The organism is Dyella subtropica, from assembly GCF_026283965.1.
Taxonomy (GTDB): domain Bacteria; phylum Pseudomonadota; class Gammaproteobacteria; order Xanthomonadales; family Rhodanobacteraceae; genus Dyella_D; species Dyella_D subtropica.
The window spans coordinates 1-57671 of sequence record NZ_JAPDPD010000022.1; the positions used below are offsets into that span (position 1 = coordinate 1).

42 protein-coding genes (1 of these 42 running past the window's edge) are annotated in these 57671 nt (G+C 60.8%); 10 read left to right on the forward strand and 32 right to left on the reverse strand.

The window, feature by feature from the left end:
• Window positions 1-577: 577 nt before the first annotated feature.
• The 9 genes from OUZ45_RS17225 to OUZ45_RS17265 all read right to left on the reverse strand — a co-directional run bounded on the left by OUZ45_RS17225 (window position 578) and on the right by OUZ45_RS17265 (window position 14700).
• Entirely contained in the window at window positions 578-5206 is a 4629-nt protein-coding gene (locus OUZ45_RS17225) for a matrixin family metalloprotease (RefSeq protein WP_266171398.1), read from the reverse strand.
• A 60-nt stretch (window positions 5207-5266) separates the two neighbouring features.
• The gene (locus OUZ45_RS17230; RefSeq protein ID WP_266171399.1) at window positions 5267-5875 is read right to left on the reverse strand and encodes a hypothetical protein; all 609 of its coding nucleotides are present in this window, start codon (window positions 5873-5875) and stop codon (window positions 5267-5269) included.
• 96 nt (window positions 5876-5971) lie between these two features.
• Window positions 5972-6676 carry a hypothetical protein gene (locus OUZ45_RS17235; RefSeq protein WP_266171400.1) on the reverse strand — a complete coding sequence of 235 codons (705 nt, stop codon included), beginning with the start codon at window positions 6674-6676 and terminating at the stop codon, window positions 5972-5974.
• 114 nt (window positions 6677-6790) lie between these two features.
• Complete coding sequence (locus OUZ45_RS17240; RefSeq protein WP_266171401.1) at window positions 6791-7456, reverse strand: hypothetical protein; 666 nt, start codon at window positions 7454-7456, stop codon at window positions 6791-6793.
• A 111-nt stretch (window positions 7457-7567) separates the two neighbouring features.
• Window positions 7568-8224 carry a hypothetical protein gene (locus OUZ45_RS17245; protein ID WP_266171402.1) on the reverse strand — a complete coding sequence of 219 codons (657 nt, stop codon included), beginning with the start codon at window positions 8222-8224 and terminating at the stop codon, window positions 7568-7570.
• 711 nt (window positions 8225-8935) lie between these two features.
• Complete coding sequence (locus OUZ45_RS17250) at window positions 8936-9664, reverse strand: hypothetical protein (protein WP_266171403.1); 729 nt, start codon at window positions 9662-9664, stop codon at window positions 8936-8938.
• A 70-nt stretch (window positions 9665-9734) separates the two neighbouring features.
• Entirely contained in the window at window positions 9735-11171 is a 1437-nt protein-coding gene (locus tag OUZ45_RS17255; RefSeq protein ID WP_266171404.1) for an HlyD family type I secretion periplasmic adaptor subunit, read from the reverse strand.
• The gene (locus tag OUZ45_RS17260; protein WP_266171405.1) at window positions 11168-13306 is read right to left on the reverse strand and encodes a type I secretion system permease/ATPase; all 2139 of its coding nucleotides are present in this window, start codon (window positions 13304-13306) and stop codon (window positions 11168-11170) included. Before OUZ45_RS17260 ends, OUZ45_RS17255 begins: the two co-directional genes overlap by 4 nt.
• A gap of 359 nt (window positions 13307-13665) precedes the next feature.
• Entirely contained in the window at window positions 13666-14700 is a 1035-nt protein-coding gene (locus tag OUZ45_RS17265) for a serine kinase (RefSeq protein ID WP_425601707.1), read from the reverse strand.
• Between the two features lie 293 nt (window positions 14701-14993).
• On the opposite strand from OUZ45_RS17265, the gene OUZ45_RS17270 reads away from it, so the two are divergent.
• The 6 genes from OUZ45_RS17270 (at window position 14994) to OUZ45_RS17295 (ending at window position 20137) form a co-directional block, all read left to right on the forward strand.
• Entirely contained in the window at window positions 14994-16487 is a 1494-nt protein-coding gene (locus OUZ45_RS17270) for a B12-binding domain-containing radical SAM protein (RefSeq protein ID WP_266171407.1), read from the forward strand.
• A gap of 7 nt (window positions 16488-16494) precedes the next feature.
• Complete coding sequence (locus tag OUZ45_RS17275; protein ID WP_266171408.1) at window positions 16495-17718, forward strand: nucleotidyltransferase family protein; 1224 nt, start codon at window positions 16495-16497, stop codon at window positions 17716-17718.
• A gap of 28 nt (window positions 17719-17746) precedes the next feature.
• Complete coding sequence (locus OUZ45_RS17280; protein ID WP_266171458.1) at window positions 17747-18376, forward strand: class I SAM-dependent methyltransferase; 630 nt, start codon at window positions 17747-17749, stop codon at window positions 18374-18376.
• Between the two features lies 1 nt (window position 18377).
• The gene (locus OUZ45_RS17285) at window positions 18378-19298 is read left to right on the forward strand and encodes a flavin reductase (protein ID WP_266171409.1); all 921 of its coding nucleotides are present in this window, start codon (window positions 18378-18380) and stop codon (window positions 19296-19298) included.
• A gap of 186 nt (window positions 19299-19484) precedes the next feature.
• On the forward strand, window positions 19485-19727 hold the full coding sequence (locus tag OUZ45_RS17290) for an antitoxin (protein ID WP_266171410.1): 243 nt from the start codon (window positions 19485-19487) through the stop codon (window positions 19725-19727).
• Window positions 19724-20137: a type II toxin-antitoxin system VapC family toxin gene (locus OUZ45_RS17295; protein WP_266171411.1), complete on the forward strand. Its 414-nt coding sequence runs from the start codon at window positions 19724-19726 to the stop codon at window positions 20135-20137. The genes OUZ45_RS17290 and OUZ45_RS17295 overlap by 4 nt, the downstream gene beginning before the upstream one ends.
• 24 nt (window positions 20138-20161) lie before the next feature.
• Here OUZ45_RS17295 and OUZ45_RS17300 read toward each other — a convergent pair whose 3' ends face one another.
• The 19 genes from OUZ45_RS17300 to OUZ45_RS17390 all read right to left on the reverse strand — a co-directional run bounded on the left by OUZ45_RS17300 (window position 20162) and on the right by OUZ45_RS17390 (window position 41425).
• Window positions 20162-20977 (reverse strand): class I SAM-dependent methyltransferase, encoded by an 816-nt coding sequence (locus tag OUZ45_RS17300; protein ID WP_266171412.1) that lies wholly within the window; start codon window positions 20975-20977, stop codon window positions 20162-20164.
• Between the two features lie 41 nt (window positions 20978-21018).
• Window positions 21019-22119, reverse strand: a complete 1101-nt coding sequence (locus OUZ45_RS17305; RefSeq protein ID WP_266171413.1) for a glycosyltransferase family 4 protein — start codon at window positions 22117-22119, stop codon at window positions 21019-21021.
• On the reverse strand, window positions 22116-23243 hold the full coding sequence (locus OUZ45_RS17310; RefSeq protein WP_266171459.1) for a glycosyltransferase family 4 protein: 1128 nt from the start codon (window positions 23241-23243) through the stop codon (window positions 22116-22118). Before OUZ45_RS17310 ends, OUZ45_RS17305 begins: the two co-directional genes overlap by 4 nt.
• A 13-nt stretch (window positions 23244-23256) precedes the next feature.
• A complete protein-coding gene (locus OUZ45_RS17315; RefSeq protein ID WP_266171414.1) occupies window positions 23257-24771 on the reverse strand; it encodes a B12-binding domain-containing radical SAM protein in 1515 nt (504 codons plus the stop codon).
• Window positions 24768-25496 (reverse strand): class I SAM-dependent methyltransferase, encoded by a 729-nt coding sequence (locus OUZ45_RS17320; RefSeq protein ID WP_266171415.1) that lies wholly within the window; start codon window positions 25494-25496, stop codon window positions 24768-24770. The genes OUZ45_RS17315 and OUZ45_RS17320 overlap by 4 nt, the downstream gene beginning before the upstream one ends.
• Complete coding sequence (locus tag OUZ45_RS17325; protein ID WP_425601708.1) at window positions 25496-26779, reverse strand: amidohydrolase family protein; 1284 nt, start codon at window positions 26777-26779, stop codon at window positions 25496-25498. The genes OUZ45_RS17320 and OUZ45_RS17325 overlap by 1 nt, the downstream gene beginning before the upstream one ends.
• A 25-nt stretch (window positions 26780-26804) precedes the next feature.
• The gene (locus OUZ45_RS17330; protein ID WP_266171416.1) at window positions 26805-27689 is read right to left on the reverse strand and encodes a class I SAM-dependent methyltransferase; all 885 of its coding nucleotides are present in this window, start codon (window positions 27687-27689) and stop codon (window positions 26805-26807) included.
• A 236-nt stretch (window positions 27690-27925) separates the two neighbouring features.
• Entirely contained in the window at window positions 27926-28840 is a 915-nt protein-coding gene (locus tag OUZ45_RS17335) for a Wzz/FepE/Etk N-terminal domain-containing protein (RefSeq protein WP_266171417.1), read from the reverse strand.
• Window positions 28841-28850: 10 nt separating this feature from the next.
• A complete protein-coding gene (locus tag OUZ45_RS17340) occupies window positions 28851-30041 on the reverse strand; it encodes a hypothetical protein (RefSeq protein ID WP_266171418.1) in 1191 nt (396 codons plus the stop codon).
• A complete protein-coding gene (locus tag OUZ45_RS17345) occupies window positions 30038-30985 on the reverse strand; it encodes a glycosyltransferase (RefSeq protein ID WP_266171419.1) in 948 nt (315 codons plus the stop codon). Before OUZ45_RS17345 ends, OUZ45_RS17340 begins: the two co-directional genes overlap by 4 nt.
• Window positions 30986-30987: 2 nt before the next feature.
• A complete protein-coding gene (locus OUZ45_RS17350) occupies window positions 30988-32238 on the reverse strand; it encodes an O-antigen translocase (RefSeq protein WP_266171420.1) in 1251 nt (416 codons plus the stop codon).
• Window positions 32235-33347, reverse strand: coding sequence for a DegT/DnrJ/EryC1/StrS family aminotransferase (locus tag OUZ45_RS17355; RefSeq protein ID WP_266171460.1), 1113 nt, complete (start codon window positions 33345-33347; stop codon window positions 32235-32237). Before OUZ45_RS17355 ends, OUZ45_RS17350 begins: the two co-directional genes overlap by 4 nt.
• Before the next feature lie 29 nt (window positions 33348-33376).
• Entirely contained in the window at window positions 33377-34309 is a 933-nt protein-coding gene (locus tag OUZ45_RS17360) for a GNAT family N-acetyltransferase (protein ID WP_266171461.1), read from the reverse strand.
• Window positions 34296-35249 (reverse strand): glycoside hydrolase family protein, encoded by a 954-nt coding sequence (locus OUZ45_RS17365; RefSeq protein ID WP_266171421.1) that lies wholly within the window; start codon window positions 35247-35249, stop codon window positions 34296-34298. The genes OUZ45_RS17360 and OUZ45_RS17365 overlap by 14 nt, the downstream gene beginning before the upstream one ends.
• Before the next feature lie 7 nt (window positions 35250-35256).
• The gene (locus OUZ45_RS17370) at window positions 35257-35922 is read right to left on the reverse strand and encodes an acetyltransferase (protein ID WP_266171422.1); all 666 of its coding nucleotides are present in this window, start codon (window positions 35920-35922) and stop codon (window positions 35257-35259) included.
• Complete coding sequence (locus tag OUZ45_RS17375; RefSeq protein WP_266171423.1) at window positions 35907-36344, reverse strand: sugar 3,4-ketoisomerase; 438 nt, start codon at window positions 36342-36344, stop codon at window positions 35907-35909. The genes OUZ45_RS17370 and OUZ45_RS17375 overlap by 16 nt, the downstream gene beginning before the upstream one ends.
• Window positions 36345-36941: 597 nt before the next feature.
• Entirely contained in the window at window positions 36942-37649 is a 708-nt protein-coding gene (locus OUZ45_RS17380) for a c-type cytochrome (RefSeq protein WP_266171424.1), read from the reverse strand.
• An 8-nt stretch (window positions 37650-37657) separates the two neighbouring features.
• Window positions 37658-40249: an MtrB/PioB family outer membrane beta-barrel protein gene (locus tag OUZ45_RS17385; RefSeq protein ID WP_266171425.1), complete on the reverse strand. Its 2592-nt coding sequence runs from the start codon at window positions 40247-40249 to the stop codon at window positions 37658-37660.
• A gap of 36 nt (window positions 40250-40285) precedes the next feature.
• Window positions 40286-41425 carry a DmsE family decaheme c-type cytochrome gene (locus OUZ45_RS17390; protein WP_266171426.1) on the reverse strand — a complete coding sequence of 380 codons (1140 nt, stop codon included), beginning with the start codon at window positions 41423-41425 and terminating at the stop codon, window positions 40286-40288.
• Window positions 41426-42105: 680 nt separating this feature from the next.
• On the opposite strand from OUZ45_RS17390, the gene OUZ45_RS17395 reads away from it, so the two are divergent.
• Both OUZ45_RS17395 and OUZ45_RS20905 read left to right on the forward strand, forming a co-directional pair.
• Window positions 42106-42690 (forward strand): sigma-70 family RNA polymerase sigma factor, encoded by a 585-nt coding sequence (locus tag OUZ45_RS17395; RefSeq protein ID WP_266171462.1) that lies wholly within the window; start codon window positions 42106-42108, stop codon window positions 42688-42690.
• 275 nt (window positions 42691-42965) lie between these two features.
• Window positions 42966-43319 carry a hypothetical protein gene (locus OUZ45_RS20905; protein WP_425601705.1) on the forward strand — a complete coding sequence of 118 codons (354 nt, stop codon included), beginning with the start codon at window positions 42966-42968 and terminating at the stop codon, window positions 43317-43319.
• A 734-nt stretch (window positions 43320-44053) separates the two neighbouring features.
• On the opposite strand, the gene OUZ45_RS17405 is transcribed toward OUZ45_RS20905, so the two are convergent.
• From OUZ45_RS17405 to OUZ45_RS17415, 3 genes are all read right to left on the reverse strand, one after another.
• On the reverse strand, window positions 44054-45205 hold the full coding sequence (locus OUZ45_RS17405) for an acyltransferase family protein (protein WP_266171428.1): 1152 nt from the start codon (window positions 45203-45205) through the stop codon (window positions 44054-44056).
• A 320-nt stretch (window positions 45206-45525) separates the two neighbouring features.
• Window positions 45526-46362: an OmpA family protein gene (locus OUZ45_RS17410; RefSeq protein ID WP_266171429.1), complete on the reverse strand. Its 837-nt coding sequence runs from the start codon at window positions 46360-46362 to the stop codon at window positions 45526-45528.
• A 38-nt stretch (window positions 46363-46400) separates the two neighbouring features.
• On the reverse strand, window positions 46401-53612 hold the full coding sequence (locus tag OUZ45_RS17415) for an ESPR-type extended signal peptide-containing protein (protein ID WP_266171430.1): 7212 nt from the start codon (window positions 53610-53612) through the stop codon (window positions 46401-46403).
• A gap of 1248 nt (window positions 53613-54860) precedes the next feature.
• Here OUZ45_RS17415 and OUZ45_RS20910 point away from each other — a divergent pair.
• Window positions 54861-55085, forward strand: coding sequence for an acyl-CoA thioesterase (locus OUZ45_RS20910; RefSeq protein ID WP_425601706.1), 225 nt, complete (start codon window positions 54861-54863; stop codon window positions 55083-55085).
• Between the two features lie 267 nt (window positions 55086-55352).
• Here the strand turns inward: OUZ45_RS20910 and OUZ45_RS17420 are convergent, their stop codons facing one another.
• Window positions 55353-55874, reverse strand: a complete 522-nt coding sequence (locus OUZ45_RS17420) for a hypothetical protein (RefSeq protein WP_266171431.1) — start codon at window positions 55872-55874, stop codon at window positions 55353-55355.
• Between the two features lie 1055 nt (window positions 55875-56929).
• Between OUZ45_RS17420 and OUZ45_RS17425 the strand changes: the two genes are divergently transcribed.
• A protein-coding gene (locus tag OUZ45_RS17425) for a DUF1800 domain-containing protein (RefSeq protein ID WP_266171432.1) crosses the window boundary here: on the forward strand, window positions 56930-57671 show its 5' end (the start). The gene runs 1043 nt beyond the window's last position; the window shows 742 of its 1785 coding nt (coding positions 1-742); its start codon is at window positions 56930-56932; its stop codon lies off the right edge, out of view.

Consider the following 57671-nt stretch of genomic DNA (forward strand, 5'->3'; position numbering starts at 1 on the left):
GCCCAGGCAACTGTTCGGGTTGTGAGGAAAAGTCCCCGCCGACCCAGGCTCACCTACGATCTCGTGATCCGAGGGGCAACGGTCTGGCGGGGGTAAAGCAAACTTACAAGGGGCGGGTGCTCGCGATTACGTACATCGAAACCCGCTTCGAACCTGCCCCGTCGCAAGATTGCCCCCTCACCCCAACCCTCTCCCCGCAGGGGAGAGGGAGCTAAGTCATCAAGCTTCTTGAAGACCCTGAAAGGAGTGATCCCTAGAGCCTGTTCACTACTCTGCGTATCCCGCGTTGATCCGCCCTGGATGAGTGCGCCCCTCAGGAGAAAAGGTTACGCCTACGCTACCGCCGCAAGCGACTCGGCTCTTAGAGCCATCCCTTTCAAGGTCTTTTAGCTTGAGCTCGGGCACGCGATGCGTGGAAAGGTGGGCGCAGGCGATGGCCCACGCAAGTGGGCCGTCGCCGAAGGCGTCACACAATCATGTAGACGCCAACGCTACCGCAGCATGGCCGACAAGAGCATCGAGCCACACTGCGGTAGAGCCGATATCGAATAAGGGCCCGAAGAAATGGTGGGACGGATTACGCCCCACGCAACCCATGGCTCGACGCTGGCATCGCCAGCGAGGCCAGCGGGTGCAGATCAGGCATCATCGGCGAAGCTTCCCACGCTCCTTGCCCGGCATCGAACGAGGCCATCGCCTGCACCAACTGCTGCGCCTGGCTCTCCATGAGCGCGGACGCCGGCGAATGGCCGTACAACGACTGGATATTCGACACATCCGTGGCATCCAGTGTCCGGTTATCCGCCGTCAAGGCGTAATACATGATCGAGTGCGCGTCGGTGTTGGAGGCCAGGCCCAGCGCGTGGCCGATTTCGTGCAGCGCCGCCTGCTCGAAGGAGGCATCGGTGCTGGTATAAGTGGCCTCGCCCGTCGCATGGCCGACCAGGGCATCCTGGCCGGGGTCCTCCAAATAGATCTCGGCGCCGCGCATCATGCCAGCGACGGAATGGCACTCGGTATAGCCGGCCACACCGGAGGTGACGGTATCGAGCTGGCCAAGACCTACACGGATTTCCGCCTGGCTCGCATCGGCCACCTCCCGGAAATGGATCCCGGAAGCCTTGCCCCAGGTGTCGAAAGCTTGTTCGACCGCCGCCAATTCAACCGAGCTCAGCGAACCGCTGAATGGACCGCCCACGCCCGCGGCGCTCCAGGTGATCTCCGTCCGCGGCTGGCCCTTGCTGGCGGCATACCAATGGGCGTTTTCGTAGGGCGACGCGTTGCTGCCCGGATGCGCCAGGGCATCGGCGATCGAGGCCGCGGCGCGCTGCAAGCCGATACCGGCCGTCGCCAGATCGCTCGCGTTGCCCAGCTTGAGCAAGGATGACGTGAGCCCGCCGCCGACACTGTGCAGCGTGTTTTGGATCATCTGCGCGTCGCCAGCCAGGCCATAAAAGCCGTCGCTTTCCTCAGCCCCGGGGTCGGCGGCCATGCTGTAGCTGTCGTAGCCGGACAGCACATCGCCCCACGGATCAAAGGTCACCGTGCCGTAATTGACGCCCGCGCTGGAAAACCAGGTGTCGCTGTAATCCACCAGCTGGCCCTGGCTGTCGTAGTAGTAATTGATATCTGCCGTGTAGTTGCTCAGGTTCGTTTGGGCCTCCTGGAGCAACTCGCCGCCGGCGTTCTGGCCACTGAAGGTCTCCGCCCAGCCCGAATAGCCCTGCGGCAGATTGAACCCGTTGTACCACTGCACGGTGGATTCGCCATTGCTGGCGTTGTTCAGAAGGCTCGCGACCTCGGTGGCCGCGCCATTGGCATTCGTGAAGAGCTGCTCATTCGAGAGACCGGCACTGGCGCCGAAGGCCATGTCTTCGGTGTATTTACCGTCCGTGCTGTTCCACGCCAGGGCATCATTTACACCGGCGTTGAACGTGTCATCGGCACCTATGACCGTAAGACTATCTCCTGCCGCGCCAACAATATGCTCGCTCGAGCCGTTGATAGTTTCCCCCGTATCACCGGCCGCCAGATCGACCGTGTCACCGGCGGAGGTCAGGGTCACGTTCGAGTTGTTCGAACCGCCCGACCAGAAGTTCACGGTATTCACGCCGTTGACCGTGGCATTGGTATTCCCACCCAGAACCACGTAGTTGCCGGTCGAGTTCACCGTCTCCGCACTGCCGATGACGCCCATCCAAGTGTTGCTGTTGGCCTGCAGGTCGATCGTGTTGCCCGAGCCGAAAACGCTGCCGCCTACGCCGCTCGCGCCGTTGATCGTGTCGCCGGTGCCGGTGATGCTTTCGCCGCTATCGCCATTGGCCAGATTGACCGTGGCGCCGGCGGAGGTCAGCGTCACGTTCGAGTTGTTCGAACCGCCGGACCAGAAGTTCACAGTCGTTACGCCGTTGACCGTGGCATTGGTATTCCCACCCAGAACCACGTAGTTGCCGGTCGAGTTCACCGTCTCGGCACTGCCGGTGACGCCCATTGAGGTGTTGCTGTTGGCCAGCAGGTCGATGGTGTTGCCCGAGCCGTAGACGCAGCCACCAACGCCGCTTGCGCCGTTGATCGTGTCGCCGGTGCCGGTGACGCTCTCCCCGCTATCGCCATTGGCCAGATTGACCGTGGCGCCGGCGGAGGTCAGCGTCACGTTCGAGTTGTTCGAGCCGCCCGACCAGAAGTTCACGGTTGTCACGCCGTTGACCGTGGCATTGGTATTCCCACCCAGAACCACGTAGTTGCCGGTCGAGTTCACCGTCTCGGCACTGCCGGTGACGCCCATCGAGGTGTTGCTGTTGGCCAGCAGGTCGATCGTGTTGCCCGAGCCGTAGACGCAGCCACCGACGCCACTTGCGCCGTTGATCGTGTCGCCAGTGCCGGTGATGCTTTCGCCGCTATCGCCATTGGCCAGATTAACCGTGTCGCCGGCAGAGGTCAGCGTCACGTTCGAGTTGTTCGAACCGCCGGACCAGAAGTTCACAGTCGTTACGCCGTTGACCGTGGCATTGGTATTCCCGCCCAAAACCACGTAGTTGCCAGTCGAGTTCACCGTCTCCGCACTTCCGGTGACGCCCATCGAGCTGTTGCTGTTGGCCAGCAGGTCGATCGTGTTGCCCGAGCCGTAGACGCAGCCGCCGACACCGCTTGCGCCGTTGATCGTGTCGCCGGTGCCGGTGATGCTTTCGCCGCTATCGCCATTGGCCAGATTGACCGTGGCGCCGGCGGAGGTCAGCGTCACGTTCGAGTTGTTCGAGCCGCCGGACCAGAAGTTCACAGTCGTTACGCCGTTGACCGTGGCGTTGGTATTCCCACCCAGAACCACGTAGTTGCCAGTCGAATTCACCGTCTCGGCACTGCCGGTGACGCCCATCGAGGCGTTGCTGTTGGCCAGCAAGTCGATCGTGTTGCCCGAGCCGTAGACGCAGCCACCGACACTGCTTGCGCCGTTGATCGTGTCGCCGGTGCCGGTGATGCTCTCGCCGCTATCGCCATTGGCCAGATTAACCGTGTCGCCGGCAGAGGTCAGCGTCACGTTCGAGTTGTTCGAGCCGCCCGACCAGAAGTTCACGGTTGTCACGCCGTTGACCGTGGCGTTGGTATTTGCGCCCAAGACGACGTTGTTGCCGGTCGAGTTGACCGTCTCCGCACTACCGTTCACGCCCATTGTGGAGTTGCTGTTGGCCTGCAGATCGATCATGTTACCCGAACCGTAGACGCTGCTACTGACGCCGCTCGCGGCGTTGATCGCGGTCTGGTTGCCAGTCACCGAGGTGCCAGTGTCGCCCGCCGAAATATTGACGACACCGCCCGTGCTGGTGTCGGTATCGTTGTTGCCTTGGATCGTGGTGGTCGCGCCATTGCCACTGGTGATGGTGTTGTTGGCGCCCCGGACGGTCACACTGCTGCCGGCCGTATCGGTAATAGTCGCGCCAGAAAGGTTAACGGTCGCGTTCGAACCATCTACCGAGGCACTAACGGCACCACCAGTCGTGGTGGTCAGAGTCTCAGAATTGATGTAAGTACCATTAGCCTGCAGGTCTTCTTGCGTGTTCACAGACTGGATACCGGCAGAGGGTGCCGGAGCGGTATCGATAACCTGTAGCGAGGGGTCTGTGCTGTTTCCGTTACCCGCGGCACCAGGCTGAAGCCAGTTGTATGAAGACGTGTGCCCCGTTCCGGTATCAACAATCGTGCATTTCAGGCCAGAGCTGAAAAACGACGTATTTGTGCTCACATTGTAGGCATTGGCCGCGAACATGGTGTCGGCCTGTAGCGTGGTAAGCGGAGACGCCGGATTGGCTGTGTTATAGAGCAGGCCGTCCTGCGCGTAATTGATCTGGAAAGGCTGGCCGTTGGCGGCCTGGCACAGGGAGCGAAGTGCCGAGTCGCCGTAATATTGATTATTGTCATTGCTCGGCAGGGATAGCGATCCACCTAGTGGAGTATTCCCAGTATTGCCGCCTGATGAAGGAGCTTGCCCGGCAATATCTATAGCACCGGCGAGGCTTTGAGCTGTATCGATGGTGCCGTCACCGCTACTGGAAAGTACGATTCCGCTTTGGGGCGTTCCATCCCTTCGGAAGAGATAACTCACATAAGCATCTTTCTCCGCCATTTTCCCGATGTCACCAGCAGTCAAGCTGGTCAGGCCCTTGTCTTTCATATAGGCCGCTGCCGCGGCATTGAAGCCCTCCATCATGGCACCAGCTTCGTTGCCATCATTGTTCTTCTCGTGTTGCTGCAACAACAGATCCGGCGTGGTGCCGGAGGCGGTTGGATTTGCAAAATAATTCTTGACTGAACTCACCCAGTCGCTGTACTGAGACTGGATTGTCGGGGCATAAAATACATGATAATTCTCATGCCCAATCAAATCGGCCACCACAAAGGAATTCATGATCCCCCTATCTATTAATCCAGACAGATAGTTTGATCCAAGTTCAATAGTCGAAATGGGAAGTCCAGCGGCCGTAACATCTCCGGTTGTTTTGGCGAAGCAGCTATTTGTATAGGTGCCTGTCGAAAAATTGATGGCACCCAGGGAGCCGTTGATAGCATTGGCATTCAATCTATCGAGCAGGGGCTGGCTCTGCTGAATGGACTGCATCAGCGTGTTATAGGTCTGCGTGCCGATCGGATCGTTAGCCGTGGATGCTTGGAAATTATTTAGGATAGCCTGGAGCTGGGGACTGATGTCGCTCATACTTACATTCCTTGATCGGCTTAGGGGCAATATATACCAAGTAAATTGAATTGGGCTAATTTAGCGCAAACGAACGCTATCTATGCACCCATCTACGTGCAAGATATCCATGAAATAAGCGCCTTTTCCTCCAGGCAAACTAAATACATCAAGGCCCGCGCGCATTGTAAATGGATCACTCCAACCAAGCTTCTTGAGCTCCTCAAAAGCAGTACTTGCTGGCAGGCATGGGTTGTTGTAATCAGCGTCTTTCGGCATAAATTCCTTGAAGCCAATGGAGGGACTCGACCTCTTGGGATCAAGAGTAGAGTTTTTGCCTGGCTCAATGAAACTCACAATTAATGTGTGGCCAGATCCAAGCTTTGCCATATAAACGAGATCGTCGCCCCCAGCCACGACAGGGGGGGGGAACCTTATCCCAAACATCTTTTCAAAATCGGACTTACTTATGTCTTTACGCGTCGTCGCCAACTGGATCAATTTGCGCCAAACTTCTTGCGACTGCTCTAGCGTGATCGGCTTACCCTGAGCCAATTCCTGATTGTGGGAAGCTGACGCCTCCGGGATCTTCTCTTTGGCTAATACTCCGCCCACTGGGACTGACGCGCAGCCGGCGATAATCATCACGCCCGTCATGACTGCGAACCAAGGAAGGATAGATTTAAACATGTTGCACAACCTCTCTACTGATGCGGAATGTTTAAGCCTCAACGAACACTTATCTTTCATGCAAATACATCAGATCACCCTTAAGGGCTGGATTCGTCACTGGCCTCCCTCCGGTGTGGCGGCGCGGGTAACTCGATTGAACTCGAATTTATCGGACTGCATGATTATTCTGTCAGCACAATGTGTTGGTTCCGAATAGACAAGCGTCAATACACCCTGATCTCCTTTGATGAGGGTATACCAACCAAGTGGCATGCCGGGCGGAATCTGTTCTCTGATATCCCCATGAATAGGCTCTCCTGGAGAGTGAGTGTGTAGCACCCATCCAGCTCGCTGAAGATCCCTCATCGCTTGTTCGTGTGCAATGCATGGCTTGGTATCTATCCATGGATTATCATTTGGCCGGGGAGGAAGGAACTCATAGAATGTGAAGTTCGACCCTCTCTCTGGGTAATGTAGCGTGAGGCCAAGACGGTTACTGCCGAAGGCGATTTCTACGAAATTTTGTATTTTGTAAGAATCGGGAAAGCCGGGATTTTTCCGATGCACTGACTTTTCCTGAAAGGCGCCCTCAAGGTCTTCGACGGTCACGACGGCATTTGGCTTAGCGGCAAGCTTGAGAAAGCTCTGCCAATGGCGCTGGTCGCTCAATGCCACAGGATCTCTCACGTTTGCGGCAGTTGTGCTCGCCGGCGCAGAGGCGACGGGAGGAGCATTTTGGGCCCGGGCTATCGGCGGCCCCATAGCCGCAATAGCTATCGTAGCGATGATCAAATTTCGGTATTTGCGGTTTTGATTCATTTATTTGCACCCTTTGACCAAGCAATGGAAGTCTGACATCGGTGAACTATCCACATGCTCTCTTTATGAATGACCTACAGATTTTCCGCGAGCTCTGATTAAGGCCAGGATCCCTCACTGGCCGATTCCCGGCTTATTGGCCTGAATAGCTTCATCAAATGCAAGCTTATTCGATTGCATAATAGCCGTTGTCGCACAATTTGTTATCGAATAGATCAGTCTAAGAACACCCTGATCTGCTTTAAGGAAAATATCCGAACCAACCTTCATGTCGTCCGGCATATCTTCTGTTAAATCCCCTTCCGCTGGAGAATGGGCGTGTAATATCCATCCAAAATTCAGAAGATCGCTTATCACTTGATCGCGAGTGATGCACATTTTGTTGTGCCTACCAAGAAAACCAAACGAAACGTAGTTGGACGCTCGTTCCGGATAACGCTCTTTCGCAAATCGATCTTCACTTGGAAGAAGTGTCACGAAGTCTTTAATACTGTAAGAATCATAAAGTCCATTCTTCTTCAGGTATACCGCCTTTTGCCCAAAGGCATCCTCAAGGTCTTTGACGGTAACGACAGCATTTGGCTTAGCGGCGAGCTTGAGAAAGCCCTCCCAATGGCGCTGGTCGCTCAACGGCAGAGAGTCATCCAGCGGTGCGGCAGCTGTGCTTGCTGCTGCGGGGGCGATGACAGGAGCGCCTTGCGCTCGCGCTATCGACTGCCCTGTAGCCGCAATGACTATCGTAGCGATGATCAAATTTCGGTATTTGCGGTTTGATTTCATTGATCCGCACCCTTCGAAAAAGCAACAGAAGTCCGACATCAATGATCTATCCACATGTTTTCTTTAATGCCGGCCGGATTTGCGGCGCACTTTGATAAAGGATTAGATTCGTCACTGACCGATCCCCGACGTCCATTTATTGGTAAGTAAATCAAAGTAAATTTTGTTCGCATCCAAAGATGCACTCTCTGGGCAGCCGCCTGCGTAAGCTATCGAGATAACTCCCTGATCTCCTTTTAAGAAGATTGTTTGAGCTGGATAATTAATTGGAGGGCCGCCATCAACCCCCGGCTGAACGAATTCAGGGTGTGCAAAAAGTTGCCTCCACTGCGCTCTATTGAGATCGCTCACCAGCTCTTCTTTGGTTAGACATGTTCGCAAGTCTTTATCGTGAAAATAGAAATCCAGATGAATTTGCTTTCGACCCGGAAATAGCTCGCGCAGTCGTTCCGGGATGGACACGACGTACGCCAGAGCATTTGGCATCCCATATTGTCCTGGACTAGTTGTCGAAACTGTCTCATCACGGAATGATCGCTTAATGTCTTCGAGAGTGACCACGGCGTTAGGCCTGGCTGCAAGCTTTAGAAAGCTTTGCCAATGGCGCTGGTCGCTCAACGCTAGGGAGTCCCCTGGCAGTGCAGCAGCTGAGCTTGCCGGCGCAGCGGCGACAACAGGGGCGCTTTGCGCTCGCGCTATCGACTGCCCCATAGCCGCAATGACCATCGTAGCGATGATCAAATTTCGGCATTTGCGGCTTGATTTCATTTATCCGCGCCCCTTTGGCAAGGCAATACCGGAAAATCGTCCATATTCTGCTTCCTAGCCGCCCTGAAAGTCTTTATTCCGACGCTGACAAGCTTAGATCGTAGCTCAACGATCAATCGAGACAATCACGCCCTGGCATCCTTTGCCACGCATCGCCCGGTGAAGCTCCAACCACCATCCAATCCACCGCCCTGATGGGTAATCATTCCGCTCTTTGCATCGAAATCAAAGCGCTCATTATATGAACGCGAAGCCCCTCGCCGCCGTGGTGAGCATCTATATGAATAGTGCTATCCGTGCGACTAATTGTGCAATCAGCAATCGTCGAGCACAGCGATTTGGAAACCGGGCTATCGATCCATACTTCAATCTTGCTTGGATCTTGATCCATATGGACCACCATCTCGGAGGTGTGCTTCTTATACGAGCCATTCGACATTGGACCTTGCTCATTAATTCCTGAGCACCTTAGAAGATTGGTGGCAACCCCAAGGGGCGATGCAGGAGATTTAGCTTGCCTCGCGCAAGAGACGCTAAGCGCAGAAAGAACGGCTAACAAAGCTGCACTAACCATTGAAGATCTATTTAACGTCACAATATATCCCAGATGATAACCTCATGAATTAACTATCAATGTTCGTCACTTGATGGCATGAAAGGCTCTGGCGCCGCCTTCTTCTAAACGGTGAGGCAACGCCTAGTCATCGGCGCTTACCCTTCCCGGCGTTCCGTATAGCCTTCAACATGAACTCCCAAAACGCACCCTGCGATTTCAGCCCCGTACTCGAGAAATGTAGTGACGCGCGGAAATTTTCTATTTGGCAATGAAAACACTTGCTCGGGAGGAGATAGCAATAGAGCTCCTCTGTCAACGAAGCCGATATCTAATAGATCACGCCTGGCATTTTCCGGCGTAATGCAATCGGATGCCAAAATATCAAAATCAAAAATAGAATAATAACCGGGTCTGTAGTAACCGCGCGTAAGTCTCCACACTGGCATCTTCGATCTTGGGAGATCAGGAGAACCGCCAAACTCGTCCAGTCGGACGTGGTATTTCCCTGATTGCGTTCCTTCAGCGGTGTAGATATCGACCCCATCGAACGCCGATTGCTCATTCAATTTGACGCCAGTGATTTTCTGGAGGCGGTCCGCCGACACGTACCCTCCCTCTTCGCGCAAAAGTGGCAAAAGACGCTTCCAAAAGACATTCATCGATAGAGGGGGCACTGATGCATCCATCTTCGCCTCTGTTGCCGCACCCGGCATTTCATATCTCGCCTGATGAACGGGCGATCGTCCAGCCACTGGCGCGCAACCCGTGCCTAACGTCATGAATCCGAGCATGAGGAACACCCACTTACACGCATGCTCAGGTGATCTAATTTTCGACGCTACTAGTGACCTTGCCGACTGACGCACTTTGGAGTTGAAGTTCATAGATGTTCTCCGGCGAATTGAGTTGGACGACTTCTGGTTGCGCTGGATACGCCACTACCCGCTACAGATGTCATCGCTCATGCAAACTCTCCCGTGCGTGCTGGATCAACGGACTCAGCAGATAGCTGATAATCCGCCTTCGCCCGGTCTTGATCTCCGCCGTCACCGTCATCCCCGGCGTCAAGTGAATCTCCTTGCCCTCAATCAGCATGCTGTCCGTCGGCAGGGCGATCTGCGCGGCAAACACCCATTTCCTCTTGTCCGCTTCATCTGGCCTGGCGTCGTTGGAGACCTGCACCACCGTGCCGTGCAGCACGCCGTAGCGTGTGTACGGAAACGCCTCGACCTTCACTTCCGCCGGCTGTCCGGCATGGATGAAGCCAATGTCCTGGTTGTCGATCGTCGCCTCGACCAGCAGTTGATGGCTAAGCGGCACCACCGTCATGATCGCCTGGGCTGGACTGACCACGCCGCCAATCGTGTGCACGGCGAGGTGCTGCACGGTGCCGTCCACCGGCGCGATGAGATGCATCAGCCGGCTATGGGCTTTCGCCTTGGCGAGCTCGCTGCCCGACGCTACCGCCTTGGTTTCATCGTCCTGGATTTTCTCCAGCCAGGTGCGCCGGGTTTGCGCGATATAGGCATCGCGCTTGCGCTGAGCCGCGTCGAGCGCCGCCTGGGTTTCGACACGCTTGGCACGCTGTGCGGCCAGGTCCTGTTTCATCTGGATCACGGCCTGCTTTTCGCCGTAGTACTGGTGCAGTCCCACATACCCTTTCTCGGCGAGTTTGGCGTAGTCCTGTTCCTTGGTTTGCTCGATGGGCAGCGTAGCTTCCAGCTTGCTGATTTCCGCCTCGGCGCCGTGCAGGCTGGCGGCAGCCTGGGCGACTTCCGCCTCCAGCTCCCGCACATTGCTGAGGTAGTCTGCGTATTCGCCGGCCAACACATGGCGCTGCGCCGTTAATTCGGCGGCCTCCGCGCCACTGGAGGCTTGCAAGCTGGGGGCGCGCTGATGATCGATGGCTTCCAGCAGGGCGCGGCCACGCGCGGCTTCGTTGCGAGCGGATGCCAGTGTGGAGCTGGCCTGTTCGGCATGGCTTTGCGCATCGGTGGCGTCCAGGTCGATCATAGGGTCGCCTTGCTTGACCTGCTGACCATCGACGACATGGATGGCAGTGACGACCCCAGTGTCCTGCGACTGGATCGTCTTGACGTCTCCGTTGGGGGCGATTTGGCCCTGCGCCGTGGCCATGACATCCACCTTACCCAGGCTGGCCCAAGCCACAGCCACGATAAGCAAGCCCACAATCATCGCCATGGCCCAACGCGGGGCCGGATGGATCGGGGTGTCGCACAGCGCCAGCGCGGCGGGTTGGAATTCGGTTTCGTGCCGCCGTCGTGTCGGCGCATCGAGGCTGGCGCGCAGCCCCCAGGCTGCACGGAATGCTTGCGCGTAACGGCCGCACAGCTCGCGAAACGCCAGCCATCGCATGGTGGGAGTACTCATGCCAGTTGCAGCTCGTGCAGTCGTGCGTAATGGCCGGCCTGGATTTGCAGCAGCTCGGCATGGCTACCTTGTTCGACGATGTGTCCGCGCTCCATCACGATGATGCGGTCGGCATCGCGCACGGCCGACAAGCGGTGCGCGATGATGATCACCGTGCGGTCCTGGCAGATCGCGCGCATATTGGCCTGGATGATGCGTTCGGACTCGTAGTCGAGCGCGCTTGTGGCTTCGTCGAAGATCAGGATGCGGGGGTTGTTCATCAGCGCCCGTGCGATCGCGATGCGCTGGCGCTGGCCGCCGGAGAGCGTGGCGCCGTGCTCGCCGACCACGGTGTCGTAGCCTTCGGGCAGTTCCAGGACAAAGTCGTGTGCGCCTGCCAGCTTGGCCGCGGCGATCACGGCGTCGAGCGGGGCACCGGGATCGGTGAGTGCGATGTTTTCGCGCAAGCTGCGATTGAACAGGAGGTTCTCCTGCAGCACGACGCCGATCTGGCGACGCAGCGAAGACACGTCCACCATCGCCAGATCCATGCCGTCGATCAGCACACGCCCGCGCTCGGGCACGTAGAGGCGCTGGATAAGCTTGGCGAGCGTACTTTTGCCTGAGCCCGAGCGGCCCACGATGCCGATCACTTCACCAGGGCGCACCGCCAGGCTCAGGCCATGCAGCACCTCCGGGGTGTCCGGCCGGTAGCGGAAGCTCACCGCATCGAGTTCGATCCGCCCTTCCAGGCGCGGCATGCTGCTGCGGCTGCCATTACTCGCCTCACTCGGGGCATTGAGGATGTCACCCAGCCGCTGCATGGATAGGCCCGTCTGCTGGAAGTCGGTCCACAGTTGGGCGATGCGCATGATCGGCTGCGCTACCCGGCTGGCGAGCATATTGAAGGCGATCAGCTGGCCTATCGTCATGCTGCCGTTGATCACCAGGCGCGCCCCGACCCAGATCGTTACGACCGTGACCAGCTTGCCGATGTAATTGACGCCTTCGCGCGCCACGGTGCCCAGCGCCGCGGTGCGAAAGCCCGCCTCGACATAGCCGGCCAGCTGATTGTCCCAGCGCCGGTTGGTCTGCGGTTCCACCGCCATCGCCTTGACGGTGTCGATACCGTTGATGGTCTCGACCAGGAACGCCTGGTTTTCGGCGCCCCGATTGAACTTCTCGCGCAGCCTGGCCCGCAACGCCGGCGTCAGCGTGAAGGACAGGAACGCATACAGCGGCAGCGAGGCGACCACCGCCAGGGTCAGCCAGCCGCTGTAGCACAGCATCACGGCGATAAATACGAAGGAAAAGAGCACGTCCATCACCAAGGTGATGGCATTTCCAGTCAGGAAGTTGCGGATGTTCTCGAGTTCGCGGATACGCGCAACGGAGTCGCCTACCCGCCGCGCCTGGAAATACGCCAAGGGCAGCGACAGCAGGTGCCGAAACAGCCGGGCACCGAGCTCGACGTCGATACGACTGGTGGTATGGGCGAATACGTAGGTCCGTAAGCCGCTAAGTATCGACTCGAAGGTAAGGCACAGCAGCAAGCCGACGGCGATCACATCCAGGGTGGTCAGCCCCCGGTGCACCAGCACCTTGTCCATCACCACTTGGAAGAACAGCGGCGTGATCAGTCCCAGCAGCTGCAAGAAAAACGAGACCAGCAAGATCTCGCCCAGCAGCTTGCGGTACTTCACCACCGCCGGAATGAACCAGCTGAAGTCGAAGCGGGAGAGTTCGCCCGTGAGCGACGCCCGCGATGTGAAGAGCAAGACTTCGCCCGACCCACGGGCTTCGACTTCCGCCAGGGAAAGTATTTCCGGCGCAGCGCGTCGAGGGTCTTGAATTAGGACCTTCTGATCATTCGCTCGGGCAATGACGTAGAAGCTGCCGTCGCGATCCATGGCGAGTGCCGGTAGGGCGAGGTAGCTCAACCGATCCGCCGCCGATTGCACCGCCTTGGCTTTGAGTCCGAGCTTCTTGGCTGCTAGGAGAACAAGATCGCGACCGAACGGTCGGCCTGGCTCCTGAAATTCATGGGCGAGCTGTGCTGCGTCGGCAGCGATGCCATGAAATCGCGCAATGAGCACCAGGCCCGCCAATCCGGTGTCGAATGCCGTGTTGGCCTGTTCCTGTGGCTCGCTGGCCACGGCACCCACGTCATTCTCGGCACGCGATCCTTTTGACGCGACACTTCCTTGGTGCACTCCACAAATCCGTTCTGAATTCCCCGGTGGTCATAATCGAACATGGCGTTCTATGACGTCAATCGCAAATTTCCACACTTCTAGGAAGCGCCATGGCGTGCTCCAACCAAACATCCTGGAAGATCAGCAACCCCCTCCTCTAACGCATCGTTGTCACCCTTGGCTTAGCCACTGGAGTTTAAAGCGGGTTTCGATTTTGGTCATAGCGAGCACCCACTCCTCACCTCCGTTCTGCCCCCCGTGGACAAATGGGTAACCGGGGGTGAGGAGGCAGAGGGCGAAGACCTTGAAAGGGATGGCTCTTAGTCGAGAAGCTGCCGCAGTGCGTCGACCGAGGCCCGTGGGTGGCGCCCGCGGCGCAATTGGTGAACGCCCAACTGCATCAGCTGCCGCTCGAAGCCATGCCAGCCGGGCTGCCCGGCTGCATACCGCTGGTCGGCAGAGAGCCGTGCAGCGATTTCATCCCTGGGGATAGGGCTCAGCAAGACGTCCGGATCGTCAGCGGGTTGGCTGGAAACGAATACCGCGCCGGCCAACTCCAGTGGCACCGCCGCGAGCCGGCCATGACCCTGCCGCAGATCGGCTTCGAATTTCTCGACACCACTGCGACGGCGAATCACCGGGGCCTGCGTGATCCACTGCCGGGCCGCATCGTCATCGATGAAACGCAGCGCATCGACCTGCACGTGCAAGTAATTGGCGACGCCGGTGGCGAGCAGATTCTCTGGCTGCACGAAGATCGCGTCTTCGGCGAGAAAGTCCAGGCCCTGCAGCAGGCTGTGCAAGGCCAATGTCGATTTGCCCGAGCCGCTGGCCCCCAGCAACAGGATGCCGCGCCCATGCCGGCCGACGCAGGCGCCATGCAGCGGGACCAAACCAAGTCCGCGCGTCGCCAGAGTGAAGACGGCGAATTCGATGAGCTCATAGCGCAGATGGTAGGGGCGACTGAGCATGTCTTCGGAGGCCACCACCAAAGCCCGGTGCTGCTCAGGCGCGAGGACAGCGTAGTTCGATGCGTCCATGACGCCGGTGAGCAAACCGGCCCCCGATTGTTGTATGACGGGCGGCGGCTCGACACCGCCCAGCGAAGCCTGGCGCGGCAACAAACGCAGCTCGATGCGGAACTCCGGCGTGGTCAGCGGTAGATGGTGCTGCGGCAAGCCGCCATAGGCGACCTCTACCAGATGCAGGAGCGCCTGGCTGGTGCTCTCGAATCGGAACGGTCCGCCCAATATCTGCTTGCACACCGAGAAGCGGCGACCCGGTCGCTCGCAAAAGGGGTCGGCATCGGCGTCTCCACGCCACGGCGGGGAGTCAAGACCATCATCGTCGTTCAATAGTTCAGCCACGCACTAATCCACATAGATCGTGTGGTAAGTGCGACTTCTTCGGGAAAAGGTTGTGCCTGGACTTGTTCAGAGCGTCCCTAGCGCAAGCCGCCTGAGGGATCCGTCAAGAAGCTGCCACTGCACGTCGCCGGACATCCGTGGAAGGTGACCCAAATAACGATGTCCCAATATTTTTACTACGAGACGCAACCGAAGAGCCACGCGGAGGCACTTACGTCCAGATATCACGCTCATGCGCTACTTCGGCATATCTCCACGGCTACGATTGAGGCCTCTTCGAGATGCTAAGGATTCTGGCCGGTCACTCTTATTTCTTGAGGTACGACCGGAAACAGTGGGAGCGCGGCAAACCTTATCCCCCGCTCGCTACGATCCAGATCGCCGCACTCCTGAGGCAGATGGGACATGAGGTCGCATTGTTCGACGCGATGCTGGCCGAAGGCGTTGAGGACTACGCAGTATCACTGCGAGCCGCACGGCCGGATGTGGTGGTCATCTACGAGGACAACTTCAATTTCCTGACCAAGATGTGCCTCAGCCGCATGCGCGAGGCGGCCTGCCAGATGATCGCCGAAGCGCGCGCCCAGGGCGCCCGAGTGATCGTTGCGGGCTCCGATGCTTCCGACCATCCGGATGCCTTTCTCGCGGCGGGCGCGCATGCCGTGCTGGTCGGCGAAGGTATTGCGGCCCTGGTCGAATTGATCGAGCGCCAGGACCGGGATTCGAGTCTCGACACCCTGGACTGGACAGCCGGCATCCCCGGCGTCGCCACGCGGCTGTCGAGCGGACAGACGCACACAACGCACATCGGTGCGATGCCGCCGGATCCGCGCCTGATCGACCGCCCTGCCTGGGATCTGGTCGACATCGAACGCTATCGTGCGATGTGGCGCGAACGGCACGGTTATTTCAGTCTCAACATGGCGGCGTCGCGAGGCTGCCCGTTCCGCTGCAACTGGTGCGCCAAGCCGATCTGGGGAAACCACTACAAGCAGCGCAGTGCCCAGGATGTGGCCGCGGAGATGACGTATCTGAAACAGACGTTCAAGCCCGATCACATCTGGCTTGCGGATGACATCTTCGGCTTCCACGCCGATTGGGTGGCGGAGTTCGGTGCGCACCTTCGCGCTGCCGACGGGCCGATCCCGTTCACTATCCAGACGCGCGCCGACCTGATCAGCGAACGCATGGCCGCCGCGCTTGAGCAGGCCGGCTGCGCCGAGGCGTGGATCGGTGCTGAGAGCGGCAGCCAGCGCGTGCTCGATGCGATGACCAAGGGCACGAAAGTCGAGGACCTGATTGCAGCCCGCGCACGACTGGGTGGGCACGGCATCCGCGTAGGTTTCTTCATCCAGCTGGGCTATCTGGGCGAGCAACTGGCCGACCTGCTGGCAACTCGCGAGCTGGTGGCGCAGGCGGCTCCGGATGACATCGGCGTCAGTGTTTCCTACCCGCTGCCGGGCACCAAATTCTACGAGCAGGTTGAGGCCCAGCTTGGTTCAAAAACGCATTGGCAGGACAGCGGCGATCTGGCCATGATGTTCAGCGGCGCCTACGACTCGGATTTTTATCGCAGCGTGCGCGACCTGCTGCACGAACAGGTCACCCTCCAGCAATCGAAGGCCATCGAACCGCCGGAGCATCATCGCCAAGCCAGCGTCGCTCTCGATGCACGATGGGATGCGCTGATCGCGAGTGAGCAGGCACACCGAACCAAAGACGCAACGACGTCACCGCTCCCGGCAGCGCGACGCATAGCCCTGCATCTGCTCTAGCTCCTCGATGCTGCCACCACTCAAAATCGTCAAGCACGGCTTACGCCTCACTACCGAAACGCTTGCCTTGGAACTGGCGAAATCGCAGCCGGGCGGCACAACGCCCGCGTGGAACGAGCTTGAATGGCAGCTCGCATCGGCTGCCGCCGCCGCGCATGGTGTATCGCCATTGCTTTGCAAATTTTCCTCGTGGCAAAACCCGCAGTGGAGGGTGTTCCTCGCCAGTCAGCGCGAGCACGTCGAGCATCGCCATCGACGCATCGTGGCTCTGCTGAATCGCATCGACATCGACGCCCGCGCCGCTGGACTAACCATCGTTCCTCTGAAGGGTTCGGCGCTGCACGCGCTGGGACTCTACACGCCGGGCGACCGGCCGATGGCCGACATCGACCTGCTGGTTCGCGAGAACGATGCCGAGCCCACGATCAAGCTGCTGCTGGACCTCGGCTACGTGGAGTCATTCGCCTCGTGGAAGCACCGGGTATTCAAGCCAGCAGAAGGCTCACCCGTTGCAGGCTTGGGTGAGCACCGCGACACACCGGTCAATATCGAACTGCACACCCGCATCCAGGAGCGGCTACCGGTCTCCGCCATCGATATCACCGAACGAATCTATCCGCGAGAGCCGCGGCCAGGTTTGAATGACTACCCGTCTATCGGCGCCTTGATGAGCCACCTGCTGCTGCACGCGGCAGGCAACCTCTGCAACCGCAGCCTGCGCCTGCTGCACTTGAACGACATCTCGCTGCTGGCGACACGCATGGTGGCGAGCGACTGGAACGTATTGTGGGACGAGCATGCCGCCGACGCCCCCTGGTGGGCGCTGCCGCCGCTGCACCTGGTTGCGCGCTACTACAAGAATGCCGTACCCGAAGCCGTGTTAGCCCGGCTCGAGCGTGACTGCCCTCCCCTGCTGCGGACGATCTCGCGCCATCAAACCCTGACGCAGGTTTCGTGCTCCGAATTGTGGCTACACGCGCTCTCCGGCATCGAATGGTCCCGCTCCGTGCGCGAAGTCGGGCGCTACATCAAGAATCGTGTCAGGCCGTCGGGAGAAGCCATCAAGGAACGTGCCGACATGGTACGCACGCAGCTATGGCTACAGGGTCAAAGCTGGGTCACGTCGAACCATAGCCGACGCATGCTGACCTGGCTCACCCGGCCGGTGCCGCGGATGGACACCTTGTATGTGGTACGCGCAGCGTTGGAATCTCTCGTTCCAACGAAATAGCCCCGGAAAATCGAACAGACGGATAGACGTGCACACTGGAGAGCAGTACCACAAATTCATTCTGACCTCGCAGCGAGACCGGGTGGTGCGCGACAGGTTTCAGAAGATGGCACTGGATCTGCTGCCAGACGGAGCAGACGTGCTCGATTTTGGCGCTGGCACCGGTATTGATGCGAAGGCCTATGCCGCGAACGGACACGTGACGTTCGTGTATGAACCTTCGGAAGCGATGCGCGAATACATGGCGCAGTACTGCCGCGACGAAATCGCCCGCGAAACCATTATCACGGTCGCATCGCCTCTCACCCGCAAGGTGCAGGGAGTCACGGCGAACTTTGCGGTCCTCAACCATTTCGCGGATCACACATCACTTTTTGAGGATTTGTCGCGCGTGGTCGCCCAGGGCGGCTTTGTCCTGGCCAGTATGCTCAATCCTTTTTATCTCGGTGATGCGCGTTACGGCTGGTGGCGAGCAAACGCCATCAATCTTATGCGCAGTGGTCACTACGCCAGCCCAAGCGAAAGCCGCGTTCATCGTTTTGCGCCGCGTGTCGTCGCGCGAGCAGCATCACCGCATTTCCGGCTGGAACGCCTCACCCCGCGTGGTTTCGGATTGGCCACGCATCTCTACATGTTCTTGCTATTTCGGAGGGTCTGAGATGTGGAAGGATTGGATAAGGCCATTCCTGCGTCCACTGCCGCAATGGTCTCCGGTAGCCCTTGCTCCTCCGCAGCAGCTGGTCAACGCCACCTTGCGTTGGGATGGAACATCGGCAGATGTCACGGCGGACCACACGGTAGCTTCGCTCAAGCCACTTCAGATCGCGACCAGCCTTGATGCCGGCCAACGCCCCGTACTTGAGTACAGAGATAACGCGACAGGAAGGCTACTCGGGGTTTTGCGTCTGGCGCAGACAGCGTCAGTCGCTACCGAAAATGCGTCACTCGCCCTTTATCACGTGGCCGCTGGCGAACACCACTGTCTCGGCTGGCCGCGGCGCCCGTGGAATGCGTGGCTGCAGAACCGCCTCATGCTGAAGAATCGCTCGCCCCACTTCGCGATGGAGCCCGCCGAGGTACAGCAGCTCATGACCGCCTATCTGTGTGTGCGGCCGGTCGTCCTTGTCTCCGTCGACGCGCCAGGCCATCGAAACATCTTCCCGATGGATTTGATTGGCCCGCTGGGGCGGAGCGGATTTTTTTCGCTCGCACTACGCAGCACCAACGTTTCCGTGCCAGCCATGCGCGAAGTGCGCCGGGTTGCCCTGTCCAACATCCCTGCAACCATGAAGGCGGTCGTCTACAAGCTCAGCGAGCATCATAAGCAGCCGCTCATGGATTGGAATGCACTCCCGTTTCCTGTTCGACCATCGCGGGAATTCGGTATACCCGCTGTTGCTGCTGCGCTGCGCATTCAGGAGTTGACCATCGTGCATAGTCAGGAGGTCGGCTCGCACACGTTTTTCCTCGGCCGTATCACCTCTGACGAAAATTTGGCGGAAGGCGACCAACTGCATCACACGGCAGGTTTTCATCAGGCTTATCGCCGCAAGCAGGGCATGCCGCTTACGGAGGTATAGGGATGCTCTGATCAAGTCTGCGTAGGGAGCTGTCTCTTGTGCACATCCCGCGTCGGCGCGGAGCTGGTCTTTCGACCCGGCAGGACATGACTGCCTTCCAAACCAGTCGCATCAGGCAAGGTAGATACCATTGATATGCACCATGCAAGGATATATATTTCTGATAGATATCAAAGGAGCCCCATCATGTCGGCCACCGCCAAACTATTCATCACCGGGCGAAGTCAGGCCGTCCGGCTTCCGAGGGAATTCCGCTTTCAGGGATCCGAAGTATTCATTCGCCGTGACCCTCAGACTGGCGATGTCGTACTGTCGCCGAAGCCTGCCTCCTGGCAAGAGTTTTTCGAACTTGCCAACCGCACCAAGATCCCAGCGGATTTCATGGTGGATCGTGAAGACCTACCCGCCGGGGAAAGGAGTCTGTTTTGAGTCGCTTCATGCTCGATACGAACATGGCGAGTTACGTCATCAAGGGGCATCCGCCTGAGGTCCGCCAACGACTCGTCGCATTGCCTATGGACAGCATCGTCATTTCTGTCGTCACTCAAGCGGAGCTGCTATACGGGTTGGCTCGTAAAGGTCACCCCGCTGCTCTTGCCAATGTTATCCGCGAGTTTTTGCTGCGCGTCGAGGTATTGCCGTGGGATGAGCGCGCTGCCACGGTCTACGGCGATTTGCGGGCGTCCTGCACGTCGGCGGGTATCACTTTGGGAGCACTCGACATGATGATTGCCGCCCATGCGGTTGCCACCAACGCGACGCTCATCACTCACGACAAAGCGTTCACACTCATTCCGGATGGTGCACTCGCCGTCGATGATTGGACCCAAGGCATGTGAAACGCGAGGCCGCGGCGGCCCTCTCTATTTCGTAGCCACCGCGATCGTGAGACTTTGTAGAAAGTGAAAGTCCGGCCGCCGCAACGCATAACACGCGTCATCCGGATCACACAGTCGCGCCAGTGCTTCGAAATCCTCCCGCCGCAGGTAAGGCCGAAGGCGCTCACCCCATGTGCCACGGAAGATCACGTGGAGCAGGTAACGCTCGTCCGCTTCTGTCAGCGGATGGGTTCGCTCGATCATCCGCGTTCGCACGCTCACTTGCCGCAATTCCGCGGTCTGCAGCCATCCGACGAGCGAACGGATGGCTGCCAGATCATGCTCGCTTCGGCCGTAACGCTCTCGGTAATACTGCCGCACCGCTTCGTTTACGATCCTTTCCAAGCGGGAATCCCATGCAAAGTACATGTCGGGCAGCAATGAGCTTTGCCCTATCACGAGGCGTCCGCCCGGGCGCAGCAGGTTCGATAGAACCCGCACGCCGGCAACAGGATCACTCAGATGATTGATGGCATTGACCGCCCAAACGAGATCGAAGCTGCCGTCTGCCAGGGGCGGCCGCATCATGTCGGCCTGCAGGATCGGCGCGCCGGTCGGTGCGGTACGGCGAGCGATGTGTATGTGCGCGGTCGCGAGATCCATTCCCACCACCATGGCGCGGCCCTGGATTGACTGGTGAAACCACGCGACCGCCTCGCCCGTGCCGCAACCGGCATCAAGCACGCGCGAACCCGCCGGCACCGCCAATGCGTCTATCGCCTCGCACAGCTCAGGCCGTGCGAATGCGTTGAACATCTTCAGTTTCTCCGCGTAATCACGCTGGGGGGTATCGCCGAGCATTCCGGCCTGGATGCCTGACGAGCCTATGGAGCATTTCGTTCTCATGCGGCGAGCAACCGTAGATAGAGCGCTTCAAACGCGAGGGCGGTGTGATCGGCGTCCTCGCGGATCGTTCGAAACTGCGCCGCAACGGCCATCCGTAGCCGCAGATCCTCGTCTTCAAGCATCCGGCGGATAGCATCCGCGAGTGCCGGCGCGTTTCCGACGGGTACGGCCAACGCCGCCGACGGTGCCCATTCCGCAATGTGTCCGACCGCCGTGCCAACGGTGGGTACGCCGACTGCCGCGGCTTCAAGCACCACCAGCGGTCCGGCCTCGTGCAGCGACGACATCACCAGCAGGTCGGCCGATTCCATGATCGGGCGCAATTCGCGCTGGGTCTTGAATCCGAGAAACCGCACCTGCCGTTCCAGCCCAAGCTGACAGGCAAGTCGCTGCATCTCGCCATCCAGCGTGTCCACGCCGACGATGTCCATCTCAAATGCCATCCCCATGTCGGCCAAGGCTGCCAGCGCCCGCAGCAGCGTCTGCTGGTCCTTGACGCGATTGAGACTGGCGACGTGGATCAGCCGAGCCTGCTCGGTGTTGCGCCTGCGCGGAGCGCGCGGAGGCCACAGCCGCAGATCGACGCCCAGCGGTACGCGTCGGGCCGGCAATCCGAGCGCGTTCAGCGAATCGATGATGGGTGTGCTGGCCGCCGTGATGACACCGGTGCCGCGCAACACCAACGCCTCGCGCAGCCGCCCTTTCCACTTTCGTCGTCCGCCGTAGTCGAACTCGTGCAACGCGACGAGTTCGCCGCCGGCGATATGCACCAGGCTCGGCAGCCGCAGCAGCTTCGCCGCAGCCACGGCGACCAGGCTGCAGGAACCGGAGAAGATGGCATGGACCAGATCGAACGGCGCGCGGCGATGCTCGCTGAGGATCGCCGCGATCGCACGCAGCCGGGTCCAGCCGTCTCCAGTGTTGTGCACAGTGGCACCAGCGAGTTCCCAGCGGGCTGCCGCCGCCTCCTGGTGCAGCGCGAAGACATGGACTTCGTGCGTCCGCGCCAGCCGCTCGATCAAGGCCAGTAGCGCCGGGATCACGCGAAACTCGCCGGTACGATCCACGCCTCCCGGGACCACCAGCGCGAGCTTCACAGTGTCCTCCGTCGCCGCTCGTTGTGGACTTGCGCATACGCGTCGGCCCACTGGCGGCCCACGGCTGCAAACGACAGCGTGGCATCGAAGTGCTCGCGCACCTGTTCCGGCGACGGCCGGTTGGCCGCCGCATCGACCAGCGCTTCGGCCAACCGCGCCGCGTCGCCACGGGGCCACAGGTGACCGATGCGGCTACCGCCGATCAGCGCGCGAAACGATGGAATGTCCGTGACCACCGGCATGACGCCACAGGCCAGCGCTTCCAGTACGACATAACCGCAGCTCTCGGCGAGGCTGCCCGATACGAATAGATCCGCAGAGCGCATCAGTGCCTCGATGCGCGCATGCGCAACCTTACCCAGCAGATGCACGCGCCCGGCAAGTTGTGGATCGCTCGCGATGCGGCTTTGCACCTCGTCGAGCAAGGGTGCGTTACCGAAGGCGCACCACAGTTCCAGGTCAGGCAGCTGCAGCGCGGCCCTAGCCACGCCGTCGAGCACGGTCAGCGGGTCTTTCCCGGAGTTCAGGTGTCCGACCCACAGCACGCAAGGATCGCCGTAAAGACCGGTCTCCGCACGGGCATCGGCTTGACTGCCCATGGTGAAGCGACTGCTGGATTCGGGAATCGCGAAGAGCTGCGCGTGCGGCCCAAACCATCCAGTGCGGGTGAACGGTCGTGCCAGCTCGGATGCCGTGAACGCGACGCCGGAAATGGCGGCATACCAGCGCCGCCACTGCGGCCATCGCCACCAGCGCGGCGGCCGGTCGGCGTGGTCCTGAATGATGATCGGCAGCCGTGGCAGGCATTGCGACACGGCGAACGCGGTTCCGGCGAACGCCAGGCCGTGCGCATGCAGGACGTTGATCTGGAGGTCGGCTAGCAAGCCGGCGAAGCGACGGGCCCGGCTTGCCGACGTTTTCAGTCCGCTGATATCGACGAAGTGATAGTCGATGCCGTTGCGTGTTATCAGATCCTGACGCGCTGCCGCCTGGATCACCGAAACCCGGGTTCCGGAACTGGCCACCACTTCGGCGATATCCACCAGCGAGTGCCATTGATTGAGAACCTCGGCGTGCGCGAGACCCTCCGGCACGGGCAGGAAATTGATCTGCGCGACGTGCAAAGTCGGCACTCGCCTAGAGCCCCGAAACCTGCGGCATACGCAAGCGCACCAGCCGGTTGGCCAGCTCCAGTTCCCACGGCCGGTCGTACTTGCCGTAGTGATAGCGCCACCCGGCCATGGCACTCAGGCTGCGTTTGGCCCAGGACGGCGAACGCAGATCCTGCACGGTGGGGTAGCGGCAACGCAGCACGGTAACGAAGTCATGGATGCGTTGGCGCAACTTGTCGTCAAGCCAGGGCGCATCGGCATGGCAGGTGTAATCGACCCAGCGCGGCTGCGCCCATTCCTCCACCGTCGTCGGGAACACGACCGGTTCGCCGTTGAGGTCGAACAGCGGCGTCGCGGGCCGCTTTGCTCGGTCCTTCTCGTGCCGGCTGTTCTCCGGCAGCGGCGTGTAGATGTAGATGACGATCTCAGTCTGCGGATTGACCCGCTTCAACGCGCGGATGAATTCGAAAGTGTGTTCGGTCTCTTCTTCCGTATTCTCCGGCGGCGCGACCATGAAGGACAGCTCGGGGATCACGCCGTGTCGCCGGCACAACTCGACCACCTCCATGGTTTGATCCGGCCGCGTGCCTTTGCGGATCTCCTTGAGCATCTGGCCGTTGGGCGACTCCGCGCCGATATACGCCATCCGTAGCCGGCTCTTGCGGACCAGCTGCCACGAACGCTCCGACAGGTTCAGCAGCGCGTCCGAACGAGCGAAGCACCACCACGGCATCTCGAATCTGGCCATCACTTCGAGCAGAGGAATCATGTCCTTTTCACGGTCGAAGAAGTTGTTGTCGAAGTACTGGACCGAGTCGGCGCCAAGCTCATGCTTGAAATAGCTCAAGTCGCGTTCGAGCCGCTCCGCCGCGGGCAGAATGGTGGTACCTCCGAACATCGCGGCCACGCCACAGAACGTGCAGCGAAAACGGCAACCGATCGCGGCTTGATGCGCGACGGTGCGCCGGCCGAGATAGGTGCGCGCCAGATATCGTCGCGGGTCGCCAAGCTTGTCGTAGGGCACCTCCAGGTGGGTGTCGCCCAACGTGAAACGGCGGTTCGGGTTGTGGACGATCGCGCCGTTGTTCTTCCACGACAGCCCACCAATCGACGCGAGCTTCGAGTCTGCCTTGCTGCCCAGCGCATCGACCAGCTCCGGCAGGGTTTCCACGCCCTGTCCGCGCACCAGGTAGTCGACGTACGGCGCAGCCAGCGCGGCATCCGCATTGAGCGTGGGGAAATAGCCACCCCAGACGATCGGCACCGCCGGAAAGCGCTCGCGAATCGCCTTGGAGACGGCGATACCTGATACGAGCTGTGGGCCGCCCATGACGCTGACGCCGACGGCGTCGAAGGCGTTCTGTTCCATCGCGCGCAGGGTATCGTCAACGAAATCGCGGTCGACGTTACCGTCGATGATCTGGCTGCTGCCTGTTCGCTCCAACGCCGCCGCCAGGTGCAGGACGGCCAGCGGAAACCGCGCGCTGCGACGCGAAACGATGGTTGGATTGATCAGCAGTGTGCGCGGCGCATGGGTCATGGCTCGCGCCTCAGTTGGAACACCAGTGCCACGGGAACCTCCAGGGCCTTGGGGTCGAAGTGCGCACCGGCGGGGATGTCGGCCGGATCGAGCATGGGTTCCAGCACCCGCTCGATACGTAGACCAAGCGCCGCGCAGGCGGCATGCCAATGACTGTAGAGATGCTGTGTGTGCCGCACGGCGTAGCGCCGGCCGCCGGACTCGAAATCGCGCAGCCAGCCCAGCGCATGCCCGATCGGGTGCACGTCGCTGCACAGCAACGTACCGCCTGGACGGGTCACCCTGCCTAGCTCAGCTAGCGAATGCTGCAGATGCTCCAGATGTCCGATGACCAAACCGCAGATCGTCAGATCCGCCCAGGCATCCGGCACCGGAAGCGTTGCCAGGTTGCCTTGCATCAGCTCGACCTCGGTGCCGGGTCGGCGTGCACCCAACTCCCCACGAGCCAGTTCCACGCGGGCCAGCTCCACACGGGCGCGTTCCAGCATCTCCGGCGAGAGATCCACGCCGGTCACGCGTGTCGCACCACGCCGCAGCGCATGCAGCATGTAGCGTCCGCTGCCACAGCCGGCGTCGAGCACGGCCTGTCCCTGCAATGTGGCCGGAATCAGCTCAAGCATGGCGCGCTCTTCGGCCTGCATGAGCGGATTGTGGGCGTGCGCCGGATAGCTGGACGCCCACAACGTATAGGCCTCGGCGGGTTCGAGCATCGGTAGGCGTGCCATCAGTTGCACCGGGCGTCGATGGTGAGGGCGTTGTTGGTGAGGGCGTTGTTGGTGAGGGCGTTGTTGGTGAGGGCGTTGTTGGTGAGGGCATCCTTGGTCAGATCAGGCTCGCGCTCGTTCCGATCGGCGATCCGTTCGAGCCCGGGTTCGAGAGCGATCAGCGCCGGATCGGCCAGAGGCCGGGCCAGCAGCTTCGGCTTGCCGTCCAGCATCACTGGCACGGTTTCCATACCGGTCGCCGCAAACCAATCGGCGAAATCGGGATCGGCGATACGGGGAACACCATCGCGTACCACGGCGCGGATTTGGTTGCGCTCGATGTCCACCAGGCTGCGCGCCTCGCCGCCACGATCCTCGACAATCACCAGATCCGCTGGCGCACCCGACGCAAGGCTGCCACGCAACGGCTGACGCAGGATGCGTGCGGCCTGCGTCGTGACCAGCTTCAGCAGTTGCATCGGTTTGAGCTCGCCGCGGGCGGCGATGCCTCGCATCTCTTCGAGCAGGTCGCGCGCACCGCTGAGCCGTGAGTCGCTGCCCAGTGCCAACCGGCCGGCCGCGTACAGGCGCCGCGGATCCAGCGACCGCCCTAGCAAAGCGCGGTTGCTGGTCGGACACCAGACCACCGCAGCCCCGCTCACGATCACCCGATCGACATCCTGTTCGCGTAAACCCACGCCATGGATCAGCACGCTGTTCGCCGCCAGGCATCCCAGCTGGTCAAGCCGGGCCAGCTCCGCCTGCGCGGTCGCATCGGTGCCTTCGGCCAGATGGATCAGCCAGGGACGGTCGGCCGGCGTGGCGGCAAAGCTCTGCTGCACTGGCGGGCCATAATCGGGCCAGCCCAGCGCATAGCTCCAACCGTAATCGCGTAGCAGTGCGACCGGAAAGTTCGTTGCATCGAGCGCCGGATGCCAAGGGTCGTGATGCACCACAAAGGTGGTGCCGGCGAGCAGGTTCTTCAGCGCCCCGTGCCGCAGCCGTAGCTCTTTCGGCACCTGCAGCGCGGCGATGACGGCAGGCTCCTCGAAATGCGCCTGAAACGCCTCGATCCAGGCGTAACTGTTGGGAAACCGCGCGCCGGTGTTCAACGGCGGAACGGTGTTGACGTGCAGATGCTCGTGCGCGTTGATCAGGCCAGGAAAGATCAGATGGTCATGGAGGTCGACCCGATAAGCCCGCGCGGCCAACGAGGCGCCGATCCGCCCTGCCCTGATCGGCAGCGGTGCACGCGACGTGCCTTCGGGCGTGATCGAAGCCGCGCGGCACAAGCTGACGTCCATCGCTGCCTGGAGAATGTCCACGGATTCAACGCCTCCGCATCACCATCAGGAAATGGTCGCCCATGTCGCGCAATAACGGCAGCGCACCCAGGCGATCGTCGAGTCGGCCCAGGCGCTCGCACCAGTGGCGACGGCGCCGGTAGTAGTCCACCAGGTAAGGCGGCGGCATAAACAGGCTCAGCGCACGATAGCTCTTCAGCGAAAAGTGTTCGGCGAAGGCACGGTAGAACTCGCGTGGCAGGTAGTAATACGTCCAGATCGTATGGCCGTTCATCCCCACCGCCGTCGCGCCTCGCGCGGCCCGCACGCCGGCCCGTTTGAAGCGGCCCCGCAGCGCGTAATACCCCAGCTCCCACGGACAGATCCGACCCATCACCGAAAAAAACAGCGTGCCGCCGGGGCGCAGCAGGCGCGCGCATTCGGCCGCGACGGCGCGAAGATCCGGCGCGCAGTTCAGCGGGCCGAAGTTCGAATAGATGCCGTCGAACTCACCTTCGAGCTGATCGAGCTGCTGCACGCCGAGGTGCGTCGCCGTGACGCGGGATTGCAGGGCTGCAGCTGCGACGCGCAACCGCGTCCGCTCGACCATCAACGGCGACCAGTCAGTGGCGACGACATGGAAACCGCGCCGTGCGAATTCGACGGCGTCGATGCCGGTGCCGCATCCCAGGTCGAGTAGGCGGCAGCCGGACGGCACCTCGCTGTGCACCGTATCCCACAAGGTAAGCCGCATGCGCTGGATCAGTTCGTTATTGCCCCGCGGTCCGTCATAGTCGGCGGCGACACTGTCGAAGGCACGCTGCGTATCGAGCAGTTGCCCATCATCCAGGGGCGCGCTCCATTGACGCTGGCGAGCGTTCGCGCTGGGTACCGTCTGGCGCACGATTTCAAGCTTGTGTGGGCCACTCATAGTCGATCCCCCGTCCTGATCAATGTCGAATCTCAGCGACGCGAGCTACGGGCTCCCTCCCCTGCTCGCAGGGGAGGGCTGGGGAGGGGCGGGTACTTGAGAAAGCGTTTCGGGAGAGGTTTTCGCAAGTGTTCACCCCCTCCCGACCTCCCCCTGTCCCACGGGACTAGCTTTGCGTCGCAAGCAAGGGGAGGGGAACATCGCGCCAGCGGAGATTCGACGTCAATCAGGTAAGCCTAGGCAATTTCTTCCGATCCTGATCGTGAGTGCCGATATGGGCCGCTTTGGTTGAATGCGGGCGGCGTGTGGCCCCTCCGTCGCAAAGCATTTCTTGCCATGGCGATCAATGCACCCAGAGAGGCCCCCAGAAAAATACCGACACCCCATATCAACACCAGATTCGGGGATGCCCTTCTATCAGGGACATAGATGGCCCCCAGAAGCGATGTTTCATACGTATAGGTGGAACTGAGGCGGTCGGCGAGATCGCTTCTTGCCGACTGCAAGCCGCGAATCTCGGTGTTCTTGCTACTCAGCAACACACTCGCGAGCAATGGATTCTGGATGCTTTTGCCTCCCGCGTCGTCCCTGTTTCCCGGCGTGATCGCTTGTTGCAATCGATCCCGTTCAGCCAGCGCATCGCGTAGAGCAGTCTGGATTTCATCAAGCCGCGCATGGGCCAGCGTCAGCGGCGTCGCCTCAAGTTGCTGGTGGATGGCTTGCAGCTGTTTGACCGTCGCCTCAGCGAATTGGCGCGCCTGTTGCGGTGAATACGCTCGCAGGCTCATCCGGACGAGCGGGCCAGCGTAAGGCAGCGGGTCCAGCTTAATGCTCTTGCGATAGAGCTGGGCTTCCGGTGAATCGGGTGAAAAGCCGAGATTGCTCATCACGCCGTTTTGGAACGGGGCCATTTGCAAGCGCTCGAGTACGCGTTGAAGCGGCTCGATCTTTGGGTCCTGGCCCTGCGGCAGCGGCCCGACTTGCCCGACCTGCCCGATCTGGATCCAGGCGGTCGCCTCCCACTGATTCTTTAGCCGATGCGTGAAGGCATAGGTGCAGGCCAAGGCCACGACCAGCGCGGCGGCAACCCATCGCCACTCACGGGAGAAGATCCGCCAGAGATCCACCAAATAGACTTCATCTTGTTCCATGGTTCTGTGCTCACTGGATGGAATGTGAAGACATGGTTTGCACGGCCGTCGCAGGGGCATCGCCCTGCCCGTTGCCTATGGGCTCCCACAACCTCCTGTTCGGCAGCCATGTCGCGAAGACCTGCATGAAAAGACATAAGCCGATGAAGCCGGCGTTCGTCCAGGTGAAAGCCTGTGGTGCAAAGGGAGACATCACACACACATAGGAAACGCGCAGGAAAATCAGGAAGGAAAACAGCGGAACCGTCGATCGAAGACGACGCACGCTCCACAACAGCAGGCCATACAAAAGGAAAATTGAAGCCACCGCGCCAACGGGGCCCAACGCCAGCAGGAATGGAAAGAACTCCGTACCCACGTTGATATTCGACGCATCCAGCGGGATATCCGTCCCGGCTGTCGCGACGGAGCCATGCATGGGGACCACCTGATTGATAAGAAAGCTGGCATTGGAGTAATGCTTGGCCAGCATGGCGCTGAAGTTGTAGGGTCCCGCGCTGCCGTAAAGCAGCAGCCACTTGATGCCCACCGGCGCAGCCTTGTACATGGCACTGAAGGGCAGCGTGATGTGATCCAGCGGACCGGATCGCAGTATGCCGAGGATCGAGAAAATGCTGGTTCCCGCAAGCGCCAGAAAGCCGACACTCTTCCACGGCAGCGGCCTGGCCTCGTTCCGGCGCAGCAGGATGACGAGCGCAAACGAAAATACGGCGGCGAAGAGCCTGTTCCGGTCGATCACCAGCACGGGAAACAGAAAGCCGACGGCTATGAGCACGTTGCGCAGCGCCTTGCTCCTCGCACAAAGCAGCCCGATCGGAGGAAGCACCCAGCAGATGTCGGAAATGTGCCGGATATGTTCGCGGCCACCCTCCATCGAGGCATACGACGATGGTTTGTCGAACAGCGGGATGGGAAATAGCGTGAGATCAAGCAGACAGAAAAGCAGGATCAGGCCTGCAAAGGCCAACGCGACGAACGAATCGCGGGTGCCTGCATAGTTGCGCGTGCGAAATCGCACGGTCTCCGGAATCCTGACGCCTGCATTCACGTCGAACAGCACGATGACCGATGCCGTGGCTGCCAGAAGGAGCAGGCCATCCAGGTAATCAACCGGGAGATCGTACGTCAGCCACGTGATGCCGCAGGCAAGAAGCATCGGAAGCCCGAGATAGATGGAAGGAAGGCGCAACAGCTGCATCATGCCTCCTCCGTGTCTGGCCTGACCGATGGAAGCCGGGTCTTTGAAACCATGACCAGCCATAGATAAATCATCAGGTGAACCAGCAGATTCCACGGCCGTCTCTGCAGGAACGAAATCTTGGCCTCGATGTAATGGGACTGCGCGCGGAGCAAGGTTCGGTAAGGCTCGTCGAACAGGCTTTCCCTTCGTAGCGCAACCTGCTTCGACTCGACCAGATTGACTACACGAGTCGCCGTGTTGCGCGTCATGCTCAGATTGGCGCCGTGGACGCGGTACGCACAAACACTGACGTCGATGAAGCCAAGCGCATCTCGGGCGGCCAGGCGAAGAAACAGATCCCAGTCTTCGATACGCAGGCCTTCGCTCCAGCGGACGACCGTGTCAAGCGCGCTCTTTCTGATCAAGGCGACCGGACCGCCAACGGCCCACTGACTGATGACGGCACGACGAATGCCTTCATCAGAGCGATAGAGATTTTTGTTGGCACCGTGAAGGTCGCACATGCCGCTGTCATGTAACTTGTTCCCACCCCGATCGACGACGATCGAATCACCGATCACCGCCTCCTTGGACGGGTGCGCCAGCAAATAGTGGACCTGGGCTTCAAGGCCGCCAGGCAACAGATAGTCATCGCTTGCGCCCGGCCGGAGGAACTCTCCGCTCGCTCGCACCACCAGTTCGTTCAAGGTCGCTGCGATTCCTTTGTTATCCCGGCGCACATACTCGATGGGAAGCTCCATGCAATGCGTCGCCACCCAATCGGTAATGATTTCGCCGGTTCTGTCGGTCGACCCGTCATCGATGATGATGAGCTCCTTGGCTGGATAAGGGTCTTCCAGCACGCTATCCAGACACTGCTGCACGAAACGCTCGTGGTTGAATGCGGGTATGAGCACGGAAACCAGCGGCATCGCCGCCCCGCCCTTCGATGCGTCGAAGGCCATCGTCACAGCCCTCCCAGGTAACGTCGTACGACCAGCGCATTGAACGCGAGGTAGGCGAGATAGTTGATCGAGAATGCATACATCGCACCGACCAGGCCGAAGCGCGCGGTAAACACATAGACCAGCGCCAGGTAGCTGGCCGCAAACACGCACTCCGAAATCACGAACAGCCATGTCATGGCCTTGGCCAGCATGATGTAGGAAAGAATGAAGGAGGCGATCTTGATGACATCGCCCACCAGCTGCGGCCCGTACAAGGCGTTGGCGGACCTGAAATCCGCACTGAACAGCAAGCGCGTCACCCACCCTCTCAACACATAGACCACCGCCGCAAGAACGACGACGGCGGGCAAGATGTAGCGATACGCATTGCGCAGCTCCAGCACCAGGGAAGCGCGCTCATTGATCGATGCCAACTTGGGCAGGTAGTAGATGTTGATGGCTGTGGTGAGGAACAGCAGATAAGCATCCGACACCTTGCTCACCGCCTGCCAGTAGCCCACCTCCTCCCAGCCGAGCTGCAAAGCAAGATGATCGCGAACCGCGATATTGATCAAGGGTGCCAACAAGGCGGAAGTGACCGTCATCACCGAGAACGCCGCGAGCCGCAGGGTCATTTCGCGGTCGAAATGAACCCGCAGCATGCTGCGCCGGAAATACGAGCTTCGCCACCATGCCGGCAAACCGACCGCAAGCCACAGCACCTGACTCAAGACCAGTGCCAGCAGAGCGCCGTACAGATCAAGCCAGCGCGACAGCAAGATCACCATCACGATACTGAAGAACGATCCCGTCACCTGGATAAACGCAAGCCGGCGCACATCCATGAAACCGTTGACCACGGCAAGAATATAGTTGACCAGCGCGATGCCAATCTGCGCCACGGCCAGCACGCGGATCAGCCCTGCATAGCGGGGGTCATCCAGAAGCCAGGTGGCGATCTGCCGACTGAACAGCAACGCAGCGCATCCCATCAGGCAGGATGCGAAAAACGCATACCAGAGCGCTGCTGCAAGCAGCCGCGACAACCGTTCCGCATCGTTACGATATTCGGCCACGTATTTGACGATGCCAGCGCTTATGCCACCGCCAGCCAGCACGGCCAGCAACGACATGAGACTCATGAACTGCCCCAGTTTGCCCACACCTTCAGGCCCGGCAAACGATGCCACCAGCTTGATGACGACCAGGCCCGCGAGCAACCGCGCGGCGGTACCGGTGGCCGTATAGACACTGGCGCGGACGATGTTCATGCGGGGCCTTCGAACGCCTGACAGACCTCGATAACCCGATCTACCGCGTCCTCGTGCAGCGTCGGCCCCATCGGAAGACTCAATACTTCATCGTGCAATCGTTCCGTCAGCGGCAGATCGGCATGGCGCAAGGCAGCATAGGCCGGCTGTCGATGCGGTGGCGTCGGGTAATGCACCTGGCTGTGAATGCCGTGCGCCAGCAGATGCCTCTGCAAGGCATCTCGGTAAGGGCTGCGAACCACGAAGAGATGCCAGGCGTGCTGTTCTTCTCGCGCCACCGCCGGCAACTGGATATGCGGGTGAGAGATGCCATCGCGATAGCGACGCGCCACACGGCGGCGCCATGCCACATCGTCGTCGAGATACTTCAGTTTCACCCGCAACATGGCGGCCTGTATCTCGTCCAGCCGTGAGTTGAGGCCCTGGAAAAGGTGTCTGTATTTCACGTCGGAACCGTAATTGCGCAGGGCCGCGACCCGTTCCGCCAGCGCGGCATGGTGGGTCACCACCGCGCCGCCGTCGCCCAGCGCCCCCAGGTTCTTGGCCGGGAAAAAGCTGAAAGCCGCCGCATCCCCGAACGTGCCGGCCTTGCGTCCATCACTCATCGCCCCATGCGCCTGTGCCGCATCTTCGATCAAGAGCAGCTTGTGCCGCCGGGCCAGTGCCGCCAAGGCAGGCATGTCGGCCAACTGGCCGTACAGATGTACCGCCATGATGGCCCGCGTGCGCGGCCCGATGGCCGCCTCCACGCATGCCGGATCCAGGTTGAAACTGGCCGGATCGGGTTCCACCGGTACCGGCACGAGCCGGTTTTCGGTAATAGCGAGAAAGCTGGCGATAAAGGTATTGCCAGGCACGATGACCTCGTCGCCTTCGTCAATAGCGCCGAGCTCCTTGTAGCCGCGAAAAATCAGCGACAGGGCATCCAGTCCATTGCCGACGCCCACAGCGTGATGCACGCCGCAATAGGCGGCGAACTCACGCTCGAAGGCCGCAAGCTCCTCGCCGAGCACATACCAACCCGAGTCGATAACCCGCGCGACAGCCACCTTCAGCTCATCGGCATACCGGGCGTTGACGTCCTTGAGGCTGAGGAACGGAACCTCCATCAGGGCGGTCTCCATCAGGGATGTTTCCATCAGAGCGGCCATTCATAGAAATCGTGCACGACGGCACGGGCGCCGAAATATTCTTTTTGTGTAACCAGGCCGCTGTTGAGCACTCGCCCTTCCCTTTCGGTAGAAATGCCGAAGCTGAAATAAGCCCTGTTGGCGTAGATACCGCCGATCAGTTCCGACAGCAAGAAACTGAGCGCCCCCAGGCGCTGCCCCTCCTCCGACGCGGCCATGTACTGCGTGTGCACCACCCTGCCGAAATCGTAGACAAGCACACCCGCCAGCAACGCCTCCTCGCGGCGTGCTTCATGCAGCACGACCCTCTGGGGGAAGCGCGCTTGCAGCAGGCACAACTCCTTCAGGCTGTGAGTCGGAAGGACGTCGTGCTTGTGCAGCACTTCCGTAAGCAATGCATGAAAAGGCGCAGGATCGGTGCTGGCCTGCAATTGGATACCCGCCTTTCTTGCCTTGTTGATGGAACGCTTGCGCCCCTCCGTGAAGTGAAACGTTTCCTGCAAGGAAATGACCGAGGAAAGATCACGCCGTTTCAGCTGTGCTCCCAGTCGATGCAAGGCATACAGATCTTCCTCGGCAGGATAGGCATGAAACACATGCGGCACCGCCTTGTAGACCACTCGTTCCACGCCGAGCCCACGATAGTGGCTGCCGATCTGTTCGAACGCGGCAAGCGTCGATTCGGCACGCAGGGCATGGGTCGTTATGAGACCGGCATAAGTCAGGCCGCCGTGACTCATCACCAGGTTGCCCTGAAGGTTGGCAGGAAAGACCGCCACCATCTCGCCGTTTTTCTCCACGATCAGCGATTGGTCGACAAAGCGATCGGCGTGGTAATCCATATAGCCACGCCGATGCAACAGGTTGCCGTTTCGGGAGCGCTCGACCGACGCATCCCAAGCGTCCGCATCGGCTTGAACGTAGGGTCTAACCGTGAACATCCGCACCACCATCCAAGCAGGCGTGGTTGACCTCGGCAACGCCGAATCCATCCACCCCCATGTCGTTGCCGTTGTAGAACATCAATAGCTTGTCGCGCTGGCGAATCAGGGCGGGATAGCAGATGACCCGCGAATCCCAACCACTGTCGGACAGCGTCATGCCGAACTCTTCGTCGCGGCGCTCCCATTCGATGCCGTCATCGCTGTAGGCAACGCCCGGAAAGTATTCACCGGTCACATTGCCTCGCGTGAAGTACATCACGTACTTGCCGCCCAGCCGGTAGACACGTGGCCGGCCAATTCGATACTCGCTACCACGAGGAAGCAGGCATACGCGATCCTCGCGCGGCATCGCCCTGGGATCGCCCGTCTCCGCATAACGGATGTGGTAACGCGGAAAAGGCTGGCCGTTGATGGTTTCCCAATCGTCGCCAACGGCATACCACATGCGCCAGCGACCATTTTCGCGAATGACCGAATGCACGGCACCGATGGTGCTGCGACCTTGCGCACGATCCAAGATGGGTGTTTCCTGCACACGCTGGTAGCGATCGCCACCATCGCTGGAGACCGCCAGGCCCGTAAAGGCCAGAAACTTGGCCTTGGCCACACGCTGAAAGCCGACATAGAACATGTGCAGGCCGCCCGGCGCATCGACGATATCGCCCAGGATCACGCCGTGGTCGTCGAAGCAGCCGTCCCGACCTATGTCCAGCACCGGTGCCGCACTGACGCGCACGATAATCGCAGGATCAGCTGCTCGCACGTCGACGTAGCCAATGCGGCTGACACCTTCGGCGTCGCGAAACCCTGCGTAGACGCGAATGAGGTCATCGTCGAGGCGATATGGCGTCGGCGTAAGCGCCGAGTGCTGCATCCAGCCGCCCACGCCCCGCTGTGCGGTGTCGAACACCAACCCTTTCTTCGTCCACTGGAACATGGGTTCTTTAGAGCCTCACTTCGAGGCTGGACCTGCCGGGCACCGCATGGGCCGGTGACCCGACATAGACCAAGCCGGGCTCCGTATCGCGCGTGACCAGCGCACCGGCGCCAATCACATTGTCGGGCGCGACTTTTACGTGGTCGTTGAACGTGGCGTTCACGCCGATAAAACTGTTTTCGCCAATCTCGCAATAGCCGGAAATAACCGCATGCGAGGCGACGAATACGTTATCGCCCACGATGGTGCGATGCCCGACATGGTTGCCGCTCCAGAGGATGCAATTGTTGCCGATGCGAACGAAGGGCTGGATCACATTGCCTTCGAAGATGAAACTGTTTTCGCCTACTTCGGCATTGCGCCATACGAAGGCGCGCGTACTGACATACGTGGCGAGCCGATAGCCCCTGCGCTTCACATCTTGATAGAAGCGCGTGCGCAGGCGATTGAGTTGGCTGGACGGGATGGCGACAAACACGTCGACATCGGCCGGTGGGTAGTGTGTTTCCAATGTCTCGTAGGCCACCACGGGACGATCCGCTAGCATCGGCTCTTTGAGATAGTCGCGTTCGACACTGAAAGCTACCACGTCATAGTCGCTGTCGTGCTCGAAGTATTCACAGGCGATCTGCGCGAACTCCCCTGCCCCGATCAGGACTAGTGGCCTTGACATGCTGCCATGTCCTCGACGTACATGGAGCCGCTGACCTCGCGCAGGAATTCGGCGTAGTCGGTGATGTAGTCGCTGGGATCGTACAACTGGTCGGCCAGCACCATCAGCACGCAATCGTCGCTGAAGTCGTACAGCTCGCGCCATACCATGCGACCGAGCATCAGCCCATGCGAGGGGTCGTCGAGAACGACCTCTTCAGCCCCACTGCCGTCGTCCAGCAGAAAGGTGACAGAGCCTCGCACCGCCACCGCCAGTTGATGCAGATGGCGGTGTGCGTGCCGACCCCGATGCACGTCGTTCTTCGTGCCAAATATGTAGTACACGCGCCGGATCACAAAGGGCACGTTCCGATCCTCCTCCAGCGCAATGAGCATGCCGCCGTGGTCGCCGTGCGTCTGCAACTGGATTCGCTCGATTTCCATATTCCAGGCCAGGCTGTGGATTTGAACGTGACCGACTTTTCATTGAGTGCCGTCTGGGTGGGGAAAGGTTGCGTATCTTCAAAGCTGGCGAGATGGTGTGTGCCTTTGCCTCCTCTCCCCTCCGGGGAGAGGATTGAGGTGAGGGGCGGGTGCTCGCGATAACCTCTCATTGTCGTCACCCCGGCGTAGGCCGGGGTCCAGTAGCGTTGACGCTTCGATGTTCGCGTTATCGCGACCTGGCTCGTTGCGACCGAAGGGAGTCCCCGTGGGACCGCGGGCTTTCGAACCGCTGCCGCGGTCCGAGTCACTTTTCTCTGTTTGGCCAGAGAAAAGTAACCAAAAGAGAGGCCACCCCGGTTACGCGCTCTCCGGGCTTCGCCCTCCGAGTCCGTGAGGGCTGGCCGGGCTTTTCGACACGACGTTTGGTGTCCTGTCGGGAGGCATGGGCATCCTTGCCCATGCCCCTGCGGGCCTTTTCGTCCAGCCCTCACCGCTCCACAGGGGCCCCCGAAGAGCAAGAGCAAACCAACACCACGCTCATACGCCCTGGCAACTTGGAATGCTGGTAAGAGCGGCCCAGCCCCCCCTCGACCGACATCACCAGCTACTGAGGTAGCTCGCCAGCGCCTGCATATCCTCATCGCTAAGCGTCTGCGCCACGCCGTGCATCACCTTCGCATTACTGCTGCCGGCACGCGTGCCGCGCTTGAAGTCGTCCAGTTGCTTGGTCAGATACAACCCGGACTGGCCGCGCAGATGTGGAAACGTGGCCCATGGTGGTTGCGGTGCGGTGCTCGGATGCGGCTGTGGGCCGAGGCCTGCCGGTCCGTGGCACGCTTGGCAAGGCGGAATGCCTTGCGTGGGATCGCCGGCCAGATACAACTGCGCACCGCGCGAGCTCGTATCGGCCTGCCCTGCCGGCTTGGGCGTCAGCGAGGCGTAGTAGCTGGCCAGGTCACGCATGTCGTCATCACTCAACGCGGTGGCCTGGCCGGTCATCACCGGATCGGTGCGCTGGCTGTCGTGGAATTCTTTCAACTGCACATAGAGATAGGTCGCCGATTGCCCGGCCAGGTTCGGGAAGTTCGGTGCAATCGCCACACCCTGTGCACCATGGCAGGCAGCGCAAACCGCAGCCTTGCCGGCACCGGCCTTGGCGTCGCCGCTGATCGGCTGCATGCGGCGCAGGTCCAACACGCTGGTCGGCGCAGCGAACGTACTGGCCGCCGGTTGCTGTGCGTTAACGCCGGGCACGACGGTCGACATCAGCAGGCAGGCCAACAGGAGACTTGTGCGAGACGTCATCACGGCTCCTACAACTTCAGGCTCAACATGACGCCCACCACGCTCACGCTGTAGTGCAGCTGGCCGCCCTTGTCGGTATAGAGGCGGTGGTCGTAGCTCAGCGTGTTGTTGAGCCCGGCGTAATGCCAATCACTGAATGCGCCCGTTTCGTAGCGGCCGTACAGGCGCACGCCGACGTTGCTATTGACGCGAAAGCTCAGGCCCAGGTCGAGCGTATTGGTGCGGTATTTGTTGTCGGGAAAACCGCTGCTGGCCGCGGCAACGCCAGCAGCATCGCGGTAGGCCAGCGCGCCGATGGTGGCGTAGTTGTAACCGACATGACCGAACGAGCCGGTGTAGTTGTAGCTGAGGTCGACACGCGCGCGGCCGATGGCATGACTGACGCTGAGACCGGCATTGCGATTGCTTTCGCGGTCGAATTCCCACCACTGGTTCGCATACGGATATAGCGGCCCACCGAGATGGGGGTTGGCCTGGCCGATCCGGCCGTAGGCATTGCCATTGTCAGAATTGTCGGCATCGTTGATGTTGGAGATGCCCATGTGTGAGCCTTCCACACCGAGGTAGGCGTTCATGGTGGTCGCCGGGGTCGGCTGCCAATCCCACTGCACGGTGGCACCGGTCGTACTGGTGCTTTGCCGGCCGATCAAGGCATCGTAGTGATCGCGATTGCCGTAGAACGTGGTCGAAAGCGTGGCCGAGTCACCCCATGGATAGGTGACGATCACACGTGCCTTGCTCTCTGTGCGATTGGACAGATCGTACTTGCGCATGTCGGCGACGGTGTAGGCCGGCAGGCCAATGGCCGGAGTGACGAAGCCGGGCAGCGACTCGGAGTAGAACGGCACGAAGGGATCGTAGTTGTACTTGCCGCCGTCACGCTTGGCGTATTCCCAGCTCAGCCGCACGGTAGCGCCAACGACATCGCGATTGACCCAGTCGAACTTGATGCGCTGGTCATCGACGCGCTTGCGCTCGCGATACTTCGGCTGATTTTGGTCGTAGGTGTAGGTGACGCCGAGCGAGGTCTTGCGGCCGAGTTGCCAGTCGGCGCCGAGTTCGAGCTGAGAATCGGTATAGCTGAAAGGCACGTTGCGCACAGGGATGTTGGCTGACCGATACAGCGGGTTGTTCGGATCGAAGATGCCGGTCTCTCCCGGCACGATGCTGCCCTGCGAACCGTTCTCGGAGATGAAACCGTACTGGCCGGTGAGCGGGTTGTAGGAGAGGTAGCGGGTCTTGTTGTCCTCGCGATACCAGCGCAAGCCGGCATGCCAGCCGAACACGGGCGTGGGATGGAAGGTCACCCGTGCATCGAACAGGCCGGTATCGATGCGCGCATGTGCGCTGCGCTGTGACAACGCCGCGGTGGTGTTCCAGTTCGCGCATGGAAAGGTGTAGTCGGCCGTGGGCGCAATAAAGACGCCGCCGGTGCCGGTGCACGTGGTTGGCGGCAGCAGCGCATCGTTCTGGCGCATCGTGCCCCACGCCCCAGCCAGGGTGAGCTGGCCGCTCCACTTCAGTTCGCGCGACAGGTCCAGCCGCAGGTTGTGGTAGTCGTTGTCCGGCTCCAGCGAGGACTGGCCGTTTTTGATATCGGCCACCTGCGGCGTGCCGGCCACGTTGTACAGGGCAAACGGACTCTCGAAGTTCAGGTGGTCCTTGTGGTTACGGAAGAACGAGCCGTTGTAGGTGGCCAGGAAGTGCCAGATCTTGCCGACGTTGCGCACACTGAGGTTGATATCGGTGGTGCGGAAGTCGACGGGCCGCACCGTCTCCAGAGCGCCGCCGTTGTCGGGAAACGGGTAGTTGAAGAACATCGAGCCGCCCCACAGTCGGGTACCCGTGCGCTTCTCGTTGGTGATCGCAGCCGAGCCTATCCAGTCGCGATACAGCACGCCCTCGTAGCTGAGCCCTTCGCGAGTGCGGTTAAGCCCGATAGTGCGCCGGGGGACGGTCGCAGATACTGCCGCCACCTGCGCCGGTGTGCTGGCACCGGCGACCAGCCGCGCGGGCAAGGTCAGGTCGGTGGTGCCGACACCATTCCAGATCGGGTAAGCGTTGGTCGACACGGTATGCGGCATGTCGCGGTAAAAGCCCTCGATACGGTAGCTGCCGTAACGGCCGGCGCGCAGGCGATAGAACTGGTCGTCGCCGCTGAGGTGGTCGCCGCGGAATTCGGCGTATGCGCCGGTCTTCCGATTTTCGAAGTCGAGTGCGAGCAGGCCCAGCACGGCGCCGCTACGCCAGTCGGCGTATTGGCGGAAATATTCCGCGTTGCGGTCACCGCCGACGTGGAGGTAGCCGAATTCGAGCACCCCGGCATAGGTCCAGTCGCCCTGCCCCAGCGGCTTGCCCGGATCGACCATCGGCGGATACGGATACAGCGCGCCGGTGGGCGTGCGCAGCATGCCTGCGTGCAGATACGACATGCCATCGGGATCGCTCGGTTGCAGCATCGGCGTCCAGCCGCGCGGGTCGAGTGCATTGCCAAACTGCATGTCACCCACACGCATGGTGCCGCTGGTGTCACCAGCCAGCGCCTCCCGCGTGCCGAACAACGCCAGTAGCAGGCCCAGAGTCAGGGCTGTCGGCGTCATGCGATTTCCCTTCAGCGCAAACATCGTCCGCCTCCATCACTCGTGGAGCTTCGATCCGGAAGGATGGTTCGAACCGTGGATATTGGTATGGCAGGTCAAGCAGCCGCGCCCGATCAGCCGCTCGTCCGGATGCGGGCCGGTGCCGAGTCCGGCCGGGGTCTGCAGATCGTTCGGGTGGAGCGTCATGGTGTGGCACTGCTGGCACAGCATCGGAATCGGCGCGACCAGCAGGGTCTGCTGGTTGGAGCCGTGCACGTCGTGACAGTTGAGGCAGTTCGCGCGCACCGGCGCGTGCTCGAACAGGAACGGCCCGCGCTTCTCGGCGTGGCAGCTATAACAAGTCTCGTTGACCGTATCGGTCTTCAGCAGCGGCTTGGTGATGCTGCCGTGCGGGTTGTGGCAATCGGTGCAGGCCATCTGCCCTTCCGGCAGCGGCATGTGCGAGCGACGGTTGAACTTGGCGCGGATGTCCTGATGGCAAGTCGCGCAGACCTCGTCGATCGACGACTTCGCCAGCACGCCCTCCGGCGAAAGCCGCGCCATCGGATTGTGGCAATCGGTGCAGGACAGCCCGCGGTTCTGATGGATCGAACCGATCCAGTGCTGCCGTGCGCCGCCGGCATGACAGCTCAGGCATACACCGGCCTGCTCTTGCGGCGACGTCTTCGCATCGTGGGTGAACGCGATGATCGAACCCGGTGCGGTTGGCTGCTTGGCGTGGTCGGAACCGGGGCCGTGGCAGGTCTCGCAGGCGGCCTGTGGGCCCCTGTTCGCCGCACCGGCGCGGAACGAGGCAACGTGCAGGCTGTGCGAGGCTTGCAGGTTTTCCTGCGCGTGGCAGGCCACACAGGTTTTCGCGCCGATCGCGTCGGCGTTCGGCGCCAGCGGGTTGACCGGAATCGAGGCGGCATCGAACGGCGTGGCCAGGCTGTCGCTGACCGATGGCAGATGTGGATTGTTCTGGCGTGCAGCATTGGCCCCCATGTCGGTGGCCGGCAGCATTTTCGCGATATCGCTCTGACTGAGTCCGCTGGAAGCGCCGTGCTCGACAGCTGCTGTGCTGGCGTTGGTTGCAGCCGCCTGTTGGGCTTGTGCGCTATGTGAACTCAGCAAGATGCCACCGGCGCCCAGCATCACGCTGAGCAAGGCCGTATAAACCAACGAAATGACACGCATGGCTTGGAGCCCTTGGCTAGATCTCCCATTTCAAGCCACACCATGGACAATGCATGCCCAGGTGAATCAACGGTACGTCTTCATCACCCGGAGATGCTCGTCGGTAAGGTGTGAAAGGATGGCGAAGGAGTCGGAGGCCGCTACTTCAGGGAGCGCGATGTTCCCCTCCTTCTGCTAACAGCCTGATTAGTGTCGAATCACAGCTGGCGCGGTTTTCTCCTCCCCTTGCTTGCAGGGGGAGGCCGGGAGGGGGTGAACACTTGAGAAAGCCCCTCCCGAAACGCTTTCTCTAGGGCCCACCCCTCCCCAACCCTCCCCTGCAAGCAAGGGAGGGAGCAAACAGCTCGCGAGCTGTGATTCGACGCTAATCAGGTGTCGCCACGACTCTGGCACTCCTTCACCGAGAATCCACATCTTTGGGTCGAGATTCGCGATCACGTCGCATATGCGATTCCCCACGGCTACGGTCAGGCGGGAAGGTTGTGGGGCAAGGGATCTAGGCGGGTTGAACTCGATCGCATCGCGGCCGCCCCTGGGGCATGGCGGCCATGGGGCGGTCTGTGCTCCCCGCCTTCAGGGCGCAGCGATTTCGCGACCCTCCGACCCGGAGACAACTTTTTTACGTTGTCACGGCACCTACACGGTCACCAAGGCACATCCCAATGACCTCCTCGGCACCCATGAACGACGACGTTATCGATGCTGATGCCACTGATCGCATGCTGCTCCAACGCATGTCCATGGGTGATCGTGTCGCATTGGGGGTGCTTTATCGCAGTTATCACAGCAGGCTATGCCGCTTCCTTTCTCGATTGACGCGACGCGCCGACATCATTGATGAGGTCATCAACGACTGCCTCTGGATCGCCTGGCAGAAGGCGGACAGCTTTCATGGGAACTCACGCGTTTCCACCTGGCTCATGGGCATCGCCTATCGCTGTGGGCTGAAGGCCCTACGGCAACATGGTGACGAGCCTGTCGAAGACGACGCTTTGCAGGAACATAGCAACCACGCCAATGATCTGGATGAAGATCGTGAGTTGCGCGACTGGTTGAGCAAGGGGCTCGATCACCTGTCCGTGGATCAACGGGTCGTGATCGAACTGGTCTATGGGGTGGGTCATTCCTTGGACGATGTCGCCATCATCATGCAGTGCCCCGTAGGCACGGTGAAGGCGCGTCTGTTCCACGCGCGGGTCAAGCTTCGCAACGTTCTCCCAACCTTGGCTGGGGACTTGCCAAGACATCGAGAGCGCGAGCCATGACGTTCCCGACTGATGCAGGCAAGGACTGCCTCCGTGCCTGGGAAGCGATGCCTTGGGTACTGCAAAACACGGCCACTCAAACCCAAAGCATGTGGTTGGAAAGTCATTTGGCGCACTGTGAATCGTGCCGTGTAGAGTTTGCACAACAAAGTCGCTTGCGGCCCGCCGTGTCGCTGCCCTCGGATATTCCGATCGACGCCAATGTCGGGTTGAAGCGCTTGCTAGGTCGCCTTGATACGCCTGATCTTCAACTTCGTTCACGGTCGCGAAACGGGTTGACCCGAGCACTGGTCGCCACGGTGCTGATCCAGGCCATCGGCATCGGTGCATTGGGCGTGAAGTTATGGCCGGCGGGCGGAAGTCCCATGTACCGCACACTCAGTCAAGAGCCTCCCGCCACGGTCCCAGGCGCGATCCGCGTCGTGCCCGACACATCCATGACACTGGGCGATTGGAATGCGTTGCTTCATGCCCTTCGGTTGCAGACAGTAAGCGGCCCCAACGATGCAGGTGTCTACACGGTTGCACCAGCGACAACGAGTTCCACTTCAACAGCGCAACATGCCTTGCAGCAGCTGCGCACCACACGAGGTATCCGCTTGGCGGAGTCTGTCACCGCCACGCCATGAAATGCAGCGCACCATCTGTAAGAGCCAGTTCAAAATCTCTGGTTCTGTATTGAACTGCTCGCCCTCTGCTCGCGGAGGTAAGCCTTTGATTCGCGGTTTCTTGCTTTGATGTTGGGTTATCGCGACCTGGCCGCTTACGCAGCGGGCGTTCCGCCTCGCTGCCGCGAGTCGGGTCACTTTCTCTTTGCTGGACCACGCACCCGCAGGAGCGGGTGCGAACAGCGCAGCTGGCCCGAAGGGCGGAGGGCATGGATGCCCGGAGTAAAGAGAAAGTAACCCAAGAGAAATGGCCTCAGAGCAGGCGATGTGCTCTGTAGCTGTGTCTTATCCAGTGTCAGGCGTCGGGATGGTTTTCTGATGTGTCGCCTTGCATAGCTTTTGATTCTCTCCGTCTTGCGCGGGAGATGACGAGAGCACGAGCCTCTTGGTAACGCCACGCTTCTAACGTCTGACACTGGAAAAAGCGTCGCCACGAAGCGCACCACGCTTTCAGACCATTTCTCTTTGGTTACTTTCTCTTTGGGTCAGCAAAGAGAAAGTGACCCGGGCGCCGGCAGGCGTCCGGAATGCCCGCTGCATAAGCGGCCAGGTCGCGATAGCACGTCGATTGTCGCGAACACAAAAGACACCTGACAGCGCCTGCCCCGCCCCCTATGTTCCGACGTAGAGATTTTGAACAGGCTCTAAGAGAGAAATAGTGGCCTTGGATGTCGTTCGCCAGCGATGTTGGATCGCTACCGATCGTATGAAGAGGGTTGAAGTGGCTCCAGACGTTGGGCCACTGGTGCGTTCGCTCGATCGTTCGACCAAAGCGGGCCGCCAGCCATAGGGACACCTCGCCCTATGAAGTATTCCCCAAGCAATTTGCGCGAGGGCTTCTCCAGGGAGTGATAACTGAGCAGCCCGACCCCCAACCCTATGACACCCATGAGTGTGGCAAGTAAGGTTCGATCAACCACCCCTACCCATCCGAGATGCACGAATACCGCGGCGACAGCATTGAACATGATGGCGTGCCACAAATAGATCGAGAACGAGGCGTCACCCAGGTATTGCAAGATTTTCGGCATGATCCAGGTATTTCGCATCTCGAGCGCGAGTGCCCCATAGACGATGAGAGCGGCCGGAAATCCCCAGCACACCAATCGCAACAGATACGATTGCGGCACCCGACCTGCATGGTGCAGCAGCTCGACTGCCCCGAAAAGCATCCAAATAACGCCAATGCAAAGGGACGCTGCGTAGAAGCGACTGTGGCCGCTTTCGATGAGAAGTCCGATAACGATGCCTAACAAGAACTCCAGCAATATCGGAGCGAATGCATAGTCCAAGGGAATGGGCAGATCGAAGACCGTCGCGAGCATGGCGGCCAAGCCGACAACCGCAAACCAGATGAGCAGTCCCGCAAAGAGTTTCTTTGGGAAAAGAAAGATGCTCAGCGCCGTTACCGCATAAAAGTAGACTTCGAGGGTCAACGTCCACGCGGCCTGGACGCGAAAGTTAGGGATGCCGTCAATCAGAAAGAAGAGTTCCAACTGAGGCTTTTTCACAAACGATGCCGGTAGCGGAACCCATATCATGATCAGCGCGGCCACGCCAAAAGCGATCCAATAGAGCGGATAGATTCTGATGATCCGCTTCATGGCGAACTCGTAGACCGCGCGGCCTCGGCCCACGACGTCCACCTGTGCCGCCGATCGCTTGGCGACGTTGTAGATGATGAACCCCGATATCACAAAGAAGATATCAACCCCGGCCGGTCCGATGGGCACGATATAGGGCTTTGCCCAATGCGTTCGCATGGGAATGATGTCCCAGAACAGATGGCTCGCAAAAACCATCAGGGCGGCGATCGCCCGAAGTCCTTGGATATTTCGATAGTTCACCCTTGCCGATTCCATGGCGTGGCGGGGCAAGCCTGACGATGGAACTCAAGCTCGGTCGATAAGAAGCGATCCCGACCCCCGACCAACTCTTTGCACGACATGGTTCGCATGGAGGCCCCCTGCTTCCTGGCTCGTGTGTCCGTAGACAATGGTGTAACCCAGCGCTACTGGATGCGCACACGAAAGTACGAAGCTCAAAACAGGTAGTGCCGGCGAAGCCGCAAATGGTTGCATTCCTGGCAAGCCGTTCTCGACTTCCCAAAGTGGCGCCGTCCTTGGCGCCTCGTGCCATGACCACCAAGTAGCCATGGCTCCGGTTCTCAGTCTCCGCTATCGATCTTCACTTCCACGCGCCGGTTCGGCGCGAGGCAGGCGATGAGCTGCGTGCGCGGGCCGTCCGGGCAGTCCTTCACCGGGTCGGCGGCGCCATGGCCGTCGGCGCGGATGCGTCCGGCGGGTGCGCCCTGCTCCACCAGGTAGTTCATCACCGCGTCGGCGCGACGCTGCGACAGCTTCTGGTTGTACGTCTCGCCACCGAGACGGTCGGTGTAGCCGACGATGCGCACGGCGTGCAGTTTGTCGCCCTGGTCGCGCAGCTCCGCGGCCAGATCATCCAGTGCCCGGTGCCCGGCCGGGGTCAGGGTTGCCTTGTCGAAGGCGAACAAGGCATCGGCGGAAAGTACGCGCGATTTGTTCGGCGCGGGGGCCGCTGCTGCGGGTACGGCTGACGCCGGTTCCGCGAGCAGCGCCGCGCACGACTCGGGTTTCCAGTAGAAGCTGCGCGCTAGCCGGTTCTCGTCGAACAGCACCTTGTACTGGCACACCGTCACTTCGTCGCTGCCGGGTTTCCGGAAGTTGAACACGTAGTTCCACTCGCGCACTCCCCACACGCCCTCGCTGAAATGCGGATAGCCGATCAGGTCGGACAATTGTGGTTTGTTGAGCCCTGCCCTCACCTGCCGAAGATTGGCCAGGTTGGGGAAGGTGCCGCCCTTGTGCATGGGGGTGACACTGTCCGGCGCCGGCCACACCTGTTCGCTGGCGTTGTGGCCGTCCTTCGCCACGTCGCGGCTGACATTGCCGCAAGCGGCCAGGGCGAGCGCGATCGACGTGGCGACAATGCCTTTGAAATGAAGGCCTTTGAAATGAATACGCATGAATTGAGTTCCTTGAATATGCATGGACACGCCCGCGCTCACCACACCACGCCCGCGCCGACACCCGCGCCGGTATCCCCGCGCGTATTGCTGGTGGCGTTGAGCTTGAACACGTAGCGACCGCTTTCGCTGATGGTCGACACGCCGATAGCGATGCCGCTTTCACCGTGGAAGCTACCCAACGCCACGCCCGCCGAACTCTGGTTGGGCTGGTAGGCCTGCGGCAGGCTGGCCATCGCCATCGCCGAGGCGACGCCGGCATTGGCTCGGTTGCCGACGCGATTGAGGTCGCGGTTGACGCTCTGGAAGCGCTGGTCGGTGTAGTTCTTGGACCAGTCCTTGGCCTGCGTGATGGCATCGCTCAACTGCCCCACATTCACCGCATCCGTGGCGGCGGTGCCTGCGGCCACGTTCGTGACTGTGCGCTCATGTCCCGCCGAGCCCACCGACACTGAGTTGGCCGCGGACGCCACCGAACCCGTGCCGACCGCCACGCTGTTGTCGCCGCTGGCGGTGGAGCCGGCGCCGACGGCAGTGCTGTTGTTGCCCGAAGCCGTGGAACCCGCGCCAGCCGCCGTCGAGTTGCCGCCAGTGGCCGAAGATGCCGTGTTGTTGCCGCTGCTGGTCTGGTAGGTAGTGATGGTGGTGCCGCCACCACCACCACCGCCGGGTGGCGGGTTGTGGATCGTGTTGGACAGATTGATGACCTGCGAACCCAACTGCTGCAGCGTCTGATTGGTGGCATACAACTGCGAACCGTTGATCGCGTCCGTGCTGGTCGCGCTGATCCGTCCCGCCGCCACGTTGGTGAGGGTGCGTTCCGCACCTGCCGCGCCCACGCTCACAGTCGAGCCCGGCGTGGTGCCAGCGAAGTTGTACGTGGTGCCGTTGAGAGTGGTGCTGGCCGTAGCGACAGGCGCGGCGGTGACCGAACCCGCGCCCAGCGCCACACTGCCGGCATAGGCCGCCTGCGTGCCCGCGCCCAGCGCCATGGCCTGGATGCCGTTGGACGTAGCATTGGTACCCAGCGCCACGCCATCGGCCAGGTTCACCGTGGCGTTCTGGCCGATGGCTGTGCCACCCGGTGCCGTCTGCTGCACGATGGCACCGTTGCCCACGCCAATGCCGTTGTCGCCATTCACCGTGGTCTTGGGACCGACCGCTACCGATTCCGCACCCGCCGCCAACGAATCGGAGGCGCTGGAGTTGGCGTGGAAATACTTGATCGGCGTCACCGAGAACGAACTCATCGCGCCCTTCAATTGACGCAACGTCACCGCGTCCTGATCCGCCGTGCCGTCCGCTACGTTGGTGATCTGGCGAAAACCGGTGGCGTTGCCTACCGAAACCGCGCCGAGCAAGGTGCGATCGGTGGTGTTGTACGGCACGACATTGGTGCCGACCAGGATCGAGCCGGAGCTTGGCGCGATCGCGCGATCGGACACCGCGCCCGAACCCAGCGCCACGCCGCCCAGTATCGAGACGCTCGTGTTCTGCCCCAGCGCGGTGCCGCTGTTCGCCGTTGCCGCGGCCCCCACGCCCGCCGCCAATGCATCGAGACCGGTCGCGCCGTTATTGGTGTAGTTGCCTCCGTGCGTGCCGTTGTCGTTCACGCTGTAGTAGTGCGTCGCGCCGGCGGTCACGCTGCTGCTCAGGCTCTCCACGGCCTGGTTGGTGGCGAACAGCTGGGAGCCGTTGATGGCATCGGTGCTGTTCGCATTCACCTGACCCGCCGCTACGTTGGTGACCGTGCGCTCCGCTCCCGCTGTGCCCACGCTCACCGTGCTGGTCGGCGCGGTGCCGGCGTAGGCGTAGGTATGACCATCGATGGTGCCGCCGGTGGTGACCACCGCCGCGCTGGTGGTGCTGCCCGCGCCTAGCGCCACGTCGCCCGCGTTCGCACCCGCAGTGGCGCCGTTGCCGATCGACACCGCGTTCACCGTGCTGGCGGTGGACACCGGCCCGATCGCCACGCTGTTGGTGCCAGCCGCATTGGAGTCGGCCAGCGTGGAATTGGCATGGAAGTATTTGATGCCTCCGCCGTTCACCACGCCGCTGATCTGGTTGAACACCTGCTGCAGCGAGCTGTACGTAGCGCCGCTATAAGTGATGCTGGTGTTGAGCGTGCCGGTACTCGGGTTGTAGGTGGTGCTGCCGCCATAGCTGTTGGCGATCGAGTTGCCCAGGCTGGTCACCGTGGTGCCCACGGTGTTGAGCGCCTGGTTGGTCGAGAACAGCTGCGAGCCGTTGATCGCATCTGTGCTGCTGCCACTGATGCGGCCTGCAGCAACGTTAGTGATCGTGCGTTCGGCACCTACCGCACCCACGCTCACGGTCGAGCCCGGCGTCGTGCCGGCGAAGTTGTACGTGGTGCCGTTGAGAATGGTGCTGGCCGTAGCGACTGGTGCGGCGGTGACCGAACCCGCACCCAGCGCCACACTGCCGGCATAGGCCGCTTGCGTGCCCGCGCCCAGCGCCATGGCCTGGATGCCGTTGGACGTCGCGTTGGTGCCCAGCGCCACGCCATCGGCAAGGTTCACCGTGGCGTTCTGGCCGATGGCCGTGCCACCCGGCGCCGTCTGCTGCACGATCGCACCGTTGCCCACGCCAATGCCGTTGTCGCCGTTCACCGTGGTCTTGGGACCGACCGCCACCGATTCCGCACCGGTCGCGAGCGAATCGGAGGCGCTGGAGTTGGCGTGGAAATACTTGATAGGCGTCACCGAGAATGAGCCCATGGCGCCCTTCAACTGACGCAGGGTCACCGCATCCTGGTCCTGCGTACCGTCCGCAACATTGGTGATCTGGCGGAAGCTGGTGGCGTTACCTACCGAGATGGCGCCGAGCAAGGTGCGGTCGGTGGTGTTGTACGGCACGACATTGGTGCCGACCAGGATCGAGCCGGAGCTTGGCGCGATCGCGCGATCGGACACCGCACCCGAACCCAGCGCCACGCCGCTCAGCACCGAGACGCTCGTGTTCTGGCCCAGCGCGGTGCCACTGTCCGCCGCTGCAGCGGCCCCCACGCCCGCCGCCAGCGCGTCGAGACCGGTAGCGCCGTTGTTGGTGTAGTTGCCACCGTGCGCGCCGTTGTCGTTCACGCTGTAGTAGTGCGTCGTGCTGGCGGTCACGGTGCTGCTCAGGTTCACCAGTGCCTGGTTGGTGGCGAACAACTGCGAGCCGTTGATCGCATCCGTGCTGGAGCCACTGATGCGGCCTGCGGCGACGTTGGTGATCGTGCGTTCCGCATTCAACGCGCCCACGCTCACCGTGCTGCTCGGCGTAGTGCCGGCGAAGTTATAAGTGGTGCCGTTGATGCTGTAGTTCGGCGTGCCGACTGCGGTCGCGGTGGTCGAGTTGGAGCCCAGCGCCACATCGCCCGCGTTCGCACCGGCGGTGGCACCGTTGCCGATCGACACCGCGTTCGCCGTGCTGGCGGTGGATACCGGCCCGATCGCCACGCTGTTCGCGCCGGCCGCATTGGAGTCGGTCAGCGCGGAGTTGGCATGGAAGTACTTGATGCCCCCGCCGTTCACCACACCGCTGATCTGGTTGAACACCTGTTGCAGTGAGCTATACGTATTGCCGCCGTAACTGACATTGGTGGTCAGCGCGCCCGTGGCCGGGTTGTAGGTGGTGCTGCCGCCGATGCTGGTGGCGATGCTGTTACCCAGGTTGGTCACCGTGTTGCCGAGGTTGGTCACCGTGGTGCCCACCGAGTTCACCGCCTGGTTGGTCCCAAACAACTGCGAGCCATTGATCGCATCCGTGCTGCTGCCGCTGATGCGGCCTGCAGCGACGTTGGTGATGGTGCGCTCGGCGTTCAATGCGCCCACGCTCACCGTGCTGCTCGGCGTGGTACCAGCGAAGTTATAAGTGGTGCCGTTGATGTTGTAGTTCGGCGTGCCAACTGCGGTTGCGGTGGTCGAGTTGGAGCCCAGCGCCACATCGCCCGCGTTCGCACCGGCGGTGGCACCGTTGCCGATCGACACCGCGTTCGCCGTGCTGGCGGTGGATACCGGCCCGATCGCCACACTGTTGGTACCGGCCGCATTGGAGTCGGCAAGCGCGGAATTGGCATGGAAGTATTTGATGCCCCCGCCGTTCACCACGCCGCTGATCTGGTTGAACACCTGCTGCAGCGAGCTGTACGTAGCGCCACCGTAAGTGACATTGGTGGTCAGCGCGCCGGTGGCCGGGTTGTAGGTCGTGCTACCGCCGATGCCGGTGGCGATGGTGTTACCCAGGTTGGTCACCGTGTTGCCGAGGTTGGTCACCGTAGTGCCCACCGAGTTCACCGCCTGGTTGGTCGCAAACAACTGCGAGCCATTGATCGCATCCGTGCTGCTGCCGCTGATCCGTCCCGCCGCCACGTTGGTGATGGTGCGCTCGGCGTTCAATGCGCCCACGCTCACCGTGCTGCTCGGCGTGGTACCAGCGAAGTTATAAGTGGTGCCGTTGATGTTGTAGTTCGGCGTGCCAACTGCGGTTGCGGTGGTCGAGTTGGAGCCCAGCGCCACATCGCCCGCGTTCGCACCGGCGGTGGCACCGTTGCCGATCGACACCGCGTTCGCCGTGCTGGCGGTGGATACCGGCCCGATCGCCACACTGTTGGTACCGGCCGCATTGGAGTCGGCAAGCGCGGAATTGGCATGGAAGTATTTGATGCCCCCGCCGTTCACCACGCCGCTGATCTGGTTGAACACCTGCTGCAGCGAGCTGTACGTAGCGCCACCGTAAGTGACATTGGTGGTCAGCGCGCCGGTGGCCGGGTTGTAGGTCGTGCTACCGCCGATGCCGGTGGCGATGGTGTTACCCAGGTTGGTCACCGTGTTGCCGAGGTTGGTCACCGTAGTGCCCACCGAGTTCACCGCCTGGTTGGTCGCAAACAACTGCGAGCCATTGATCGCATCCGTGCTGCTGCCGCTGATCCGTCCCGCCGCCACGTTGGTGATGGTGCGCTCGGCGTTCAATGCGCCCACGCTCACCGTGCTGCTCGGCGTGGTACCAGCGAAGTTATAAGTGGTGCCGTTGATGTTGTAGTTCGGCGTGCCAACTGCGGTCGCGGTGGTCGAGTTGGAGCCAAGCGCCACGTCGTTTGCGTTGTTGGCGGCGGCAGCGTTGCCGAAAGCCACCGCGCCGGCGGCCAGCGCATTGCTGGTGTTGCCGATGGCAATGGAACCCACACCCTGCGCATTGTTGGTATTGCCCATCGCCACCGCGCCATCACCGTTGGCGGTGTTGTTGGCGCCCATCGCGATCGCGCCGTTGCCGGTGGCTGTATTGGGATCGCCGATGGCAACCGCGCCATTGCCGGACGCGGATTGTTGCTGACCGATCGCAACGGCTCCGATGCCGGAATGGACCGTCGACGCGTTGCCCATCGCCACCGAGCCGGTGCCGGCCGCAGCCAATACGGACGACGAATTACCCAACGCAACGCTCGATGCTGCCAAGGCCGAGGAGCCACTACCTCCGGCAAATGCATTACCGCCCGTCGCCTGTGCGTTATAGCCAACCGCCGTGTCATTGGTGATCGTGGCTGAGCCCGAAACACCCGCCACTGCGTTAGGCCCAAGCGCCAAATCCTGGGTGTTGTACGCAAAGGCATGGTTGCCGATGGCCACCGACACCGTGCCTAGCGCATTGGCAGACGCGGAGGGCAGGCTGTTGGCGCCGATAGCGATCGCGCCGGTGCCCGACGCCGTGGCGGACGCGCCAAGTGCGGTGGCATAGGTTCCGCTGGCCGTTGCGCGGTAGCCAACCGCTGTCGTATTGGCATTGCTCGCAACCGTCGCGTTGCCCAATGCGATGGCGCTACCGCCTGACACCGTTGCATTCGTGCCCATGGCGATGGCATCGGCATTGGCGCCCGTCTGAGCCGAATCACCGAGGGCGATGGACGAGGAGCCACCCGCATTCGCGCCGGCCCCAATTGCAACCGCACGAATGCCCGACGCCGCAGCGCCCGCCACTGCTGCTGGTGCAGATGAACCGCCCTCTATGAGGGGATCGGAGGTACCCAACGCCACCGACGAATTCCCCGAAGCAGTGGCGCCACCACCTATCGCCACCGCATTTTGCGCGGATGCCGTCGCCGCGGCCGATGCGGCATTTGAACCGATTGCCGTTGCACCTGCGCCAGTGGCTTGGGCGGAATCCCCCAACGCCGTCGTAAAGTCGCTGGACGCATTGGCACCCTCGCCGACAGCCGCCGATCGCCAACCCGCGGCAGTGGTCGAATCTCCCAACGCCACCGCGCCACCGTTGCTGGTTCCGCTGGCTTTGGCATTCCAACCGATCGCCACATCATTGATAAACGTTGCACTGCTTCCTGCTCCCAATGCCACGGCGTTCTGCGCCGAGGCGAAAGCTACCGTGCCCGCTGCCAGCGAAGAGGGGCCGGAGGAAGTCACATCCGTGCCAATGCCAACCGCCCCCGCCGCGGTCGCTCCCGTGCCCGCCACGGTACGCGCACCCAAATACACGGCATTGAGGCCACTGGCGATGGACTGAAAGCCGATAGCAACAGCGTGTTGCCCAGAACCGTTGGCCACATAACCCATCGCGACGGCTTCGGGTCCGCTCGCCAGCGTTTGGTAGCCAATGGCGGTGGCATAGTCAGCGCTGGCGTTGGCTTGATAGCCCAGTGCCGCGGCGTAGTTCCCGGTGGCCGTGCTCGACGCGCCAGTGGCGATGGCAGAGACACCCGAAGCTATCGCCTGGGTACCGATGCCAATGGCATTCCCGCCGGAAGCCGTCACGTCGGTACCGATGCCAATGGCGCCCCCCGAGGTCGCTCCCGTGCCTGCAGCGCTGCGCGCGCCCAAATAAACAGAGTTAATCGCATTGGCATAAGCCTGAAAGCCAACGGCTATACCGTTCTGTCCCGTACCCTGGGCTGCGTACCCCACCGCGAGCGCGCCCAGTACGGAAGCGTTGGCGGTCGAACCCAGTGCCGTGGCTCCGGTCCCACTGGCCTTGGCCCCAAAACCCATGCACGAGGCGGTGCCGTTGTAGGTGTTGTAAGGCGCCGCGGTGCAATCCACCGACTGTGCCTGCGCGAACGAAGTCCATCCGATCCCGCCCGACGCCATCAGCACGGTGAAAACCGCGGGGCCCAGGCCTCGCGATGATGGACGGCGCCGACTTTGCCCCTGCGAGCCACCGCGATGGCACGCGGCTATCTCCGAAGCGACCACGAGCTGATTCAGCGCGCGGCTCCAGACTTTGCTGTGGATCTTGTTCATACCTTCTCCTTCTGTGGGGACAGGAGCCGGAAGCCGGAGGTCACGAATCGCGGGCACGCAAACGCCCTGGGCGCGGAGCCACTATGGGTTCCGCACCAGCCGTGTCCCTCTGTTCTCCGCGCCCCTGTTGGCTTGCTTACGCGCGCGATCGCCGACCGCGCGCGATGGTCATGTCGAGACAACGTCCCGGATCAATCGCTCAGGCGAGTGGGGGAAACGGTTACACCCGCCGAGGCGCAGGTGGCGCATGCAGGAGCGGTGCGTAGCGAAGAAAGACCTCGAACGAAGGGGCGCGAACGTACTGCGATTCAATCAGCGGCATTGGGTATTCCCATGTCTTGTCCATCTCGATGGATACGTTCCTTTGCGTATGCCACTTCCCATCCTGGGAAGCTGCCCTCCCCTCCATCTGTTGCCGAGGCGCCCGGCCCATTCGCGAGGCCGGCAAGCGCCATCGCCGCGCCGGCCGGCGCGGCGGATGCGTGTAGTCGCTGTATGAACCGAAGGAACCAGCGGTCGCGTCGGGCGTGAGAGATGCACGGATGCGACACCGCCTGTATGCCGCGCGCTCCGCGGGCAAGTACGGTCTCGATATACCGGCATGCACGTCCCAGTTCCTTGTTGACGCGATGCCATAGGGGGTTGATCTGAGGAACTCGGCTCGCGTGAGGCAAACACCAACTCGCGACGACAAGGCGTGAGCCCCGTGCCGGATACCTGAGTGTTCGACCCGTGATTCGCGGGAGCCTGCTCCCCATGCCCCCTGTGAGCACCTGTGGGTGAAACCATACCGCCCTGGTTTCCTGGAACACCTCGCATCGTCGCTGCGGGCGTCATCCGGGCACTAAGGACTTGTATCGATCTTATGCAAGCCCGGCGCAAGCATGAAGTCGCACCACAAAAAAATGCGACGGCCATCACTGAATCTCCGTGCATGCGTCGCGTTATGACCCATGCGTTCGGTTCATGGTGATCGCCAGGTCACGGCATTTGGCCCGGACTAGCTCGCATCACCCTGCTGTCTTATCTCAGATCCTCAAGCCGATAGCGGCATCGGCGCCACGTGACCTTGATCGGAGTTGAGCTGTGATTGCGGCCAATCGCGTTTTGCCTTCTTTCTGAGAAGTGGCCGGGAAGATGGGGCCACGCCTAGAACCTCGTGCTCTTCGAGGAAGCGCAAGCCGAATGGTTGCGGGGCTCGGGATAGAGCAGGCAGTCATCTGGGGCGCCGCAGGCCCGGCTTAGGCGGTGCCCTCGGTCAAGATCGACTACCGGCGCCCCGCTCGCCTCGATGATGCACTCGAGATTCGAGAAGCCGTCATCAAACTCGGCAGAGCCACGATCGAGCTACGACCGCAGACGTGGCGCGAGGAGACGTGGCTGACTGAGGCCATGGTGCGGCTCGTTTATGTCGATGCACGCAACCAAAAGATTGTGCCGCCACACTCTACTCCTCGTGCGGTCGACGGTTGAGCTGCCCATCCGAGAAAGGGGGAGGACTCAAGAAGCACGGCACCAAGACCGCCATATCGAAGCGCCGATTGCATCGATAGCGAAATTCGACGGCCCGATAGAATTGCCCGGAACCAGGGCTGGCGCAGGCCACCCACGGCCTGCGCCAGCCCGCTCGGTTGTGAGAGCGATACAGCCCACCAAAGGGTATCGAATGAGTACTAAACGCACTTATTCCAATCGCTATCAAAACCCCACAAAGAACCAACAATTTTCCCGCATAGACATTCAGGCAGAGAACTGCCCCGATCCTGGCGCATTATTAATATTAGCGCCACTTACGCCAGGACCCTCCATCTGACCAATCGGCGCACCATTTTGACTGAATACAAGGAATGTCCTGTTGGACTGTATAGTCAGGGCAATGGTAAGAAGCCCATAAGCAAGGACTTCGTTTCGAGACGGAAGCATGCCAGAGAGAGGAATAACCGTATCGGTCGTCAACTGCGGCGCTGACGTAGCCGGACTTACCCGGCCGATAAAATTGGCATTACCACCAGAATCGAAATTGACGCCATTACAAAAAATCCTAATCGTATTCGAAACCGAATCGTACCTGAAGTGAAAATCACCCCATACCTGCGTCAATCCTTTGATAGCCCTTTTAACCTCTTCAGCAATTTTACTATGATGAGGCTTCAGCTCAGGAAATTCCTTGCTATCCGATTCCAACTGATGCAGGGCATTTTCAATCGTACTGCGTGCGATGACAGCATGCGCATTCTTTAGCTCTTGTGTAAGCGTTTGCATTTCGCATCTCCAATATCAAAATGAGAGTTGTAATCAACGCTGCGACGTCATTACCGACCATCGTCGCAAAGCTCCTGGTCGCGCCGGACACTAGTAGCGTTTCATATCATCCGTAGCGATATTGTGAAAATAAATGACTTAATTCACACCAAGCCCAAGCTCAAATGAGGTCTTGACCAGCGCTTTGCGCGGCGCAATGACACAGCGTCAGTCAAGGCAAATCGCTGGCCAAATATCCAACTCTTCAACACCATCTATCACAAGAGCCTTCACACTCTAAACCTAACGAATATTTCGAATATTGCGAATATCGAGGAAATTACATGACAAAAATCTTCACGCATCGTTGACGATTCATTCAGAAACCAACACCAAAGACGCCATTCAGGAGATCACATCGCATTTGATACCGAGGAATTCCGTAACACTAATTGGCAAAAGAATTCAGGCCGGCAATCGGCAACAGAATGCCAATAACTCTTGGAAGGTAGCCCGGCTTTTAGCGACAACTTCGTGGCGTCCTATTTTGGATGTTGGGCTATCGCGACCTGGCCGCTTACACAGCGGGCGTTCCGCCTCGCTGCCGGCGCCCGGAATGCCCGCTGCATATGCGGCCATATCGCGATAACCCAACCAGGAGAACGCCAACCAAACCCCATCCCTTGCGACCCAAGACAGCCCCCTCCCCCCGTAGAACGGGCAGGCAAAGGCGCAACGGAAAACGGGGCCGGGTTCACTTACTCCGCACAGAAGGCAAACCTGATCCCAAATTCGCGAATTCAGAATTCGCTAATTATGAATTCTGAATTCATCACGACGACATTTACGGCTTCGTAGCGAAATGGCAGACGGAATAGCAATGCCTGCATAACGCCTCCTTCAAAACGTCTCAAGAATCCTTGGATCCGTGCCATTCGTAATGCACCTCAACATTCCATAAACGAGCAGAGCATCACAACAGCAACATCGGCCTTCCATAATTCTTGCGCCCTCAAGCAATGCCGATCATCGCAATGACGAACGGTGAACCTTTGTATGAAGGTGGAGGGATACGCATGAAGGCTTTTACCTCGAACTGGCTCCGCACCGCAGTGCTTGCCTTAGTTCTGTGGCCAACGTTCTGCCTGGCTCAGGTAGCTGGTCCATACAGTGATGCCGAGGCGGCGCGCTTTCTCGCTCAGGCGACGTTTGGCCCTACCGCGACGGACATCGCTCACCTGCGACAAGTCGGTTATCAAGCGTGGTTGAACGAACAGCTGACCGCGCCGGTGTCCACGCAAAAACCTTATCTCGACTGGGTAGCGGGCTTGCCGAACGTGCCGGACGGCAATAACGCAGTCAACGACGACACACGAATGGAAGCGTGGTGGATCAATGCATTGGGCACGCCCGATCCCAGCCGCAGCAACCGTGTGGCGGCCGATCAATTACGCCAGCGCGTCGCCTTTGCGCTTTCCGAGATCTTTGTCGTCTCCAATGCAAACGGCACGCTCGCCTACGAACCCTATGCTCTGGCGAGCTGGCACGACATGCTCGCCGCCGATGCGCTCGGTAATTACCGCACCTTGCTCGAAGACGTGACCAAGCACCCGGCGATGGCCACGTATCTCAGCATGCTCGCCAATCAGAAGGCTGATCCGACGCAGAACATTCATCCCGACGAGAACTATGCGCGCGAGGTCATGCAGCTGTTTTCGGTCGGGCTGGTGCTGCTCAATCCCGATGGCACCCCCAAGCTGGACGCCAGCAACCAACCAATTCCCACCTACGACCAGACCGTCGTGCGCGGCATGGCGG

Bases quoted from the DNA above. Each gene is read 5' to 3' on its own strand.
- OUZ45_RS17245 (WP_266171402.1), bottom strand. From the start codon at position 8,224: ATGAAATCAAGCCGCAAATGCCGAAATTTGATCATCGCTACGATGGTC.
- OUZ45_RS17335 (WP_266171417.1), bottom strand. From the start codon at position 28,840: ATGGAACAAGATGAAGTCTATTTGGTGGATCTCTGGCGGATCTTCTCC.
- OUZ45_RS17240 (WP_266171401.1), bottom strand. From the start codon at position 7,456: ATGAAATCAAACCGCAAATACCGAAATTTGATCATCGCTACGATAGTC.
- OUZ45_RS17345 (WP_266171419.1), bottom strand. From the start codon at position 30,985: ATGGCCTTCGACGCATCGAAGGGCGGGGCGGCGATGCCGCTGGTTTCC.
- OUZ45_RS17270 (WP_266171407.1), top strand. From the start codon at position 14,994: ATGCTAAGGATTCTGGCCGGTCACTCTTATTTCTTGAGGTACGACCGG.
- OUZ45_RS17340 (WP_266171418.1), bottom strand. From the start codon at position 30,041: ATGATGCAGCTGTTGCGCCTTCCTTCCATCTATCTCGGGCTTCCGATG.
- OUZ45_RS17275 (WP_266171408.1), top strand. From the start codon at position 16,495: ATGCTGCCACCACTCAAAATCGTCAAGCACGGCTTACGCCTCACTACC.
- OUZ45_RS17380 (WP_266171424.1), bottom strand. From the start codon at position 37,649: ATGACGTCTCGCACAAGTCTCCTGTTGGCCTGCCTGCTGATGTCGACC.
- OUZ45_RS17365 (WP_266171421.1), bottom strand. From the start codon at position 35,249: ATGTTCCAGTGGACGAAGAAAGGGTTGGTGTTCGACACCGCACAGCGG.
- OUZ45_RS17325 (WP_425601708.1), bottom strand. From the start codon at position 26,779: ATGGACGTCAGCTTGTGCCGCGCGGCTTCGATCACGCCCGAAGGCACG.
- OUZ45_RS17290 (WP_266171410.1), top strand. From the start codon at position 19,485: ATGTCGGCCACCGCCAAACTATTCATCACCGGGCGAAGTCAGGCCGTC.
- OUZ45_RS17420 (WP_266171431.1), bottom strand. From the start codon at position 55,874: ATGCAAACGCTTACACAAGAGCTAAAGAATGCGCATGCTGTCATCGCA.
- OUZ45_RS17360 (WP_266171461.1), bottom strand. From the start codon at position 34,309: ATGTTCACGGTTAGACCCTACGTTCAAGCCGATGCGGACGCTTGGGAT.
- OUZ45_RS17230 (WP_266171399.1), bottom strand. From the start codon at position 5,875: ATGTTTAAATCTATCCTTCCTTGGTTCGCAGTCATGACGGGCGTGATG.
- OUZ45_RS17390 (WP_266171426.1), bottom strand. From the start codon at position 41,425: ATGCGTGTCATTTCGTTGGTTTATACGGCCTTGCTCAGCGTGATGCTG.
- OUZ45_RS17225 (WP_266171398.1), bottom strand. From the start codon at position 5,206: ATGAGCGACATCAGTCCCCAGCTCCAGGCTATCCTAAATAATTTCCAA.
- OUZ45_RS17350 (WP_266171420.1), bottom strand. From the start codon at position 32,238: ATGAACATCGTCCGCGCCAGTGTCTATACGGCCACCGGTACCGCCGCG.
- OUZ45_RS17370 (WP_266171422.1), bottom strand. From the start codon at position 35,922: ATGTCAAGGCCACTAGTCCTGATCGGGGCAGGGGAGTTCGCGCAGATC.
- OUZ45_RS17315 (WP_266171414.1), bottom strand. From the start codon at position 24,771: ATGACCCATGCGCCGCGCACACTGCTGATCAATCCAACCATCGTTTCG.
- OUZ45_RS17300 (WP_266171412.1), bottom strand. From the start codon at position 20,977: ATGCTCGGCGATACCCCCCAGCGTGATTACGCGGAGAAACTGAAGATG.
- OUZ45_RS17395 (WP_266171462.1), top strand. From the start codon at position 42,106: ATGAACGACGACGTTATCGATGCTGATGCCACTGATCGCATGCTGCTC.
- OUZ45_RS17235 (WP_266171400.1), bottom strand. From the start codon at position 6,676: ATGAATCAAAACCGCAAATACCGAAATTTGATCATCGCTACGATAGCT.
- OUZ45_RS17385 (WP_266171425.1), bottom strand. From the start codon at position 40,249: ATGACGCCGACAGCCCTGACTCTGGGCCTGCTACTGGCGTTGTTCGGC.
- OUZ45_RS17415 (WP_266171430.1), bottom strand. From the start codon at position 53,612: ATGAACAAGATCCACAGCAAAGTCTGGAGCCGCGCGCTGAATCAGCTC.
- OUZ45_RS17410 (WP_266171429.1), bottom strand. From the start codon at position 46,362: ATGCGTATTCATTTCAAAGGCCTTCATTTCAAAGGCATTGTCGCCACG.
- OUZ45_RS17330 (WP_266171416.1), bottom strand. From the start codon at position 27,689: ATGAGTGGCCCACACAAGCTTGAAATCGTGCGCCAGACGGTACCCAGC.
- OUZ45_RS17355 (WP_266171460.1), bottom strand. From the start codon at position 33,347: ATGGAGGTTCCGTTCCTCAGCCTCAAGGACGTCAACGCCCGGTATGCC.
- OUZ45_RS17320 (WP_266171415.1), bottom strand. From the start codon at position 25,496: ATGGCACGCCTACCGATGCTCGAACCCGCCGAGGCCTATACGTTGTGG.
- OUZ45_RS17250 (WP_266171403.1), bottom strand. From the start codon at position 9,664: ATGAACTTCAACTCCAAAGTGCGTCAGTCGGCAAGGTCACTAGTAGCG.
- OUZ45_RS17375 (WP_266171423.1), bottom strand. From the start codon at position 36,344: ATGGAAATCGAGCGAATCCAGTTGCAGACGCACGGCGACCACGGCGGC.
- OUZ45_RS17285 (WP_266171409.1), top strand. From the start codon at position 18,378: ATGTGGAAGGATTGGATAAGGCCATTCCTGCGTCCACTGCCGCAATGG.
- OUZ45_RS17255 (WP_266171404.1), bottom strand. From the start codon at position 11,171: ATGAGTACTCCCACCATGCGATGGCTGGCGTTTCGCGAGCTGTGCGGC.